Genomic DNA, 57,671 nt, shown 5'->3' with positions numbered 1-57,671 from the left:
GGAAAAACAGGTCTTGTACAATTTCTTCTGCAACAGGCATATTGTTGAGGTACGAATTGGCATACCGGCACAATGGATCATAGTAGCTGCGGAAGAGCTTTTCAAAGGCTTTCAGATCGTTGTTCCGTATCTTCGAAAGTAGCAGTAGTTCGTCCAGCATAGCATCAGTTTGGGTTAAGGTTGTATCTCAACGATTGAACGAAAGATCATTCAAAGATACGTGATAATTTAACTATTGGCACACAGAAAGTTGAAAAAATATACAGTAATCAGTACGCAGTTTGCAGGTTTTTGGCTGCATACCGGGTACTGATTACCGAAGACTTGTTTATTTCTGTTTTCTCAGCTTGTTTACAGCGGCGTCCAGCGATTCAGTCGGAGCAATGATATTATAGTTTTCCCAGTATGCTTCGTCGTAGAAAGACGGAACTTTATCGGTGAATGCCTGATCGGACTTAAAAGCTTCCTTGTAAGGAATTGCTTCCGTTGGTTGCATAGTCCTGTCGGTAGCTACCATTTCCGAAACCAGATCATACTTACTGGAGAACAGACGGCGTTTCCAGTCGCATTTGAATTTGGCTTCGCTGCGTACGTAGTTGAGGTAATATGTTCCGTTTTGTTCCTTGTAAGTAATTACAAATGAGAACTCAGACGGACGGAATCGTAACCCAACCGGTTTCTTAACCAACATCATGTTAATGGCTTTGTCGAGATCCTGCATGTCGAGGCTGAATTCCACTCTCGTGAATGCCAACGTTTCCTGATCGATGTAGTATTTTCCGTTGTAGAGAGGAATCGGCAAAATAACACCCGGTTTGAAGCTGATAACATATTGCAGGCGATTGTCAATGCTTACAGGGTCTTCCATGGCGTAGTTGTAGCATGGCAATATTTCTTTATCCAACAATACATCAGGATTTTTTACAATGTCAAGCATTACGGCCAGAGTAGGGCCTCCCATTAATTTGACAGCAAGCGTATCCGAACTTTTCTGGCTCAACAATTGTCTTCCTTTGAAGATTTTTACACGGTCTTTGAACATCGAATGATCGTATGCGTCTTTGTAAAGATTGACAACAGCTTCCGAAATCTGGATGTATCGTTTCCCTTTTTGAGCTGTTTCGCGATAGAATCCGGTAAAGAGATCGGCACTTTTGCTGTAATTGGAAGGAATCTTGTTAATAGCCTGTTCTACAAGTTCTCTTGGCATTTCCGGCCGAATGGTCACCTCCCTCAGCATTCGTGGATTTGGAGTCATGCTGACAACTGTTTCCGAACTGTTGCCTTCAACAGCGATCCGTTTGTTTTTATAGGCAAGGTGAGAAAACTCTATCTCTTTCGCGTTGAGCGATGCTTTGATTTTCAGGGTGAATTCTCCATCGGCATTGGTAATGGTACCGATATTAGTGCCCGGAACGGATACATTAACATAGCCCAGATTCTTTTTGGTTTGTGCATCTTTTACCACGCCGCTAACGGTGTAATAATTTTCTCCTGATTGGGCTGCCAGCGGAGAAAAATGAGCCAACAGCATCACTGTAAGCATGCAGCTAAACCATTTTACGATAGTTGTTTTCATAATGGTTGAAATTAAAGTGATTGTACGATAGTTTTATTTGTGTCAGGCTGCATTTGTGCCAGCCTTTATCTTTTGCTTTTCGATTCTAAGACCCTTCACGTGAAAAATACCCTAAAATTTTATCAAAAAAAATTGTAAAGCCTTTCTCCATGAGATGAATCGTGAAAAACAGCTACCTTTGTCCTCTCCTAAACTTTATACAGATACGATGAACGCTTATCTTTACATATTTGATACTCTTGCCGATTGGGAAACCGGATATATTACCGCCGAACTGAATACCGGAAGATGCTTCAAACAACCGGGAAATCCTGTGCGTGTTATCACAATTGCCAACACAAAAGACGCGGTAAAAACAATGGGAGGAATTACCATTTTGCCCGATCAGACAGTGGATGAAACCAAATTTACAGGCAACGATCTGTTGATTCTTCCCGGCGGCGAAACATGGCTGGAAGATATTCACCTGCCGATACTCTCTGTAGTAACCGAATTTTTGCCCAAAGGGATGATTGTCGGAGCTATTTGTGGGGCGACTTTTGCATTGGCAAAGGCCGGGATTCTTGATACGCGGAAACATACCAGCAACGACCTGAATTTCCTTCAACAGATATGCCCTGATTACAAAGGAGCTGAACTATATCTCAACGAACCGGCCGTGACCGACGATAACGTGATTACAGCTCCCGGCACAGCTCCGCTTGAGTTTGCACAGCATATTCTCAAACGTCTCGATGTGTTTAAGCCGAAGACTTTAGAGGCCTGGTATTCATTGCATAAGCTCAAAGAGCCAAACTATTTTTATGCCTTGATGGCGTCTCTGCAATAGCAACTATTTATTTCTTAATTCTTTCAAAAAACAGAGTCGAATGTCATTGAAATATGCAGTAATTGGTAGTGGTGCACTGGGTGGTTTTTATGGTGGCAAACTGGCGCATTCAGGTAAGGATGTCCATTTTTTGTTTCACAGCGATTATGAATATGTGTTGGACAATGGATTAAAGGTAGATTCGGTAAATGGGGATTTTCACCTTACCGGTATCAATGCCTACCAATCCACAGCCGATATGCCAAAGGCGGATGTGGTACTTGTATGTCTTAAAACCACCAACAACTATCTTCTGAAATCACTTTTGTCGCCGATTCTTCATTCCGGAACCGTTATTGTATTGATCCAAAATGGTTTGGGTGTTGAGCAGGATGTTGCCTCCGTTTTCCCGCTTCGACCTATTGTCGGAGGAATGGCATTTATCTGCTCGAACAAAATTGGCGACGGACACATTGCCCATCTTGATTACGGGAAGTTGAATCTGGGAGTATTTCAGGGAGATATTGATCCTGTAGTGGAACAAATTAAGAACGATTTCACCGAAGCCGGAGTTCCAACCGAAGTGGCATCAGACCTGATGCAGGCTCGTTGGCAGAAACTGGTCTGGAACATTCCTTACAACGGGATGACTGTTGTGTTGAACACAACTACCGACCGTTTGATGAGCGAGGCCTCCACCCGTCAGCTTTCGTACGACCTGATGCTTGAAGTGATAAACGGAGCCCGGGCTTGTGGCGTAGAAGTTAAAGAGAGTTTTGCCGATAAGATGATGGAGCTCACCGACAGCATGACCCCTTATGCGCCAAGCATGAAACTCGACTTTGATTATAAGCGTCCGATGGAGATTGAATATATTTATTCACGTCCCGTAAAAGCAGCTATGGAAGCCGGTTACGCCATGAAGAAAGTAGCCATGCTTGAGTCGCAGCTTCGGTTTATTCAAGCCGGGCTGTCTGAAATCTAACCGGCGTATATTTCGTTTCAAAGTGCTCATAAATGGTAAATTATCCAAATATGAGGGCTTCTGTGAACTGCTGCATGATAGCACTTTATCCCACCGCTAAAAAATAGTATCTTTGCAAGATAATTTTTGCCGTCAAAATCGTCGCATGCTTCGAAATAAAGTATTAATAATAAGTGTATTACTTGGCTTTTTTCTGCTGCTGTTTGCTTCAGCTTCAGCAATAATTGCCCCTCCGCAGGACAATAAAAAGCTTTCAGGCGATACACTCCGCCGTGTACTTCCCGTCGATTCGGTATCGATGAAACCGAAAAAGAAGAAACAGCAAATAGATGATATCATCAACTATCAGGCCGAAGACTCTATCGTTTTTTATGGAAACGGAACCGGTTACATGTACGGCAAAGGCGATTTAAAGTACCAAAGGATGTCGTTGGCAGATGCCGCTTATATTCGAATGAATATGGATAGCAGTCTGGTATATGCTTCGTCAAAGAAGGATTCTACCGGAGCCCTGGTGGGGAAACCAATATTCAAAGACGAATCGAATGAGTTTACAACCAACGATTTGAAGTACAACTTCAACTCTAAGCGGGGATTGATTCACCATACGGTGACACAACAGGGTGAAGGTTTTGTGGTGGGTGAGACTTCAAAAATCACGCCCGATAAAATGATTAACATGATCGATGGTAAGTACACTACCTGCGAAGATCATGAACATCCTCACTTCTATCTCAAGATGACTAAGGCGAAAGTAAAGCCCAAGAGCTTTATCGTGGCGGGTCCGGCCTATCTTGTGTTGGAAGACGTTCCTTTGCCTATTGCACTGCCTTTCGGTTATTTCCCGTTCAACGATAAATATTCTTCCGGTGTGATTATGCCGTCGTATGGCGATGATTTCACCCGTGGGTTCAACCTGCATAACGGAGGGTACTACTTTGCCATTAGCGATTATGTGGATCTTGCTCTTACCGGCGAAATATACACCAAAGGAACCTGGGCGCTCAATGGGGCAAGCTCGTACGTGAAGAGGTATAAATATCGCGGTAATTTCAATTTCAGTTACCGCAACGATGTGTTCAGCGAAAAGGGGATGCCCGATTATAGTTCGTCAAGCAGTATGAGCCTCCAATGGTCACATAGCCAGGATAGTAAGTCGAATCCCTATTCCAGGCTGTCGGGAAGTGTGAACTTCTCTACGACCAGCTTCAACCGCAACAACATTGATAATGTGTACAATGTATCGGTGATGTCGCAAAATACCAAGACGTCGAGCATCAACTTTACCAAGAGTTTTCCGGAAAACTCATGGACAATTACGGCCAATGCCAACGTAACTCAGGTAACGTCCGATACCACCATCAACATGACCCTGCCAACGCTGAGCGTAGCTTCAGGGACGTTATATCCATTTAAACGAAAAGTAGCAGTGGGCAAAGAACGCTGGTATGAAAAACTGGTGCTTAACTATACGGGCGACTTTTCCAATAGCATTCAGACCAAGGAATATAAGTTGCTAAAATCATCGTTATCACGCGACTGGCGAAACGGAGCCAAGCACAACATTTCTACGAATGCATCTTTTAGCCTGTTCAACTACATAACCATCACCCCTTCATTTAATTATACCGAACGATGGTATATGAGGAAAATCAACCAGCGATGGGATGATGCACACAATACTGTGGCGAGGGATACCACAACGGGCTTTTTCCGCTCATACAACTTTAGCGGAAGCATCTCTGCTCAAACGACATTGTATGGATTTTATGTGCCGAGCCGCAAAATTTTTGGTGATAAGATTGATCGTATCCGTCACGTCTTTGTTCCTTCGTTCAGTTTCAGTTACAATCCTGATTTTAGTGATCCTATCTGGGGTTCATACTCCACTTACAGCAAATATGTTGCAGCTACAGCTTCTCATGCTGCTTATCAGGAAACGGTAAAATATTCGCCATTCGAATCCGAAATTTATGGTTATGCAGGTGCCGGAAAATCGGGTGCTATCGGGTATTCGTTTACCAACAACATTGAAATGAAGGTAAAACAGAAATCGGATACTACAGATCTGCCTGTTTATAAAGTGGTAAGCCTTATTGATAATCTTTCTATCAGTGGATCGTACAATCTGGTGGCAGACTCGCTTCGATGGTCGTTGATCAATGCTAACCTTCGTATTAAGATGCCGTTTTCCAACAATTTTACGTTGAATGTCGGAGGAACATTCGATCCGTATATGTACGGTCTGAATTCGAGTGGACAACCTGTGCATGTGGATCGCTTACGTTGGAATCATGGGAAATTGCCCCGATTTATGGGAACCAGTTTCTCTCAGAGCTTCACGCTTAATAACGATACTTTTAAGAAAAAGAACGCTAAAGAAAAGGCAAAAGACAAAGAGAAAGAGGACAAACTGAAACCTTTGACCGGGGCTGATTTACTGAACCCAGAACTGGTGATGAAGCATAAGCAAGACTCTATTGCGGAGCAGAAAAAGAATGAAAAGCGAGATTTAGATGCCGACGGATATGTAAAGCCCACTTTCAAATGGAGTATCTCTGCCAACTATGGTGTGCAGTATGGGCAATCGACTTTTAACTATCAGAAGATGGACTACAATATGGGATTGACGCATAGCCTTAGTTTTAATGGCATGTTATCGCCAACCCCGAAATGGAACTGCAACTGGTCGGCTACCTATAGCTTCTCCGATAAAAAACTCACGCAGGTAAACTTGAGCATCACCCGCGACCTTCACTGCTGGTCGATGAGCGCACAAATAGTACCGGTGGGTTACTACACCTCTTATTCGTTCAAGATTGCCGTTAAATCGTCGCTGCTGCAGGATTTGAAGTATGAAAAGCGGAGCAACTACGGCGAGAATGTTAAATGGGAATAAAAGTACCATAGTTAATATTTATAGAAACTGAAAATTTGAAATTAACGGGTACATGAAAAGACAAAATGCGCAAACCCTCGGAGAAGCGATAAAAGTATTTCTGGCCGAAAAGAAAGCCTTCAATCGCAAACTGCTCGAGAACCGGGTTGTCAGTTCATGGGGTGAAATTATGGGCTCCACAGTGGCATCTTATACCTCCAACGTAGAGATCCGTCGCCAAAAGCTTTATGTGACTCTTACATCGTCTGTACTTCGGCACAGCCTTTCGATGTCGAAAGACGAAATTGTAAAAAAAATCAACCGGGCTTTGGGAGATGATGTGGTAACCGAAGTCGTTTTTCGGTAATTGCCCAACCCATCCTAAGGAGGAGGGGAACTGAATCTGCACCATTAGATTAACGTTTGAGCAACGTCTTCATGCCCGAAAACTTTGAACTTGAAACTTGAAACTTTGAACCTGAAATTTGTTCATGCAGGAATTTCTTCAACATAAAATATTTCAACTCATTTCGGAAGCTGCCGACGAGATGCAGTGCGAGTGCTACGTTATAGGCGGATACGTGCGCGACCTTTTCCTGAAACGGAATTCGAAAGATATCGATGTGGTGGTGGTAGGGAGCGGAATTGAGCTTGCTCAGGCTGTTGCAAAGAAATGGGGCAAGGGAACCCATCTGAGCGTGTTCAAGACTTTCGGTACGGCTCAGCTAAAGAAAGGGAGCGTGGAGGTGGAATTTGTGGGTGCTCGTCGTGAGTCTTACAGCCACGATTCGCGTAAGCCGGTGGTGGAAGCCGGAACACTGGAAGATGACCAGCGTCGTCGCGATTTTACGGTCAATGCGCTGGCTATTTCGCTCAATAAAGACACACTTGGTAAACTGCTTGATCCGTTCGGTGGACTGGAAGATATGGAGAAGAAGATTCTCCGCACGCCACTTGACCCCGATATTACCTTCAGCGACGATCCTTTACGCATGATGCGCGCCATACGTTTTGCCACGCAATTGCAATTCAAAATTCATCCAGATACCTTCGATGCCATTATCCGCAACCGCGAGCGCATTAAGATTATTTCTGCCGAACGCATTGCCGACGAGATGAACAAGATGATGGCAGCAAAACACCCGTCCGAAGGATTTTTCCTGCTCGATAAATCGGGGTTGCTGGAACTGATCTTCCCTGAATTGTCGGCTCTGAAAGGAGTGGATGTACGCGGGGGGAAAGGGCATAAAGATAATTTTGTACACACACTGGCCGTCCTCGACAAATTGGCATCGCATTCGGACAACCTTTGGCTGCGTTGGGCAGCCGTGCTGCACGATATTGCCAAGCCGGTTACCAAACGCTGGGATGACCAAACGGGTTGGACTTTCCATAACCATAACTTTATCGGAGAAAAGATGATTCCGGGCATTTTTAAACGGATGAAGCTGCCGATGAACGAGAAGATGCGTTTTGTGCAGAAGATGGTGTCTCTCCACATGCGCCCCATCGTGTTGAGCGAGGAAGGAGTAAGTGATTCGGCTATCCGTCGTCTTTTGTTTGATGCCGGGGACGATATCGACCTTCTGATGCAGCTTTGCGAAGCCGATATTACCTCGAAAAATCAGGTTAAGGTACGTACTCACCTAGAGAACTTCGCGCTGGTACGGCAAAAGCTTATCGATATAGAGACCAAAGACAAAATCCGCAACTGGCAACCGCCTATCGACGGAGTCGAGATAATGAAGATTTTCAACCTGCCCCAATGCCGCGAAGTGGGACTGCTGAAAAACGCCATTAAAGATGCCATTCTCGATGGCGAAATCCCCAACGAATACGATGCGGCCTACCGTTTTCTGATGGCCAAAGCCGTGGAACTGGGTATTGTGAAAAAGTAACATCGAACATATTTACCCCAATCGGAAATTCTCATTCTGATTGGGGGTATTTTGTTTTTCCGTTACTTATTTCTCTCATTATCCGTAATATTTTTCCACTCTTAAGTTAAATCCAAACAAATCAAGTGAACGTACTTGCGAAAGGGCACTTTCAGAGAGTATATTTGCACCCATTTTGAGGCGTTGGCCTCTTCCAACCTGTCTGAAACCCTGTTGCACACCTGGCAAGGAAGTCTGAAGCACTTCAGCAACATTCTTTTCCTTTCGAATTCACACTAACAGGAATTTTACATCCTACTATTTATAAAAACGATCAGTTGATATGAAGTTTACACCTGAGACTTACAAGGTTCCGGATCGGGCAATGACCTCTTTTATTGATGAAGAAGAGATCTGGAATTATATTACAAACACCGCAGCTACCAGCGAAAAGATAAGAGCGATCATTAATAAATCACTTGCTAAGCAAAGGTTGACCCTTGAGGAGGTGGCTACGCTGATTAATGCCGATGATCCGGCGCTGATTGATGAGATTAAAGAGGGCGCCCGCCAACTCAAACAGCAGGTGTATGGTAACCGTATCGTGTTGTTTGCCCCACTTTATGTAGGCAATAAATGCGCGAATAACTGTAGTTACTGCGGCTTCCGTGCCGGGAATCAACATGCAGTACGGAAGACGCTGAATGATGATGAGCTTGTTTCGGAGATAGAAGCGCTGGAAGAGAACGGACAAAAGCGGTTGATTTTGGTGTACGGAGAACATCGTACCTATTCTCCCGAGTTTATTGCAGCTAACGTTCGGACGGCTTATGCGGTGAAAAAAGGGAATGGCGAGATACGTAGGGTGAATATCAACGCGGCTCCCATGGAAATTGAAGGTTACCGGGTGTTGAAGGAAGCAGGCATCGGCACTTTTCAGGTATTTCAGGAGACTTACCACCGCGAAGCCTATAAACAGTATCACCTGAGTGGAAAGAAAACCGATTACGACTATCGTCTCACGTCGCTCGACAGGGCGCAGGAGGCCGGGCTCGACGATGTGGGTATCGGGGCTTTGTTTGGACTTTACGACTGGCGTTTTGAGGTGATGGCACTGGTGCGTCATACCAACCATCTGGAAGCTTGTTATAATGTGGGTCCTCATACCATCTCTTTCCCTCGTATCAAAGATGCATCGGGATTAATGTCGGGAGATAAATATTTTGTCTCCGATGAAGATTTTGCCCGCCTTATTGCTATCCTTCGATTGGCGGTTCCTTACACAGGTATGATTTTGACCGCCCGTGAACCGGAAACCCTGCGGAATGAGTTGATACAATATGGTGTGTCGCAAATTGACGGTGGAACCAAGATTGAATTGGGATCGTATGCCGAGAAGGAGAAAAATGAAAATCTTGATAAAGGTCAGTTCAAAATAAATGATGATCGTGCGTTGAGTGAGATTATTGATGAACTGTTGGAACAAGATATGTTGCCTTCGTTTTGTACCTCCTGTTACCGACGCGGACGTACCGGAGAACACTTTATGGAGTTTTCTGTACCGGGATTTATCAAACGTTTTTGCACTCCCAACGCGTTGCTCACGCTGGCTGAATATATTGAAGACTATGCCGGCGAGAAGACTGCACAAAAGGGATGGAAAGCGATTGAGAAGAACATCGGGACGCTGGACGAGAAGATGCAGCAGTCGGTGCGCGAAAAGATAGGGAAGATTCGTGACGGAGAAAGAGATTTGTATTATTGATATGAGATTTCCGGTTCGTTTTGAACCCACATAAACAGAAAATAGTTATGGCAAAAGATATAAAACCACATATAGGCATATTCGGCAGAAGAAACAACGGGAAGAGTTCGTTTATCAATCTGTTGGTCGGACAGGATTTGGCAATTGTCTCCGATCACGCAGGAACCACCACCGACCCGGTGAAGAAGTCGGTAGAGATATTCGGAATAGGACCGGCTATATTGATCGATACGGCCGGTATTGACGATACAGGCGAACTGGGCGAAAAACGCATTAAGAAAACCCGTGAGGTGATAAAACAGGTCGATTGTGCCATTTTGCTTCTTGCAGGAAACGAGTACGGTGCGTATGAAGCGGATCTGGTCAAGCGTTTTGGAGAATACGAAGTGCCCTATATGATCGTTCACAACAAGAGCGATGAAGCGATTGTGTTGCCTGTCACAGAGCAAAAGGTATTTGCAGCCACGGGGAAGGACATTCTGGATTTCAGTACGGTGAGTCTCTCCAATCAGGAGGAGTTGATCGCCCGTCTGAAGAATACCATTCCGGAAACGGCTTACCAAAAGCCATCGCTTTTTGGTGATCTGGTGAAACCCAAAGATGTTGTATTGCTGATAACCCCAGTCGATAGCGAAGCCCCGGACGGACGGATGATTCTGCCTCAAAACATGGCCATTCGCGATGTGCTGGATAACGATTGTATTTGTGTAACGGTGAAGGAGACCGAGATAGAAGATTTTCTGAGATTAGGTATAAAACCGGTATTGGTAGTAACCGACAGCCAGGCATTCGGACTGGTATCCAAACTGATTCCCGGGGATGTGCCGCTCACCAGTTTCAGCATTATTTTTGCCCGCCTAAAAGGTGATTTCGCGAAATATCTTGAAGGGACTTCTACCATTTCCCGATTGCAGGATGGCGATAGGGTGTTGATTCTCGAATCGTGTACCCATCAGGTAAGTTGCGACGATATCGGACGATTCAAGATACCGAACTGGATGAAAAAATTCACAGGAAAATCACTTGAATTCAAGGTTGTGTCGGGATTGTCCGAGATTCAGGAAGAGATTACCAACTTTGCGTTGGTAGTGCAGTGCGGCGGTTGCATGGTGACACGCAAACAGTTGCACAGCCGCCTGAAACCGGCTGTCGATGCCGGAGTTCCGGTGACCAACTACGGATTGGCCATTGCCTACATGCACGGTATTTTTGAGCGTGCCACCGCCATGTTTGCCAAATGAACCGAGTATCCGACATATTGAGCCGGAAGGAGTTGTTGCGCGACGATATTATTTTCCTGTTGCAGCTTTCGGGAGAGGATGAAAAGATTCTTTTCCGTCATGCGGCGCAGGTAAAACAAGAGACGGTGGGCAACAAGGTATTTCTGCGGGGATTGGTGGAGATGTCGAACGTGTGCCGGAAGGATTGTCTCTATTGTGGCATCCGGACATCGAACAGCGATGTTAACCGATACTCACTTTCGGAATACGAAGTGCTGTCTGCCATTCGCTTTGCGCATGAGAACCGTTATGGATCGGTGGCATTGCAGTCGGGCGAGTTGACCGGAAAATCTTTTACGGATAAGATAAGCCGTATTATTGCCCGATCGGAAGAACTTACCGGTGGCAGTATCGGCATCACCCTTTCGTGCGGCGAGCAGTCGGAAGAGGTTTACCGGGAGTGGTTCGACAAGGGGGCACATCGTTATCTGCTGCGCATTGAGTCGTCCAGCCGGGAGCTCTATGAACGCATTCATCCCCGTGACGCGAATCATCGGTTCGACGCCCGGGTAAATGCTCTCTATGCGTTGCGAAAGATAGGATATCAGGTAGGAACCGGAGTGATGGTGGGTCTGCCTTTCCAGAACGTGGAGCATCTGGCTGACGACTTACTGTTTATGAAGCGTTTCGATATCGATATGTGTGGCATGGGCCCTTATATTGAACATAAGGATACGCCGTTGTACAGTTATCGTGAGGGTTTGATGACGTTGAACGAACGGTTGCAGCTCACGCTGCGCATGATTGCCATTTTGCGAATACTGATGCCCGATATCAACATAGCGGCCACTACAGCCCTGCAGGCTATCGATAAGATGGGGCGTGAGAAAGCCATTCAAATTGGAGCGAACATACTGATGCCGAACATAACTCCCGGTCGGTTTCGTGACAGTTACGCGTTGTACGAAAACAAACCCTGCACCGACGAAAATGCAGATGATTGCAAGAGCTGCATCGATGTGAGGGTGCATCTGGTGAATCACGAGGTGGGGTATGCCCACTGGGGTGATTCGCCCCGTTTCGCAAAACGGGATGTGCCAAAGGGCAAATAATGAGATTGAAGTGTTTTTTTATTTGGTTGACGTGTTTGTTGCTATTTCGTACGCTTCGAGCATAGTCGAACCCGGATAACCGGACCCCTTTTTCCTTCCAAGTTTGCCTAATGTTTAGCCCAAGATAGAGCGAACCGGTATCTTTTCCTGAAACGAAGAATTTGCCATGCTTGCTTAACAAGGGGATTACTTGGTTAGAATACAATTTCAGAGCGACATCACGTCGCCCTGAAATCAAAAACTAAAATGTTTAAGCAAAGTATCGTTACCATAGGCGCAACGATATACGGTTATAGCCTTTCGACGATATGTTTATGTAAGTCTATAGCACTTATAGGGTGACTGCTTCAACGGTATAGCCTGCTTTTTTGAGTTGTGCCACCAGTCCTTTGTCGTCAACTAAATGGAAAAAACCTACGGCAATAAAACACGATTGCGATTTCATCAGCTCGGGTAGTTTTGCCAGCCAGGAATTGTTGCGGTTTTCAATCAGGGGTTTCTTTTCATTGGCAGTCATGCTCCAGTCGGCTTTTTCGAGGGCTTCGGCTTTTGCCATATCGCCGGCTTTATAGGCATCTGTTATTTGAATCAGCAGGTCGATTCCTTTTTGTTTCTCCTTGATCTCTTTCATCAGAATTTCAGCTTGTCGTTTTAGCGGAAGGCTGTTGAGAATGATATCCATTTGTTGGTCGAGGGTCTCCAATCCAATCACTTTCTTGTTGTTTTCTTTCGCTGCTTTCTGCAATATGGCGTCGATTGCTTCAGGCTGTTTTGTCATGCCGTAAGCTTTCATAAATGTCATGCTGCAGTAAAGTGTTTCGAGCAGCATCGGTTTCATCATGCCCAGTTGAGCCATACCGGCACCCATCAGTTGCTGAAATTCGTTATCGGCCAGTTGGTAATCTTCGGGAGATAACAGTTCTTTCATAGTGGTGCCGGTAAGCATTCCTGCCTGCAACATTTTCATCTGGGCTGTAGCCGGGTCGGGAATTTCCATCTTGCCCACCACGGCATCGGTCTGCTTGCTGAGATCGATGATTTGGTCGATATTTTTTATCTGGTCTTTATCTACCAGATGGTGAGTTCCGAAGAGGTAGCTAGGTTTGGCCAGTCCGTTGCCCGATATTTTCCATAACAGTTGAGCATTGGTGCTACAAGTAATTAATAATGTTACCAGTAGCAGAAGAATTTGTTTTTTGTTCATTTTGTAAGTATTGTAAGGTGTTACTTAATGTTTTAGTGATCTGAAAAAATTATAGCACAGACTGATAACTATCAGATTGAAGATCAAGTGCCTGCATTGTATCCCAATTGCTTTGCCCAATTCAAACGAATTATACATCTGATTCTGTTGGCAAAAGAGCACGTAGATCAATGATAACAGTAAAATGATTATCGATAGAAAGATTTTCCTCCCTGTGGATAGTGAACCGAAATTGGAATGTAAATTTTTCATTTACTTGTATTTATCTCACAATCGGTATAACTTTCGTTGCCGATACTTGTTTATAGCTGTCTACAGGCTGTTTGAAAAGTATGTTGCGCAAGAGTCGGAGATCAAATCATTGCCGGTGTTTACCAACAGCCTCTTTCGCTACTTTTCGATTTCGGTTAGTTAAAAGAATCAGGCAGCCTTTCTTCATGCGGCTACTGATATAAAGACGGTTTGTTTTGCAAATGTAATTATTCGTGTTAATATAAATAGGAATACGTTTGTATTTGTAGATTAATTTATATTATATAAACAAATATTTTATCATATAATTGCTTTTGTGGGGGTTTAGCTTTAATTGAGACTTTCACAAAAGCTCATTCTTTAAAACAACAGAGGCTGTCTCATTGCGAGACAGCCTCTGTTGTTTGTCCTGAACCCCGTCAGAATCCGTTATAGAGTATATTTATTCGTAGAGGCGAATCGTATTTTGGATCATGGGTCTTTTTGTTTCGTATTTGTACTCCGCTAAGAGTCGACTGTTGTTTTATTGACGTTATTGTACTCGAACTACTGCTGGCTAAGGTGTATTCTATCGGCACCAATACCATTTCTTCAACTGCATCTGCCGGGATGACAGAATTTCCATAGTATTTATGCAGTTTCGCCGAGAGCATAGAAGAAAGGTCGAATGTATAGCAATGCTTGGTCGAGTTGTAAGTTGCCACCATTAGGGTATCGCTGGAATAGTTGTAATTCTTCAGATAATTGAGCAGGTTTGCTTTGCGGGTCAGTAGAAGCGTTGTCGGCGGTTTCAACGCGTAAGGATTGATTGTATCCCTGTTAACAACTTCGGCAGTCATCCCTGCATGATTAAAATTGATCACTTTACTGCCGAAACGTTGTTTTGCTTTGTTCAGAATACGTCCGACAGGAATATTCACCTGCGTGTAGATGCCGGCAGGAGAGGTAATGTAAGTGACCGAGTCAGGTACGCTGGCGATGGTACTGATGATATCTTTGTGCGATATAAGGCCTATCTGACGCACATCCTTGCTGGCCGGGAAAATAAGCCCCGAAGTAAGAACCGTATCTTTATTGGACACAAATGCATGATATTTGTAGTACAAAGTCATGTAAAGGTGGTGAATGTTCCAGATAGAGCCATCTCCATATTCGGAGCGCAGGTAGATACCCTTAAAGAAGTTTGCAAATGAACTTTGACTATTAAAAGTACCATCCTTAGCGGCCTGAAAGAATCTTTTGACCTCATCTGCCGAGAATTTATATTTCAGGTGCGGTTGGTACGATACGGTGTCCTTTAAAGTATCCGGCACTGCTACCGAAATACGCGAACCCAGAAGTTTGCTTTTTGAACAATATTTAGAGGCATCTTCGGTGGTGTAATAGGTCGTGTTGTAGTCGAGAGTTCCCTTGTCCATTTCGTAAGCCGATATTTGTACCGGAGAATGTTTGTTTCCTTTCCATGTATTGAACACAAGGGTTAATGACAACGAATCGGCTACAGCTCCGGCTGGTAACGAAAATGTGCTGGGGGCAGTGAACTGGGCAAGGATTTCACCCCGAGTTGTTCCGTATGTAGCGTCATACAATTCCCCCAGCAGAAGCGAGTCTGCCGAGCAACTTGCCGGTGAACTGTTCGTGCCTGTTTTTATGCTGAATGAATTAACATAAAATGTATCAGTACCCAATACTATTCCATCTCCGGAGGGCTGAATGGACGTCCCTAAATCATAATCTCCGGAACAGGAGGAAAACATCAAAATAGTAGCGGCACATACTACATACAGGAAAAATTTCATATAATAATAATTTTCTTGTTTAAGAACATATTGAACTCCATGTTACAACAGCATCATTTTCTTGGATGTTTTTGAGAACATGCTCGCTTCATATGATAATAATTTGTTAAGCATTAAGGAATGAAAGAACACGTATCCGGTTTTTTTGGAAGCGAAGCGATCAGTTACCAGACCGGAGTGTTTCATCAGTGAAGAACTAAACAATTTATTGTTATCTGTCGTATTCTCTTGCCGGTTTTTATCACATTACTTTATCATACAAGTCGGTGTACGCCTTAATATAGGTTTCAGCGGTTTGATGTGACAAAAACTTATCGGAGAATTTCTCAGAAGCATATTCTTTCACCTGGGCGTTTATGGTTTCACTGCCTTCGATAGCTGCATCTGAAAAATCGAGAGCCAGTTTCGAAAGTGCAACAAAATCTACAGATTGATTCTTTATTGAAGTCAAATCCGAATCTTCCACACCGTCAAGACGTAATATCGTATCGTATCCTTCTTTGAACGGAGTTTTGAAGTCGTCGTTATAAACAGAATAAACGATTTTTGAATTGCGGAAGAAAGGATCATCGTGATATGCTTTCTTGATGTAAAGAGGAACCAGGGCCGTCATCCATCCGTGACAGTGAATCACGTCGGGAGTCCAGCGGAGTTTCTTTACGGTTTCCAGCACACCACGGGCAAAAAAGATAGTTCTTTCGTTGTTATCTTCGTATTCCACCCCATCCTCATCGGCCACGGTTTGGCGGTGATGAAAATAGTCATCGTTGTCTATAAAATAAACCTGCATACGGGCTGCCTGAATGGACGCTACCTTGATGATGAGAGGGTGATCGGTATCATCAATAATGAGATTCATCCCTGAAAGTCGTTGTACTTCATGTAGTTGATTACGGCGCTCGTTGATACAACCGAACTTAGGCATGAACGTGCGAATTTCCTTTCCTCCGTCCTGAACCGCCTGCGGTAATTGCCGACAGATGGTTGATATTTCTGATTCAGGCAAGTAAGGAGTGATTTCTTGCGTGATAAACAATACTTTGGTAGCTTCGCCCATATTGATGAAATAAGTATATTAAGTCAAAAAAACAACGCAAAGGTAGATAAAAAAATTTGTTTTACCACACAAGTATTTCTCTAAGAATTTACATACAAAAGCGGGTTTTTCAATGTTTTACTTCATTTAACACAAGTATGAGATTTCGTCCGATACAGGCATTCGGACTGGGAATATGGAGTAAATTACTTACCGTTGGCGCAATGTCTGTAATATTGGCAGAAGTAATGGTTTGTGAGTTAATTGAATAACCGAACAGGATGAACGGGACATAAGACTCTTTTCGGTTGCTCGCCGATATGATTTTCCCTGATGCATCGGCTTCTACCCATCCCGGCATCAGTGTGAAAACTACGTCTCCGGAGTGGTTCTTATTATAAGAATTTTTCATTCGCGATTGTTCATCATATCCCTTGCCATCCGAACGAAGTATCTCCTGGGTAGTGAATGCTGTTTGTACTCCCTGTAGTTCCATCATAAAGTCAGCGCAATGTTGCTGGATGGCATTCATCGAAATTCCTTTTTTCTCGATAGATTTACGGTCGAGATAGATGTTTTTGTTGAAATAGCCGGTAACCCACTGATTTTGACCATAGACAGCCATCAGGTAAAGGTTGAGCAAGGCCATCGAACTTGACGGAACGAATGTGCCACCGCTTATCTTGTAACTGGCCAGCGTATTTTGCGAATGAATCTCTCCCTGACTACCGGTAACCACAAACAACGTGTGGCTCAACCCGACGCTTTGATCAATCTTATCAATCAGTTCGGTGAGGTATTTATCCAGTCGCAGGTACATGTCTTCTTTCTCCGCCGAAAGCAGTTCAAACGCATCATCGCCATTTGTTTGAAGGGAAAACTGTAGTCCGAGATAATCTGTTGCGCTGCCGGCTCCCATTTTTTCCGTAGCAACGGCTTTAAGAGCGGCATCTTTTACAATCTGGTTGACAAAGGGTGTGCGCTTGAAATGTTGCACACGTTCCGAAACTGTTTTTCCGGTGTTGAAATAGACAAAGCCTCTGGCGGCGTCTTTTCTTTTGGGCGGAAACAGGTAAGTATTAATCGGATATAAAGGGAACCAGTCTTCCAGTATTGTCGTTTCTAGCGAATGGTCAACATTCATCTGATCGGCCCAGCGGGGCAAGCCCAGGGGGTAGAAGGAGGTGGTAGCAAAATGCCCCGAGTTGTTATCAATCCACACTGCTCCATCGGCAGCATGGCCGGCAAGCATGATGGCTTCATGGCTGTTGATTCCGATGGAGAAAACTCTGGATTTTCCACCACTATTCATCTTCAATTCGTCTGATACGGTAGAAGCAAGCAAAGGTTTCGGAGACAGCGTTTCTGTTGTGCCAATGCCGGCAGCTGAAGGGTCTTTCAGGCTTAATTCCAGCTTATCAGTTGTGCGATCGTAATACTGGTTCCCGGTGATGCCGTGATAGAACGGAGGCGTGCCACAGACCAGAGTGGCATAGTCGCTTGCGGCTCCGCACGAAAGAATCGGATAATATGTGTGGCGGCAAACAGCTCCCTGACTGTAAAGACGGCGAAAACCTCCTTTGTCGAAAAGATTCCAGAGGGTGGTCAGGTGTTCCGGCTGAAGCCCGTCAATTACAATATTGACTACCAACCGCGGTCGTTCGGGTTCGTTCGCGGCAGACACTGAACTTGTCAGACCGATAAAAAATGCTACATACAGGCAAAATGATTTCATGCGTTCATTTTTATTCTTTAGTTAGTTGTCGCATGGAACTCGCAATGAACATGGTCTTTTGGATTAAATGTCTGTTTTAATGCTCGTTTCATTTCTTTTTTGCTTTTCCATCTGTAATGACTACACCTCTAAAGTATTCTCCTTTCAGTCTCAAATACATAATCGAGCGTAAAGCCAAAACAATAATCAACAGAATCTCAGCTATCACAAAGTTTTGCGGCAGCAAAAACAAGGCAGCCAGCATAAATACCTCGCAGGCAAGGAATAGAAATTGCAGGTAGAATGCAAATTTGCGGGTTTGCCGAAAACAAACCGTAAACGCGAAAAACAGCAAGAGTGGATTCAACCACACTACATTCCAGTTGGAAGATACCAGCGGATGAACGGAGAAAGATGTCAGGTAAAATATGATAAAGCCGGCAGCTCCTCCAATTCCGAATAAAATAGCATCGAACCAAATCGAGAGCTTGCGATTGCGTTTGTCTTTTGAGCAAATCCACAATGTTACTAACAATAACAGAACGCAAATCCAGGGAATATAATTAAATGCCGGTTTTATATCTTTCCCTTGCACGGTAACCAGTTGCGACGAACTACTCACTAACGGAACAATAGCGCTGTCCCGTTGAATCCGTGCGGTAGCTGCGGCACGCATCAGCCGTTCGGGCAGGAACATGGTTTGCTGAAAGGTTGCAACATTATCTTTAGGGGCTCCCAGTATCAGGTGAATACCAAAAAGGATAGCCGGGCTATCCACGGTGTAGAGATCTATGAGTTGCTGAAAGGTCTCCTTCTTCTTTTCTAGGTTTTTATCGAACGTGATTTTCCCCTTGATTGCCCCGATAATCATGTCGCGGGGGCGTGTGGCACAGTTGTCGAAAACAAAATTGTAACGGTAGAATCGATGCTCGGGCTTATAATTCTCAACCAATGCGTCAAACAGAGCCTGTTTTTCGCTTTGTTTCAGGTTCAGCACCTGTTCCCACATGTTTATTTGTCGGAGCTGGTATTCAAGAATAAATTCCGACGTTTCGGTAACCCCCAGTTGATAGTCGGTTTCTCCGTTGACAAATTTGTAATAAAACCCCGGGGTATTATAGTCAAAATATCCATAGTTGAAACTGATATCAAGATGGTTCGCCGGATCGGATATGCGAATAGCGGAATGCCCGAATTTCGCGTAAAGCTCCGAACCGGGGCCACAGGTGAGGAGCGACACTTTAGCCGAGTCGGACAAAGTGACGGCTCCGGCGCTTACGATTGAAACGAAGAGCAGGAAGAGGATGATTGGTTTGCGCATTGATACAAAAATTAGTAATAAACAGGCCTTATAGGCATCCGTTCAGGATTTCACGGACTTTGTCGGGAGTAATTGTACCGTTTTCGCCCAGTTTCCATCCCCGTTGTTCAAATCTTTCTACAATGCTATTAAATGATTCGCTTCCGATTCCGTATTCGCTCAGCTTGGTTTTAATGCCGACACTGCGATAAAAATTTTCCGTTTTGGCGATAGCAGCTTCCACCTTTTCATCGTCCGAACCTGTCGTGATGTTCCACACCCGTTCGCCATATTGAAGCAGTTTTGCTTTTTTCTCTTCGCGCATAACTCTCCAAAGCGACGGCTGAACAATTGCCAGCGTAACGGCATGATCCAGACCGTGGAATGCGGTAAGTTCGTGACCGATGGAGTGGGTAGCCCAGTCCTGAGGTACTCCCATCGCAATAAATCCGTTGAGGGCCAATGTCGCGCTGTACATGAAGTTAGACATTAGATCATAATTGGTATTTTCGGCGACAACCTTCTCTCCCAGTTCGGTGAGTGTCGAAAGGATTCCTTCGGCAAAGCGATCCTGTACCATAGCCTGCGAAGGGTAAGTGAGATACTGTTCGCAAACATGCACGAAGGTATCTACAATGCCGTTTGCAACCTGCCGTTTAGGAAGCGAATATGTCACTTCCGGATCGAGGATGGAGAAAACCGGATTAGCTTTTATACTACCGAAAGCCAGCTTCTCGTGGGTAGCTTTTTTAGAGATAACCGCGTTACCGTTCATTTCCGAGCCGGTAGCAGGAAGGGTTAATACCGAAGCCAGAGGAAGTGCATCCGTAATTTTATTCTGGTCTAATAAAAGATCCCATGGATCGCCATTGTAAACAACTGCGGCTGCAATAAATTTGGTTCCGTCGATTACCGAACCGCCGCCTACTGCCAGCAAGAAATCAATTTTTTGTTCCTTTACAATCTCAACGGCTTTGATCAATGTTTCGTAAGTAGGATTTGGCTCAATACCGGCAAATTCTGTTACGGAATGATTTTTCAGGGCTTCTTTTACCTGATCGTATACTCCATTGGCTTTGATGCTGCCGCCGCCATAGGTCATCAATATTTTTTTATCGGCAGGGATTTCAGTCGCGAGCGATGCGATGGTTCCTTTGCCGAAAATAAGCTTTGTGGGATTTTGAAAAACAAAATTATTCATAAGTAAGAAAATTATCGATTAAGTTTGGGAAATAGTCTCTCAACGGGGATGCTTTGGAAAATAATCTTCCTGATTTTGCATGATCGCGAAGAATTTACCGTGCAAAGATACAATACTTTTTTCAGTGGCAATTGTTTGTAAAAAAGGCAAACGGCATCTTACTCATAGATACGACAAAAAAAGTTAATATACAGATCCAAATGCAACATTTCTTCAAAATAACCGTCTATTAAACTATCTTGTGTTTACTATTCTTACGTCCTGCCGAAAGCAAATGTCAGGTTTGAGAGATAGAAATAATTAACCAAACATCAAATTTATTATCATATGAAGAAACAGATATTTCTTTTTAGTTTATTGGGAGTGTTTTTGTTGACCTCTTGCAAGATCGGTGCAGGAGATTCTGATTATTCTCCGCAGATAAGTGTAGCAGCAACTTCTTTAAATGGAGTGAATCTTACAGCCACATCAACTCTCGATACATTGCATGTCGGGGATGTCTTAAATTTCTGTGTTATTGCTCAGGGGCTTTCAAATCCTTTGGTAAGTGTTCAGGTTGCAAATGACACAACATACTCGGCAATTACTTTCCCTGATCTGGCATCAATTAATGCAGGTAGTATTTTGAATAATAGTCAAACGGATATATCCAAAGGTTATTTGTATCTGTCGGATCTTAATATTGGTTCCATTACTTTTAATGTACAATATCTTGCTAAGAAAGCAACCAAAACATCAGGAGTGACATTTTCTGTGGTTTCTACCTCTCAGTATACAACGGCTCCTTTAAAATTGGTTATTCCGGTCAAGTAGCAGATACAGAATATAACAAAACGCGTTGTAAGAGTTTTCTTGCAACGCGTTTTTTTGTGGAGCCTCTCAAGGGAGTTGGACCCTCGACCTGCTCATTACGAGTGAGCTGCTCTACCACTGAGCTAAAGAGGCTTGATTGGGAGCACAAAATTATAGCGTTGTAAGCTCTCGCATGGACAGTTGTACTTTATTGTAAGAAAGTAAAGGATGATGTCATTGGGAGTATGTCAGGACACGTAAAAGGAAGCAAAGCCTTTACCCGAGTATTATGACATTGATGAAGAAGTGAAACAGGAATCTATTGATCTGTTGGATTAGGTGGATTATAAATATAGCTCTCGCGGTCTAAATTGCGATATCTTTGTTACAGGCAATTTACTCCCGCCGCTTATGACTTTTGTTATAAACTCATCACATTCTATTTCCGTCAATATGCTGTTTTTGAAAGCCCTATAGAGTAAATCCATAGTTGTTACATATTGTATGTCATTTTTATTACAATAATCCGTAATTTCAGTAATATTGCTACTAGCAATAACGTCTTGATTGTATTTGCAATAGACCATTGAGGCACTCTCTCCTAAACCATATTTATTTCTTAGAAAGGCAAACTCTTTGGTCATCTCAAGAGTGGGACTCCATTTTATGATCGAAATGTTGCCTTTGAATGATTGAGTGTACCTTTCAAGATATTGTCTTGTTTGGAAATTTTTATTGAGTTCTTGATTAACGACTATATCAAGAATAACATATTGATATTGGGGAAATATTTGGTGTAAAATAGGTAATTCTTCACCTTTAATGAAGTGTATAATTACATCTGAATCTATAACTATTTTGACCTTCTTATTCATTTGTATCAGTTGTAGGGTCAAATCCTATAGCATTCATTAGCTCATAATAATGGCTTTCAGAAATTTTCGATTGAGAAAATAAATCTTTAGCTCTAACTCCGTAATCTCCAATAATTACACCTTCATTACCCTTTTTGTATAAATCTAATCCAAATCCATACTCAAGAGCTACTTGTTGTATTTTTAGGCTATTGAAAACATCATATTGCTCTTTGGTTAAGAAACCAAGAAACAATAAACGGTTCAACATCGCAGAGTGAGATACAGAATAGATTTGTTCTAATTTTAAAATGGTCGAGATAGATAAAGATTTGCTTTTTAGCTCACCTTCTGGTATTGTATTTCTTAATCCGTTTTCAGGCATAAGAAGATGTGCCGCAAAGACATTTGCTTTCTTTTCATTAATATCATCTATCCTTGAAGTATCTGGATTACAGATATGGGGGGTGAAGTCTGTTTGCACATAAAGGTGATAAAGTTCATGTGCAATAGTATAATGTTGTCTTCCTCTTGGATTATCTGAATTAATTAGCATAAACCGAGTGTCATTCTTTTTTAGACACATGCCGGAGAAGTTACTTGATAAAGGCTTGTAGACCGTTAAAATATTCAGTTTCCATAATAACGCCTTGCAGTTGATAGGCTCGCTATTATTCAATGCATAATCATTTCTGAATTTCTCGGCTTGGTATGCAATTTCTCGATAGTCAATTTTTTCCATTGGTTTAATAAGAACACATCTTTAGGTAGTTTCTGACAATCGTCTTAAATTGAGATATTTCGTTTATATCTGATACATTAGGGTTTTCTACTCTAAATGCGCAAAATAATTCATTCTCAATTTTTATAGGATCTTCTTCAAAAAGTGACGATAAAGGTATACCATAGAGATTGCATACTTTCTCCATCAATTCATAGGGCATTTCGCGAGCTCCAGTTTCATAATTAGCATAGGCTCCTCTATCAATACCCAAAAATGTAGCAACGTAAATTTGAGTATAATTTGCTGCTTCTCTAAATAGCTTTAAGTTAGCTCCGATAAGCGCTTTCATAATGCGTGGGTTTAGTTTGATTGAATTGGTTGATCAATGGGATTAGACGTTGCAAAGGTATGAAATAAATTTGCATTATGCAATATTTGCAACGTATAATATTATTGCCAATACTATATTTTATTGATTTAATATATTGGTTATGTGTTTTATATGTCAAAATAAGTGTGTCCTCGTAAATGGAATAAGGAAACTAAATTTGACTCAAAGCACTCAAATTGCAACGATATTAATAGAAGAGCCAAAGGATATTAGCCCGTTTGGCGTTTCTTTATGCGAAAATAACTTATTTGGTTATATGTATATAGGCTTATAGAAGGGGGGGAGTCCGTTTTTTAAAAAATACTCTTCTGAATAGTGTAATAAACTGTGTCAAAAAAAATACCTCGTATAAACCATTGATTTATACGGGGTATTTCCATAAGTTTGAGCCTCTCAAGGGAGTTGAACCCTCGACCTGCTCATTACGAGTGAGCTGCTCTACCACTGAGCTAAAGAGGCTTGATTGGGAGCACAAAATTAATGCAAAATTAATTTCTGACCAAATTTAATCTGTTTTTATTGCGGGTTTGATCAGATGTCGGAATACCGGAGAATGATAATTATAAAACAAAAGCGGCTGAAAGATTCATCTTCAGCCGCTTCAATGGGTTAATAATTGTTGTGCATCTTATTCAACAATCTTCTTGAACAGTTCCTTCATCGAAACTTTCTGTCCGATTATTTCATGCAGTTTTTCTACAGGAACACGTTCCTGTTGCATGGTGTCACGGTAGCGGATGGTTACTGTGTTATCGGTTAATGAGTCATGGTCTACTGTTACGCAGAAAGGAGTACCGATGGCATCCTGACGGCGGTAGCGTTTCCCGATGGAATCTTTTTCGTCGTACTGGCATTTGAAGTCGAACTTGAGACTGTTCATGATTTCGCGTGCTTTTTCGGGCAGTCCGTCTTTTTTTACCAATGGCATTACGGCCAGTTTGATCGGAGCCAATACTGCCGGGAGTTTCAACACCACGCGGCTTTCTCCGTTTTCGAGCTGTTCTTCGGTATACGAAGCTGCCATGATGGAGAGGAACGTACGGTCAACACCAATCGAGGTTTCGATAACGTACGGAGTGTATGATTCGTTGAGTTCGGGATCGAAATATTTGATGCTTTTGCCCGAATATTTTTCGTGGCTGCTAAGGTCGAAATCGGTGCGAGAGTGGATACCTTCCACTTCTTTGAAACCAAACGGCATTTCGAATTCGATATCGGTAGCGGCATTAGCATAGTGAGCCAGTTTGTCGTGATCGTGGAAACGATATTTGTGGTCGCCAAGTCCGAGCGCTTTGTGCCATTTCAGACGGGTTTCTTTCCATTTTTTGAACCATTCCATTTCGGTGCCAGGGCGTACGAAGAATTGCATCTCCATTTGTTCGAACTCACGCATACGGAAGATGAACTGACGGGCAACGATTTCGTTACGGAAAGCTTTTCCGATCTGAGCGATACCGAAAGGAATCTTCATACGGCCGGTTTTCTGTACGTTGAGGTAGTTCACGAAAATACCCTGAGCAGTTTCGGGACGAAGGTAGATTTTCATTGCACCATCGGCAGTAGAACCCATTTCGGTAGAGAACATCAGGTTGAACTGACGAACGTCTGTCCAGTTTTTGGTTCCGCTGATGGGGCAAACCACTTCGTAGTCAACGATAATTTGTTTCAGTTCAGCCAGATCGCTATCGTTCAGAGCCTTTACAAAACGAGCGTGAATTTCGTCACGTTTTGCCTGGTGTTCCTGTACGCGGGGATTGGTCTGACGGTAAAGCGCTGCATCAAACGATTCGCCGAAACGTTTGGCGGCTTTCTCTACCTCTTTCTCAATTTTATCGTCGTATTTTGCCAGCAGGTCTTCAATCAGAACGTCGGCACGGTAACGTTTTTTAGAGTCTTTGTTGTCGATGAGCGGATCGTTGAACGCATCCACGTGACCCGAAGCTTTCCAGGTGGTTGGGTGCATAAAGATAGCAGCATCGATGCCCACTACATTTTCGTGGAGCAACACCATGCTGTCCCACCAGTAGCGTTTGATATTGTTTTTCAGTTCAACGCCGTTTTGTCCGTAATCGTATACGGCTCCAAGTCCGTCGTAAATTTCGCTTGAAGGGAACACAAAACCGTATTCTTTACAGTGTGCGACTAATTTCTTAAAAACGTCTTCTTGTTGTGCCATTTTTGAATATGTTGAATCGTTAATCGATAAATTGTTCGTTTTGAATTTACTTTGACGAAAATGATTACTATCCGAAAGTAAACCGGCAATTGTCAATACATTCGGTTTCAAAAACCGGACTACAAAGTTACGATTTTTTTGTCATTCGTAAAACGATTACCTTTGCATTCTATTTTGATAAGTATGAGAGCATTCAGTTTCTTTGCCGCATTCGTTTTCGCATTTACAGCTTTGGCCAATCCTCCTTTGGTTATTGACTACACTTCCCGGGTTCATCTCGGATATCACGCCAAACCTTCGCGCAATGTCGATATAATCGTAATTCATTCAACCCGTTGTCTGGATGGCGATCCCTATGATGTGAAATGTGCCATCGATGTGTTTCAACACTACAAAGTGGCATCTCATTATATGATTGACCGTCAGGGGAATATTTATCGACTTGTAGCAGAAAAAGATATTGCATATCAGGCCGGAAGAAGCGTTCTTCCGCAAAACGGAAGAAAGATGCTCAACGGTTCTTCTATCGGCATCGAACTACTCAACTCGCCTACCGATCCGCCTACCGATCTTCAATACAAGGCCCTGGCCGAATTGGTGAAAGATATCAAGACCCGTTATCCGATAAAATACATTGTTGGTCACAGCGACATTGCGCCCAAACGAAAGACCGATCCATGGCTGTTCGACTGGCAAAAATTCAACAGTTTGATAAAGTAGGATTCAGAACGCTTCCAGGGCAGTGAAATACAACTGTATTCCTTTGTCGTAGTTGGTGCGGGTTATGTCCCAACGTCCACTTATATTGATTTTACCCCGTGTGAGCCGAAACCGGATCCCGGCTCCGTAAGAAGTTTTCAAACGGTCAATGCTCAGATCGCAACTGTTGAATACATCACCCGAAGAACCGAAAATGGCACCCCGTATATTTTTGTAAAGAGGGAACCGGTATTCTCCCTGAATAGCCGCCATCACATTGTCGCGGAATAGACCTCCGGGTATTCCTCTCAACAGTTGGTTGCTTCCGATGGTGGTCAGCATCTGAAACGGGATGGAATTTCCTAGTCGCCAGTCGGTTACAAATTGCCATGCAAAAACATGTTGTTTGTAAAGTGCAATGTACTGGCGAAAATCGAGTTCTATTTGCACGATATCATAAGAGCTTCCCCAAAGTGGATCGAAATGGACGAGACTGGCACTTCCCAGTATTCCTTTAGTAGGATAAAAAAGATTGTCTCGCGAGTCGTAAGTGACTACACCACCGCCACCCAATAAGAAATAGGGCTTCCATCCGGTTACATGAACGCCCATAGCCTTGAATTTCAGGCTGTCTTCCAAAACGGGTTTTTCGCTTTGAAGAGAAAACAGCAGCCCGAAACTCAGGTGTTTGCTCAGGAATCGCTGAAATTGGAAATTGAAGGAATAATTACGGGAAGTATAAGCGATCGGATCTTTTAGAAACTTATGATGATCGTTGCCTATACCAATAAAACTGGCAGGGAATTTTTGTGCCGAAATATTGCCGAAAAGGGTCCATTTGCCTCCTCCACCCAAGTAGAGGCGGGGAGAGAAACTGACCGAATATTGATGTTTCTGAGTGAATACATCGTTGAAAGAAAGGCTACTGATTTTTGTGGAATCGATAAACCGAAAATAATAACCTCCGTTGATTCCGAAAAGATTGCCTGTTTCCTTCTGGTAAGACAAAGTGGGAATGCAATAAAAACTCAGCCTGCTTATTTTATTCAGCAGCGAATCAATATTTATTCCGCAGGCAGAATAGAGCGATAAAACTGATGTTATGATAGTCAATATGTATCGCTTTCTCATTTTGCATACCAATTAATCATCCCGCCGTTTGAAAGATGGGATATGCAAATATAGTTATTGCAACAAGAATTTCTTGAAATCGGCAAACTCTTTTGACAGTTCGATGCTGAGTTTTTCTCCTTTCATGAATTCCTGCAACTTTTCAGGAATAGAAACTTTTTCGCCAATAATTGCTTCTACGGTTCCTACGAATTTTGCGGGATGAGCCGTTTCGAGGAAAACCCCTGTTTCTCCTTCCTTCAAACCTTCTTTTAAGGCCTGATAACCGCAGGCTCCGTGAGGATCAAGCAGATAACCGGTCGATTGGTAGCAGCTCTTTACCGTTGCACAGATCTGTTCGTCGAGGTAACGGCAGCCGGAGATGTCAGCCGAGATCTTTTCGTGCGAATTGCCGTAAAGGTCAAGTACGCGGGCAAAGTTGCTCGGATCGCCTACGTCCATGGCGTTGGCAATAGTAGCCACCGAAGGACGGGGAGAATATTTTCCCGTTTCGAGATATTGTAAGAAAATGTCGTTCTGATTGTTGGCCGCGATAAAACGTTTGATAGGTAATCCCATCCGTTTGCCGAAAAGTCCGGCGGTGATGTTGCCGAAGTTACCGCTCGGTACGCAAACTACCAGATTGTCGGCTTTGCCCTGTTTTTTGAGTTGAGCGTAAGCATTGAAATAGTAAAATGCCTGTGGGAGGAAACGCGCCACGTTGATTGAGTTGGCCGAAGTCAGGTTCAGTTTGGCATTCAGCTCTTCGTCCATAAAGGCCGATTTAACAATACGCTGGCAATCGTCGAAAGTGCCGTCGATTTCCAGAGCCGTGATATTTTTGCCCAGCGTGGTGAATTGTTTCTCCTGAATTTCGCTCACCAATCCTTTCGGGTATAGCACATAAACGTGAATGCCTTCTACCCCAAGAAATCCGTTGGCAACTGCGCTTCCGGTATCGCCCGAAGTGGCCACCAGCACGTTGACGTCGGTTTGCCCTTGTTTTTTGATGAAATATCCCAGCAAACGAGCCATAAAGCGGCCGCCCACGTCTTTGAACGCGAGTGTCGGACCGTGGAAAAGTTCAAGGCTGTAGATGTTTTCTTCCACCTTGACAACCGGAGTTTCAAAACTGAGCGTATCGTAAACGATTTGCTTCAGGGTATCGGCCTCGATGTCTTCTCCGAAAAATGCATCGGCAACGCGATAGGCAATTTCCTGAAAAGAGAGTTGGTCGATTGTTTCGAAAAATTCGGCAGGCAAAGCCTTGATTTTTTCAGGCATGTAAAGCCCTTTATCGGGTGCCAGTCCTTTCACAACGGCCTCCTGCAACGAAGCTATCGGCGACTGGTGGTTGGTGCTGTAATAGTTCATCTGTCAATTTGAGGATTTGAGGATTTGAGGATTTGAGGATGTTTTATTTTCACATTCTCAAATTTCCAAATCTTCACATTTTACTCTTTGTGTCTCTTTTTCAATTCGTTTGCTAAATCTTCGATGCGATATCCTTTCGATGCCAGCAAAACGATGAGGTGATAAATCAGGTCGGAAGCCTCGTAAATCATGCGGTCGTCGGTGCCGTTGGTGGCTTCGATAACTGTTTCTACGGCTTCTTCACCTACCTTTTGAGCCATGCGGTTGATGCCTTTGTTGAACAGCGAAGTGGTGTACGAACCTTCGGGCATCTCTTTTTTGCGTTTGTCGATAAAGTCCTGCAAATAAGCGAGGAACTGGATGTCGTTGCTGTTGGTTTCACCCCAGCAGGTATCGTCGCCGGTATGGCAAACCGGTCCTACCGGATGCACTTTGATAAGCAATGTATCGTTATCGCAATCTGGAGCCATCGAAACGACATTCAGGAAATTGCCGCTTTCTTCTCCTTTTGTCCACAGACGGTTTTTGGTACGGCTGAAAAACGTTACCTGTTTGGTGGTCACTGTTTTTTCGTAAGCCTCTTCGTTCATGTATCCCAACATGAGCACTTTATTGGTGACGGCATCCTGAATGATGGCAGGAATCAGGCCGTTGCCTTTTGCGAAATCTAATTTCATACTATAATAATTTTTTCGTCTAAGGAAGTATGGAACTTCATGTTGCTGGGAATTATTTCCCGATAGCTATCGGGACCTTTCGGGTGTTGTTAAGCAACATGTTCGTTTCATAATCGTTATTTGAAAGAGAAATGAATCTTTTCTTTATATAAATCGTTGTAATTCTGATAATTTGATGCGTCCTTCATAGATGGCTTTTCCGAAAACCACTGATGGAATGCCGGCTTCATCGAGCGCTTCGATGTCGGCAATGCTGCTAACCCCCCCGCTTGCAATCAGTTGCAGTGCCGGGAAGTGAGCCATTATTTTTTTGTACAATTCCACCGAAGTTCCCGTCAACATGCCGTCTTTGGCAATATCGGTACACAAGACCTTTTGAATGCCTTTTTTGCAATAACCTTCAATGAAAGGCATCAGGTCGTTATCGGTGGTTTCGAGCCAGCCGCTTACGGCAATTTTCTCGTTGTGCACGTCGGCACCCAAAATGATGCGTTCGGCACCGTAACGTTCAATCCAGTGAGAGAAACCCTCTGGCTGTTTCACGGCAATACTGCCTCCGGTTACCATCGCCGCTCCGCATTCAAAAGCGATGCGAAGGTCGTCGTCGCTTTTGAGTCCACCTCCGAAATCGATTACCAAATCGGTATGAGTAGCAATGCTTTCGAGCACTTTATGATTGACAATATGCTGTGCCTTGGCACCATCCAAATCGACTACATGCAGTCGGCGGATACCGGCATCGGCAAACTCTTTGGCCACTTCAAGCGGCTGTTCGTTATAGACTTTTTTCTGCTGGTAGTCGCCCTGAGAAAGTCGGACACATTTGCCCTCTATGATGTCTATGGCGGGAATAATTTCAATCATCTACTGGTCAATCAAAAACGTTTTAATAACTTTGCAAAGTTACTCTTTTTCGGTTGAATTCTTTGCATAAAGCGCTATCACTTTGTGGTATAATGGCAAATTATTGAAATATAGTTTTTTATCATGCCTGGATGCTTTTTGTGATTGATAATTCATATTGAAAATGAATAGGATACGAAAAAATATACCGAATATTTATACGAATAAATGAACATAAAAATGAATATGAGAAAAATTTTGTTGGCGCTTTTTATGGGCGCGATTGCGGGCAGCCTGTATGCTCAAAGTGCTTCGGTGTCTTCCAATCAGGAACCGGCAGACAGAGGCTACATTGTGAAACTAGGACAGACAGCTCCAGGGTTTACCATGACATTGACCGATGGACGTACCGTTAATTTGTGGTCGTTACGCGGAAAGGTGGTGATGTTGCAGTTCACCGCCAGTTGGTGTGGCGTTTGCCGGAAAGAAATGCCTTTTATTGAGAAAGATATATGGCAACGCTGGAAATCGAATCCTTCGTTTGCTCTTTATGCGATAGACCGTGACGAGCCGCTCGACGTAGCTAAAAATTTTACACTTTCTACCGGTATCACCTATCCGATGGCGCTTGATCCCGGCGCTGCACATTTTCAGTTGTATGCCGATAAAGAAGCCGGCGTTACACGAAATGTTATCATCGATAAAGAGGGTAAAATAGTCTTTATGACAAGGCTTTACAATGAGACCGAATTCAAATCGATGGTGGCAAAACTGGAAGAGTTGCTCAAATAGTCGATTTATTCGAAAACGTACAATTTGGAGGGAGACGTACGTTCGAGCGTAACAAGTTCCACATCCTTGCCGGCAATGATTCCTTTGTCGGCCAGTAATTCGCTTACAGTGCAATAGGCAAGTTCAGGCAGGTTGTTGGAATGGCTCAGGTGGCAGAGATAGATATATTTCAGTTTATCCGAATAGTTGTCGGCGAGAAAACGGCCGGCGTCGCTGTTGCTAAGGTGTCCGGTATTGCTGCGGATACGTTCCTGTAACATATAGGGGTACGGCCCGTTTGCCAGCATCTCTTCATCGTAGTTGGCTTCGAGAACCAGGTAATCGGCATCGGAAATGTACCGGGCAGAATTTTCGCAAACATAGCCAAGGTCAGTTGCCAGCGTAAAAGTATGTCCTTTATATTCAACGCTGTATCCAACGTTATCGGTGCCATCGTGCGAAACCTCGAAAGCGGTGATTTTCCAGTCTCCAATGGAAACAGGTTCTTCTTTGGAGATAATTTTTTGTCCGGCGATAAACTGGCTTCCAAGTTGCTGAAGTTGTGCGATGGAGGAAAGCGTTTCCTTTGTTCCGTAGATGGGAATTAACAACTTATCTACCAGTGGCTTTACCGACTTAATGTGGTCGAAATGGTCGTGAGTGATGAAAACGCCGAGAATGTCCGAGAATTCGAGACCAATCTCTTTTAGTCGTTTTTTCATGGTGCGAATGCCGATTCCCGCGTCTATCAGTATGCCCTGAGTTGCATTGCCCACAAAAAAGCAATTTCCGCTACTTCCGCTTGCAAAACTGATAAACCGTAATTTGTCCATTTCCCGTGTTTTAAATTTGGAGTGCAAAGGTAACAAAAAAAGGGTTGAACTAACTCTTAAAAATAACAGGAAGGATCACTCCTGTTTCTTTTTTGTAAATTTGCAATACTATGCAGTTTCTTAAAACGGAACATGCAGGGTAATTCCGATTGGTTTCTACCGATGGTAAAATAAATTTTCTACGGATGAATATTATCAAAAATGTCATTAGTGAATTGGCTCCCATTTTCTCAGCTAATGAAGCCAGGGCTGTTGCAATTGCCCTTTGTGAACATGTAACCGGACTCTCGCGGGTTCAGTTATTATCCGATAGTGCGTTGGTTTTGACTGACGAGCAACAGCAACAAATTTCGCACTGCATCGACCGGTTGCGGACACAGGAACCGTTGCAATATGTGTTGGGCGAAACCGAATTCTATGGGCTCAAATTTAAGGTCGACCGCCGGGTGCTGATTCCCCGGCCCGAAACGGAAGAGTTGGTGGAGTGGATAAAGAATGACTACAAAGACACCGCGTGTTCTATCATAGATTTTTGTACCGGTAGCGGATGCATCGCCATTGCGCTGGCGAAGAATCTTTCTGAAGCCGAAGTCCGGGCTTGTGATCTTTCGGAGGAAGCGCTTGAGGTGGCTCGGGAAAATGCAAAAGATAACGAAGCGGATGTTCGCTTTTTTTGTGCGGACGTTCTGTCAGAATTGTTTGCAGATTCGCTTGAACAAATTGACGTGATAGTGAGTAATCCGCCGTATGTGCTTGAAAATGAAAAATCAGCCATGCAGTCGAATGTGTTGGACTTTGAACCTTCAATGGCTTTGTTTGTCCCGGATGCTAATCCGTTGTTGTTTTATGAGGCAATCGGCAAAATAGCTCTCTCCAGATTGAAATCTGAAGGGTCTTTGTATGTGGAGATTAACCGTGATAAAGGAAAAGAAACGGTTGAGTTGTTCCGGCAAATGGGCTTCGGTTTTGTGGAGCTGCGTACCGACCTTTTCGGAAACGCGAGAATGGTAAAAGCAATAAAGAATTGAATTTAAAAGACTACTTTGGCTATGGAAATCCCGTATGATTTATTATTGAAAAAAGCGGCTGCTTACAGTTCGAAGCAAGAGGTTTGTAGTGCCGATATAGAAGCCAAACTTCAGCTATGGGGTGCCGATGCCGATCAGTCAGAGAAAATTGTTTCGTATCTTGTTGAACAAAAATATATTGATAATGAGCGTTTTTGCAGTGCATTTGTGAATGACAAACTACGATTCAACAAGTGGGGAAAGCTGAAAATAACTCAGGCTCTGCGGATGAAGAAGATACCTGACAGTTTGTTGGAAAGGGTTTTTTCTGAAATGGATGTATCTTTGTACGAGCAAACGCTCAGTGAACTGCTGCGGAAAAAAGTCCGGGAAGTGAAGGCGGCAAGTGACTACGAAAGACGAGGTAAATTGTTGAATTTCGCTTTACAACGGGGTTTTGAGTATGACGTAGCTGATCGTTTGATAAAAAAGATGAATTTATGAGACGAATTCTGTTAATTTTGCATCTATTGTTAAACAACAGGATGCAGAACTGCTTTTTTAAGGTTTTCGTCCCGAATCAACATTAAAATTGAATTATCGATGAATGAATTTTTAGCACAGGAAGAAAATATAGTGAAGATGTTGCGTACGGTTTTCGATCCTGAAATTCCGGTTAACGTATATGATCTTGGATTGATTTATAAAGTAGACGTTCTCGAGGACGGTAATGTAAACATTGATATGACACTGACTGCTCCAGGGTGTCCGGCTACCGATTTTATTCTTGAAGATGTAAAGATGAAAGTAGAATCGGTTGAGGGTGTTAAAGGTGTAAATATCAACCTTGTATTCGATCCTCCCTGGGATCGTGATATGATGAGCGATGAAGCAAAGCTGGAATTGGGATTGCTTTGAGAAGAGGGATTAAACATCTCGATTGTTCTTGAGTCTAAGATACATAAGGACTCAATTCGGCAATATTAAAAAACACGGCTATGAAAAATCTATTGAAACTTGTTGTGGGATGTATCCTTTCCATAAGCCTTTCTTCTTGTTTTGTTACAGGAACTGTATCGGATGATTACGGCGAAGCTTATGTTAATTACTATCCCTACTATTTCTGTCCGGATTTGAACTTTTACTTCAATCCCGATTTGAACATATACTGGTGGTATCAGGAAGGTGTTTGGCGTTCCGGCCCTCAGTTGCCTTATTGGTATCATGTTGGTTATAATACTAATTATGTGATCGTTTCTGTTTATGACCGTAACCCGACACGATATTATTCTCAACATATCAGGGCCTATAGAAGAGGCGATTACTCAAGTTCGGTTTATCATTTCAACGACAGACCTTCGCAGAGTTTAAGATCCTATCGTCCCGACAGAGCTCCATCCGGTTACAGGTCAGGAAGCTCACGCAATGATGATCTTTATAATTCTCGCCGGAATCCTAACTATGACAATCGGGGTACGAGAAGCAGTTCTACTCCCCAAACGAATGGTAGCCGTTCGTCCGACAACTGGCAGAATAGTTCTCCCGGCAGGTCTTCTCAACCTGGTAACCAGCAATGGAATCAGGGCGGGAATTCCAATCAGAGAGATCAAAATTCACGTTCGGATGGTTCATACAACCGTCAAAATCAAAACCCTGGTCAGGGCAACAGCGGTACTGTAAGTCCTTCAAATAATAACAACACCAGACCACAGGGCGGAACTCAGAATCAATGGAATAACGGGAATTCTAACCAGAATAGTCAGGGCACCCGTCAGGATGGTACCTACAACCGTCCGACTCAAAATCCTGGTCAGGGAAACAGCGGCACCGTCAATCCTTCGAATAATAATACTACCAGACCGCAGGGTGGAACTCAAAATCAATGGAATAACGGGAATACAAATCAGAACAGTCAGGGCACCCGTCAGGGAAATACATACAACCGTCCGGCGCAGACGAATAGTGGAGATGCCGGTCAGGGAAGCCGTTGGCAACAGTCGGGTTCCGGTAATCAGAACACCCGTCAACCGGCCACTGTGGCTCCTCAAAATCAGCAAGTGCAGCCTTCCAATAATGGACAAAGGCAATATCAGAGCAGAGGTAACAATCAACCTTCACGTCAGGAGGGAAGCCGTGTCCAGAGTTCGGAACGAAGCACGCCACAGCCGGTTCCAACAAGACAAGAAGCTCCCAAGAAAACAGAAGATACCCCGAGTAGATAACTGATGGTTGATTCCATCCGAATGAAACAGAGTAACGAGTGAAACGTATATATTTTGTATCCGATGCCCATTTAGGTTCACGACTGGTTGCAGATCCGCGCGAACATGAGAAGAAACTTGTTCGTTGGCTGGATTCTATCAAAGACGATGCTGAAGCCTTGTACCTGTTGGGCGATATGTTTGATTTTTGGTTTGAATACAAGACGGTTGTTCCAAAAGGATTCATCAGGTTTCTGGGGAAACTCGGGGAGCTATCGGATAAAGGCATTAAAATACACTATTTTACAGGTAACCACGACATGTGGACATTTGGTTATCTGGAACAGGAAATCGGGCTGACGGTTCACCGTCGGCCTGAAATTGTTGATTGGAATGGTAAACGGCTTTATCTGGCTCACGGCGACCGCCTGGGCGATCATTCCAAAAGCGTAATGTTGATCCAGACTATCTTTCACAATAAAATTTGCCAGAAACTCTTCTCGTATGTTCCTCCGCGTTTAGGCCTTGGCTTTGGTCTGGGATGGTCAAAGTCTAACCGTCAGAAACCGAAGCGCAACGATTATGCCGGGTATCTCGGAGAAGACAAAGAGTGTCTTGTGCGTTATGCAAAAGCCTTTCCTGAAAGTGCCAAAGTTGATATTTTTGTCTTTGGTCACCGACACATCCTTCTCGATCTGATGCTGAAAAACGACAGTCGTGTGTGTATTATCGGCGATTGGTTCACTCAGTTTACCTACGGCATTTTTGAAGACGGAGAATTTTATCTCGAACATTTTGAAGCAGAAAACTAATCAGACTTACTTACCTCATGGATATTATTTTTGCCACCAACAACGATCATAAACTGCACGAAGTATCGGAATATATTAAAAATAAGTATACAATACTGAGTCTTAAAGAAATCGGGTGTTTTGACGACATTCCGGAAACTGCAGAAACGCTTGAAGGAAATGCTTTGCTGAAAGCGCGTTACGTGTACGAGCGTTTTGGAAAAGACTGTTTTGCCGACGACACAGGACTCGAAGTGGAAGCATTGAATAACGCTCCGGGTGTTTATTCGGCCAGATATGCCGGTACTGATAAGGATGCCGGTGCCAATATGCGTAAGCTGTTGCAGGAACTGAAAGATAAAACTAACCGGAAAGCCCGTTTTCGTACCGTTATTGCTCTGATAAAAGAGGGGAAAGAATATTTGTTTGAAGGTGAGGTGAGAGGTACAATTTTGCATGAACCCAAAGGCGTTAACGGATTTGGATATGATCCTGTTTTTGTGCCCGAAAATTATGACAAAACGTTTGCCGAACTCGACCTCACGGTTAAAAACCGGATAAGTCACAGGGCAAATGCGGTCAAAAAGCTGGTAGAATTTTTACAAGCATAAATCTAATCTAAAGAGAATCAGCATTTTTCAACAGAATTGATTTTTTGTTGAAATTGCTTACATTTGTGTTGAAAAACATGTTTTTATGGCACCAAAACAGACAACGGATTTGTCCATCCTGTCTCTTCCCGGAATTTGGGATGTGTTGACCGGTGAACAACTGGATTATTTGCGAAGCAATTCCAAGATGCAGCAGTTCAAGCGCAATGAAATGATCTACTGTGAAGGAGAAACACCAACTCATCTGCTTTGTTTGATCAAAGGGAAAGTGAAAGTCTACAAAGATGGAGTCGGTGGGCGTAGCCAGATTGTACGGATGATTAAGCCGATCGACTATTTTGGATATCGTGCCTTTTTTGCCGAAGAACCTTATCTCACAGCTGCCTGTGCTGTAGAAACGGCAATGATTTTTATGATTCCGTCGGAAGTGATTGGTAAACTCCTGAAGGAAAACAATGATTTGGCACTGTTTTTCATCAAAGCAATGGCCATCGATTTAGGCATTGCCGACACCCGCATTGTAAATCTTACCCAAAAACATATTCGTGGACGTCTTGCAGAATCCATTCTTTTCCTTGTGGATAGTTACGGACTCGAAGAAGACGGTGCAACACTCAATATTTACCTCTCTCGTGACGATTTGGCAAGTCTTTCCAATATGACCACATCCAACGCCATTCGTACATTATCCAATTTTGCAACTGAAAAGATTATTGCGGTCGATGGTCGGAAAATCAAGATTATCGATGAGGAACGATTGCGAAAAATCAGCCGTATTGGTTAGTGCCTCGAAAGACAAATTTTTTCACCGTGAATATTTCGATTAAATATATGGTTGACAAAGTAGTAAAGGCAACCGTACTCATATGCCTGTGTTGTCTTTTCTTCGGATGCAACAGTTCCGACAATGACATCAAAGCTATCTGGAGTTACGAACAACGCCAGACTGCCGATCCTGATTTCCGGTTTTACCCTCTCGAAACAAAAACAGTTGGACAGGTCACTGTCAACGATAGCCTTACCTTTATAAAGAAAGCACTGGGTCAACCGGTCGATACGCTTCTGCAACAAAACAGCAAGACGCTCCGGAGCCTTTTGCAAATGCAAACGCTTTATGTCAGGTATGACATGGAAACGATGCGTGAAAATATAGCTGCCGAGATCAGGCCGTTGGAGGCGAGCCAGAAATGGCTGAATTCCATGAAAGCGAAGATGGAAAATTATCGCAACATGCCCTCCGACAAAGTTTTGCTACGAAAAGTCGAATGTCGTTTCGAATATGAAATTCCCCTGACTTCGAAAAAGGAGACGAAAGATAAGATTTACTACATACATACTACAAGTGGCAATGTGGTGCAGGCAGAGGAAAAAGCCCTCGTGAAGCCGGCTTCTTCGCATTAAACCACGTTCGTGGCACGGTTTTTGTTTTAAGTTAAACGGCACTTTTCATCAGTATTAATGAGAAAAGGTGCCGTTTTATATTACCTTAGCAACCGATTAATACATTACCGGATATGACAATAACCGAGATGCAAAATACCGCTACCCAGATTTTGGTGCACCTCAAAAACCGACGTCTGAAACAGGCTATCGATGCGCTGCGTAGTTGGCTTCAGGATGTTCATCTGCTCGAATATGTCGATAGCGTTGATGAGCTGGAAAACAACTACCGCCTTATGCTTCAGTATGCCGTCGATGGGGTGAACGATCCTCAGCGGGAACTCGTGTATCACAACCTCGTGAAAAAAGCCTTTTTGCTTACCGATACTATCCGGGAAGAACTGTTTACCAAATTCTCAAGCGGATACGATTACTCACAAATTCGTTATTACCGATCTCAGCTGAGAAGCCTGCGAGCCATTGTTCATTCATTGGAGGAGCAATCAACAAATAAAGTGGTGGCATTTCTGATAGAAGAGGGGCTCAATCAGCAAAGCAATCGCAAAGAACAAATCGCCTTGCATGAGCAAACCCGTCTTGAGATGTTCCGCTCGTTATGGCTCATCCAGGAGGTAGATGCCGACAGCTTCAAACTTCTGCTTGCCAGCGATACCATCGATCCTGTTGACAAATCATTTGCCATTTCGGCCCTCACACTCAATTTAGTTCGCCAGTTTAATGCCGAACGAATAGGATTGCTGGCTGATGCTTGTGTGCACAAGCAGCCTGAGGTTCGTCTGCGCGCACTGGTCGGACTGGCACTCACGCTGGCTATTTACAATGCACGATTGCCATTTTACGACGGTATCCGGCAACGTCTTGCGTTGTTAAGTGATGATCCGAAGTTTGCGAAAGCGCTGGTTACGATTATCATTCAGTTTGCCAGAACATCGGAGACAGATAAAATTTCGCAAAAAATGCAGCAGGAAATACTGCCCGAAATGATGAAGCTGGCTCCTCAGGTGAAAGATAAAATCGATTTCGACAGCATGACTTCAGCGGAGGAATGGGAAGATAAAAACCCTGAATGGCAGGATCTTATTGAAAAAAGCGGAGTGGGCGACAAGCTCCGTGAAATGAGCGAACTGCAACTGGAAGGAGCAGATGTGTATATGAATACGTTTGCTCAATTGAAGCATTATCCGTTCTTCAACGAGCTACCCAACTGGTTTTTGCCGTTCGATACAGGCCATTCCACTGTAGTAGATCTTTTTACAGAAAATAACCAGTTGATGCCATTGTTACTGAACAATGCCTATCTCTGCAATTCCGATAAATATTCACTGGCAATCAGCATGAAGCAAATTGCCGAATCGCAGCGAAAATCGATGATGCAGGCTTTTAAACTGGAGGCGGAACAGATTGACGAACTTAAAAAATCGGATCTGAATATAGAGTCGGAAACGTACGAACGTCAGGTTTCGAATCAGTACATTCAGGATCTTTACCGCTTCTTCAAGTTGTTTGCTTACCGGAACGATTTCATGCCGGTGTTCAATTGGGCGTTGAGGTTTCATTCCTGCTGGTTTTTCGATATGCTTGATCTGTCGGAGGAACAGCAGCTCCAAATTGCCGAATATTACTTTGCAAAAGGATATTACGGCGAGGCTTTCTCTCTGTTTGAAAAGCTCTCAAAATCGGATGTTGATGCCGGACTTTTCCAGAAAATGGGTTATTGCCGTCAGCAAACCGGCGATTTTGCGCAAGCTTTGGAGTACTACCTGCGGGCGGAGGCTTTATTGCCAGAACAGTTGTGGTTGACACGAAAAATAGCCTTTTGCAACAAAATGCTTCGCAATTACGATGAGGCCCTCGATTATTATAAACGTGCAGAAGTTCTCGATCCTGAAAACCGGAATATCCAGTTACAGATCGGACACCTTTTTGTGCAGGAAAAACGTTATGCCGAAGCTCTGAACTACTATTTCAAGGTAGAACTGGCAACATCTACGCCTAAAGTTTGGCGAGCCATTGCCTGGTGCTCTTTCCTGAGCGGGAAATTCCGTCAGGCAGAGAATTATTACGCTAAAATGATAGAGCAAAATCCGTCAAAACTTGATTACCTGAATGCAGGACATGTGGCGTGGGCACAACAAAAAAGGAACGATGCTTTGCAGCTGTATGCCAAAAGCGTTCAACTTTTCCGTCAGGATGATGACGATTTCTACAAGGCCTTTGATCAGGATGTTCCCCAGCTTCTCTCTTCGGGTGTCTCCAAAGAAGAGATACCGTTGATGATGGACAAATTGCGGTATATGATATAAAGTGAACGTGGCAGCCTCAAAAGGAATATTGATTTTGATAATTTACGAAGCCAAAGTGGATCTTTGTTTTACCCCAAACCCCTAAAGGGGCTATAAATCTGCTATTTTATAGGCGTAAAAGTCCCCTTAAGGGGATTTAGGGGCAGAAGCTTATCAATAGAAACATTGACTTTTAAGACAACCTCGTTTTTTTGAATATTACCGTTTGCTGTACCACGGGATGCACTTACCACAGGTGTCGTAGCCGTCATCCAGTGCATCTTTCAATACAAAATAACCCACTTTGTTTATTTCATTCATTTCGTCCAGTTCGTCGCAATAGATGCGGTGAACCTCTTTCGTGTGCGTGTTGGCGATAAATCCGGGCTGAGGAGTCGTGTTTTTTTGCAACTCTTTGATGTCCAGGTTGAGGGTAATGCGCACTTCGTTGTCGGTTGTGATTAATTCCTGCGGAGCAATCAGGGCGTGATATCCAAGCGATTCAATATTGATGTCTGCTACTTTCGGACAAAGGACAATGGCATGGATATGCGACTTTATCATGTCAATGATCCAGCCTTTTACAGTTGTGACAGCCGCATCGGTAAGGTTTTCCACAAATGAATCTCCGAAATCGAAGTCAACGTCGATTTGTTCCACCTCTCCAACCACTTCCATCTGATCGTTCAGATAAATTCTGCCCTCAATATTTTTGAGAGTCACGGCGATATTATCTGTAACGTTGACCAAGGTCTGGTCGGTGGCCGAGGTGGCCGATTTACCCAATAGTCCCCAAAGAACTTCGGTGGTTGTGGTGATATCGGTCTTGATATTCAGCCAAGCATCAACCCCCATTTGCGTGTCGTAGATGGAGAACCGTTCGCCGGGCAGAATGTTGATATTAGGTTTGACGAAATTGAGGGTTGCTCCATAGTTCATCTTAGTATTGCAAAACGTGGTGTCAACGTCAATTGCTCCGAGCGTGGCAACCTGCAGAACTCTTTCTGCAACATCAATCACATCGTTGACAAAATTCTGCACTTTATCCAGCTGGTCGGTTTTGGATTTGGTAATGTAATGAGGTTTAATGGCAAACAGCCACCAGAAATCGATAACCTGCTGAATGGTGCTTTCCGTTATTGCCATGTTATAGTCTGCTGTCAGGTTGAACTGAATAGCATTAAAGTCGCCTGCAGTGTCCTCAAACAGATTGATTCCGGCTCTGAACCAGGTGTTATCAATGATCTTGCCATCTACCTTGTTAACGTGCATCTGGTGAGTTTCCGGAACGCCTGGTACCTTCAAATCGAAAATTGAGAGCGGAACCGACACCGTTTCTATCTGGTGCAATAACTCGTGTTGAACGATGTATTTGAGCACTTCGTTGATGCGTTTGAGAGAAGACTCGTCCAGATCGAAATCATCGCTCAGGCTGATGGAGGTAATGTCCGCTTCTTTGAGATTAAGCGAGAGTTTGTGGTGGGCATTGTCGTAGACAATTTTAGTTTGAGCTCCGATGTCGGCGTCAAACTCCACTTCGATGCTTCCTAACAAGTAGAAAATCACCTGCGTGTTCAGGATCAGATTGGCAGTATCTTCTGCCACAAAATCAAGAAGCGGTGGACTGGTCAGTTTGGCCTTGCACGTTACTTCGGCAAAATTGGTTAGTGTCGGCGGTAGTTCGTCGGAATGAAACTTGAATACCTTTTTGATGTAGAAAAGCCCTTTGTAATAGAGGGCGGCCAGCGCTTTGTTGAATACCTCTTCCTTGATTTGCAATGCAATGTCATAGCCTCCGGTGTACATATTGACCTCCTTTTTTAAGGATTGATAATCAGGGTTTATGAATGACGCGCCAGTAAACTTCCCGTTTGCCTGGAACATTTATAGAGACTTAAGAATATGCAAATCAAGAGCCCTTCACGCTATTTTCAGTTGATATATCATTACACGAAGGGTGGAACAACTTTACAAATATAGTATTAGAATCAGGCTTTTATTCCTGTTGGTCGGATAATTAAAAAGCCGCTGCAACAAAATATTGTTACAACGGCTTCGATGTATAAACAAAGAATGGGTTCTTATTTCATTAGCTGGATGCTACGTTTCACGAAATTGCTCAACGCTTCACCTTTCAGCAGGTTGTTGGCAAGCAGTGCCAGGTCGATCAACTGACGCACCTCAGGATTGTTGACCGCATAGTTCGATACCACTGCTTTTTTGCTTTCGGTGGCTTCGCTGCTTTGCTTGTCAATGGCTTCAAGTTCTTCTTTTTCAGCCTGAGGAATTTCCTCGTCTTTCTTGCCTTTATGCGACTCTTTCAACGCATCGCGACGTGTTTTCAGTTCATGTAGTTTAGCTTCAAAAGGAGCTAATTCGGCAATGCACTTTGTTTCTTCATCTTTCAAGACCTTGTCAACCAATGGATGTGCCGTGTTGACCACCAGATTGTAGCTGTCGGGCATTTCACCGTAGAAACTCATCATTCCACCGCCCTGCATGGCCGACATTTCTTTCATACGACGCATAAACTCGTTCTGTGTTACTACCATTGGCTGAGCTTCGGCACCAATGTTTTCGAAGGTAACGATAAATTCGGTTTTGTCGAGTTTAGGAAGCTGAGAGCTGAACACGGTTGTCAATGATTCGCGTTGCAAGTCGGAGAGTTCCACTTTCGGTTCGTCGTTCTTGCGGATCAGTTTTTCCACGATGTCGCTATCCACACGTACAAAGCGGCTCTTTTCGAACTTCTGTTCCAACTGGCCTACCCAGTGAATGTCTAGTTGACCGTCCATCAGCAACACGTCATACCCTTTGTCACGGGCAGCCTGAATGTAGCTGTGTTGTTCAACAGCGTCATTGGCATACAGATAGATGAGGTTCCCGTCTTTGTCGGTCTGGTTGTCTTTGATAAGGGTTTTGTATTCCTCGAAAGTAAAGAATTTGTTCTCTGTATTTTTGAAGAGAACGAATTTTTCGGCGCGTTCGTAGAATTTTTCATCCGAAAGCATACCGTAGATGATGAACAATCGAAGGCTGTCCCATTTTTCTTCAAACTGAGCACGGTCGTTTTTAAAGATTTCCTGCAGACGATCGGCTACCTTTTTGGTGATGTGGCTCGAAATTTTCTTCACGTTGCCATCGCTTTGCAGATAGCTACGCGACACGTTCAACGGAATGTCCGGCGAGTCGATAACGCCGTGCAACAGAGTAAGGAATTCGGGAACGATACCTTCTACCGAATCGGTTACAAATACCTGATTGCAGTAAAGTTGTATTTTGTTGCGTTGCAGTTCGATATTGTTTTTTACCTTCGGAAAATAGAGAATACCGGTCAGGTTGAACGGGTAATCCACGTTGAGGTGAATGTGGAAAAGTGGGTCTTCCGACATCGGGTAAAGGGTCTGGTAAAACTTGGTGTAGTCTTCCTCTTTCAGATCCGAAGGTTTGCGGGTCCATGCGGGAGCCACTTCGTTAATGATGTTGTCTTCTTCAGTTTCAACCTCTTTACCGTCTTTCCACTCTTTCTTTTTGCCGAAAGCGATAGGAATGGGGAGAAATTTGCAATATTTGGTCAGTAGACCGCTGATTTTCGATTCTTCGAGGAAGTCGAGATTGTCGTCGTCGATGTGGAGCACGATGTCTGTACCACGACCTTTCATGTCGATTTCTTCCAACGTGTATTCGGGATCGCCATTGCAGGTCCAGTGAGCTGCCTTTGCGCCTTCTTTGTGCGATAAAGTATAGATTTCCACCTGTTTGGAAACCATAAAGGCAGAGTAAAATCCTAATCCGAAATGACCGATAATTGAATTTGCATCGTCTTTGTATTTGTCGAGGAATTCTTCGGCACCCGAGAAAGCAATCTGGTTGATATACTTTTCAATCTCATCGGCAGTCATCCCGATACCGCGGTCGCTCACCGTGATGGTTTTCTTCTGTTTGTCAACTGCAACTGTGACTTTCAGATCGCCCAGTTCGCCTTTGAATTCGCCAACAGATGCAAGAGTTTTTAATTTTTGAGTGGCATCCACAGCATTCGATACCAATTCGCGCAGAAAAATTTCATGGTCGCTGTACAAAAATTTCTTGATTACCGGAAAAATGTTATCCGACGTTACTCCGATGTTTCCTTTCATAATACAATTAATTTGATATGTTTATGTAATTTATTGCAATAAGATGACGCTTCGGTCAAGCAGTCGGCAACTAATTATCAAAAAAAGTGCCAGCACAAATATTCTGACAAAATGACAAGTTAGTTTTCTATCGTTTTTCTTCATGCAACAATAGAATACGAATTTGCGCAAGAAATGAAGGTGGTTTTGTGCGATTATCGGCCGAATTGCTTTGTCAATGGTTTTTGTTCATTGGGTATTATCATGTAACTTTGTAACGTTAGGATTAACCATCAATTTCCAATGATTATGAGTGTAAAAATTGCATTTTTCGATACCAAGCCTTATGATGAAGCTTCTTTTAATGAAGTAAACTGTCAGTTTGGCTATACGATTAAATATCATAAAGAGCATCTGAATATCGACAATGTTGCACTTACCAAAGGAGCAGATGTTGTCTGCATTTTTGTAAATGCCGTAGTGGATGCAACTGTGATTGATGAATTGGTGAATAATGGTGTGAAACTTATTGCCCTTCGGTGTGCAGGTTTCAATAATGTTGACTTGAATGCTGCTAAAGGTCGTATCAAGGTTGTGCGTGTGCCTGCTTATTCTCCTCATGCGGTAGCAGAACATACTTTGGCGCTTATGCTTACGTTGAATCGAAAAATACACAAAGCATATAACCGGACCCGGGAAGGTAACTTCGCCCTGAATGGATTAATGGGGTTTGATATGTTTGGTAAAACGGCGGGAATCATCGGTACGGGTAAGATTGCTAAAATTTTAATAGAAATTCTTCGGAGTATGGGGCTTCGCATTCTTGCCTATGACCTTTATCCCGATAAAGCTTTTGCTGAAAAAAATGGAGTTGAATACGTTTCACTGGATGACCTCTATTGCAATGCTGATATTATCTCGTTGCATTGTCCTCTCAATAAAGAGACAGAATATATAATCAATAAACATTCCATCTACAAAATGAAAAATGGAGTGATGATTATTAATACGGGGCGTGGTAAACTGATTAACACGCATGATTTGATACAAGGCCTGAAAAATAAAAAGATTGGAGCCGCCGGATTGGATGTCTATGAAGAAGAAAGCCATTATTTTTATGAGGATCGTTCCAATAAAGTGATGGACGATGACATACTGGCTCGTTTGCTTTCGTTCAATAATGTAATAGTTACTTCGCATCAGGCTTTCTTTACCAAAGAAGCATTATTCAATATCGCCGAAACCACCCTGCAAAACATTAAGGACTTTATAGATGAAAAACCACTTGTCAATGAAGTGGCGATTTAAATTCAGTGGGATTTTGGAGAGATGATACTTCAGTGGAATGTATTTAATCTCCTTCACGGTTAGAATAATAGAACTTTTGTAAATATCACATATCTTATGGCCAGTTGCTTGCAAGTAGAAAATCTCACTAAATCGTTTGGCGATAATCTTCTTTTCGAAAATATTTCATTCGGCATTGCCGACAACCAGCGTGTTGCGCTGATTGCCCGGAATGGAGCAGGAAAAACGACACTTCTTTCTATTTTGGCCGGAGATGAGGATTACGAAAGCGGAAACATTTCTTTCCGTCGCGACTTACGGGTGGGATACCTGCGTCAGGATCCATCCTTTGCACCCGAATTGAGTGTGCTGGAGGCCTGCTTCAGCGCTCATAATGAAGTGACGGAAGCCATTAAGGAGTATGAGCTGTTGACGCGACATTTGGAGGCCAACCCGGCATCTGTTGATCATGAGGTGTATCAACACGCGTTGGCCCGGATGGACGATCTGAAAGCCTGGGACTACGAAACGCGGATTAAGCAGATTCTTGGCAACCTGAAAATTACCGATTTTGATCAAAAAATAGGTCATCTTTCAGGCGGACAGTTGAAACGTGTTGCTTTGGCTAATGTATTGATTGCCGAACCTGACTTGCTTATTTTGGATGAGCCGACCAACCACCTTGATCTGGAGATGGTGGAATGGCTTGAAAGTTTCCTTAAAGGCAGTAAAATGGCGTTGCTGATGGTGACGCACGACCGTTATTTCCTCGACCGTGTTTGTTCCGATATTCTTGAAATTGATCAGGCCAGCATGTTTCATTACAAAGGCAACTATAGCTATTATCTTGAAAAACGGCAGGATAGAATTGATAATTTCAATGCCGAAACCGAACGAACTAAAAATCTCTATAAAAAAGAATTGGAGTGGATGCGTCGTCAGCCGCAGGCCCGCGCAACCAAAGCGCGCTCCCGCGTAGATGCGTTTGCCGAAATCGAGCGCAGGGCAAAACAACGTCGCGAGGAAAACAGTGTTTCTCTCGAGGTGAAAGCCTCTTATCTCGGATCGAAAATCTTTGAGGCTAAATATATTTCGAAGGCCTATGGCGATAAAGTGTTGATTGATAATTTTTACTACAATTTCTCGCGTTACGAGAAGATGGGGATTGTGGGCAAAAACGGTACAGGCAAATCGACATTCCTGAAAATGCTTTTGGGAGAAGTGAAGCCTGATAGTGGTTCGTTCGACGTGGGCGAAACCGTCTCGTTTGGTTATTACAGCCAAGATGGCCTCAAATTTGATGACCAGATGAAAGTGATTGACGTAGTGCGCGAATTTGCCGAGGAGATTTCGCTCGGCAATGGGCGAAAGTTATCAGCGTCGCAATTTTTGCAACTGTTTTTGTTCCCGCCGGAAGTGCAGCATAGTTTCGTGGCCAAGCTGAGCGGTGGTGAGCGCCGTCGTCTCTATTTGTGTACGGTTCTGATCAAAAACCCGAACTTTCTGGTGCTTGATGAGCCTACCAATGATTTGGATATTGCCACCCTGAATGTGCTGGAAGAGTACCTGCGCGGTTTCAAAGGATGTGTTATTGTGGTATCGCACGACCGCTATTTTATGGATAAAGTGGTAGATCATCTGTTGGCATTCGAGGGCGACGGAAAGATCAAGGACTATCCAGGCAATTACACTGATTACCGGGAATGGAAAGAACTTCAGCTGGCACAAGAGCTGGAAGAAAAAGAGAAAGCGCCTAAACCGGAAAAGGAAAAACAGCAACGCCCCAAAGCAGATAAACCTCAAAAGCTTTCATACAAAGAACAAAAAGAGTTCGAAGCTCTTGAGGTTGAAATTGAAGCCCTTGAATCGGAGAAAACGCAGATTGAAAATCAACTTTCGACGGAATCTCTCGATACCGATCAGATTATCAATTTCTCCAACCGCATTTCCGAAATTATATCCCTTCTTGACGAAAAGACCATGCGCTGGCTCGAACTGAGTGAACTGGCATAATAATAAAAGGGGCAACAGGAAACATTATTTTTCTGTTGCCTCTGTCTTTTTTGTTTCATTGAGTAAGCTTTTTAATTATCATCTTCTTTCAACTAGTAACATAAATTATCTGGCAGGTAATCAATAATTTGGCTTTGCAAATTTCAGAGCTGAACCCGATGTTCCGTGACATTGACTTGTGTTGGTGTTACTTTAATTTGGCTCCGGTTATAGTTGATGGAATCCTTTCCTTTATGCAGTGACTTGTTTTGTCAATCTATCAAAAATTAGGTTTATATAGTGTTGTGTTTTATAGAAATTGTCTTATTTGATTGATGATAAAATGTATATTAAACAAATAAAAACTATATAAATTGGGTATGTGTGATATGAAAAATAAACATATAGCCAATAAGAATCATTATGTGTTAAAAAATAAAATAACCGTAATGATTTACTTTTTCAGTTCATCAGAATAATAATAGGGTAAATCAAAAGGAGAAAGCACTTCGTGGAATGAATAGCCTTCATTTGTTTCTCATCTGAATGGTTTCGCGTATAAGAGAACTATCATTCGAATAAAAATTCAAAAATATGAATTACTTATCTGTTTCATATATAGTTGTATAATCTGATTTTTGTTTTCTGTTTGGTTTTTCTTGACGAATTTAATTGGTCATTATTCGTATTAAAATTCATGTGTTGTCTTGAACAGTGAGTATCTTTGTCGAAATTTTTTTGAGTGGACATTCAGTTAAAAATAAAAACCGAACTAATATTATGTGAATAAATACAAAAATGAAACAAGTTAAAACAAATTAATAAAATACACAATAATTAACTAGTGTTATTAATTAATAAAACAATAATTGTATAAAATATATTGGGTAAATTTGTAAGAAGTTAATAGATAGGAGGTTGAGATTATTTATTATTCAGTATTCAATTAATTGTGTTGTTAAGCCTTGTTGCTGTTGTATATAAACAACAGTTTATATGAATATTATAAGATTATTGTAATTTTTTCCATGTAGTTTGGAACAAGGAATTCATTAATTTGAAAATTAAAATCAGCACTGATTATTAAGTATGACTAAGGCAAAAAATTGATTTTGTTGCCACTGTGAAGCGGCATATTTTTTATGAGTGTCAATCAAATGGTGAGATAAATTATGTTACATTAACACTGTTGGTTGCTCTTTCACAGGTGGCTTTAAATGAACATGTCGATAATCAATTTATTTGTTAACAAAAGATTACATTTTAGGTCGTGCATTTTAGTGTCTCCGACCTAAACCAGAAACAAACCAAAATTATAGTTCTGTTAGTTGTTTATCTTATTCACAAAGGATAATCGAATTACTAACTGCATAAACTACAATCTGAAGAGAGGTCCAGAGCTGAGCTTCTATTCATGTTTTGAATAGAAGCCGTCGGTTCAAATCTAAAGAGAAAAATAATGATTAAAAAGCTACCATTGGTATTTTTAAATTGTGCTGGCAACCATACCCGGGTGTCAGCATAACGTGTTTCCTATTTCAGGGAAGAAAGAATATTTTCTTCTTTGGAATAGGATTTTTTTTGTGCAGTAGTTGTCTGAAAATGTATACTATATGTGCATCTTAAAGTAAAACAAAAAGAGAAAAATATACAAACACATATCACGGAGAAATGATAACCAAATTTGAAGTACAAAAAATCAATAATTTACTTATTAATAATAAGTTGCACACGCTTTTCATTTTATTATTGCTTTTTATTTTCAATCTTTCTACTTTGCAATTAAGTGCTCAAAGTTTAACCGGAACTTGGAGTGGAGCGGCCAGTGCGACTAATTCGTCTTCTACTGCTGGCCCTGTTAATGTAGCAATGCAAATAAGCACCTTAGCAAATGGAGCGTCATTTTCCTCTACTCCAACCGGAGCTTTTAATACGACTAATTTTTGGAGCAATGCTTCTGTTACGGGGCAACCTTCATTTGAAGCTTCTTATGGATGGGGTTCCGGTTCTGGAACTGGAACAATTACGTTTACGTTTAACAGGCCTGTAAATAATCCAATACTCCATATTGATAGATTGGGTGGATTAGGGGATGATAATAGAACTAACTCTGCATTATTTACACTTACCTCTTCAGGTTTATCATTGACAAAATTGGCAGGTGTAAATCATTTTAATGTAACTTCAAACACCATTTATAGAACTACAGGTACAAATGTATATTATAATGGCTATAGTTCTGAGTCGAGTACGGATTCGCGTGCTGGAACTGCAGCTGGAAGTGTGCAAGTAAATGGTACGAATATCAGTTCTGTATCATTTACATGGAGTCTGGCGGGAGGCCAAATTGGTTCCGGAGATGAGTTGGAGATGATTTGGGAGTTAAATGCTCCTGTGGATCTGGGGATTTCTCAGGTGATAAATAAAAGCAACCCCATTCCAGGCCAATCTCTAACATACACGCTTACAATCACGAATAATGGTTCTTCTTCCATAATTCCATCGGATCATTTTACTTTAACAGATGCCTTACCGTCTGGTTTTACCGCAACCTCTTTTACTCCCAGTGCAGGTACCTATAACTCGTCTACCGGAGATTGGACAGGTGTGTCTTTGGCATCGGGACAAAGTGTGACTTTGGCTATTACAGGAAATGTTACTGCCTTATCCGGCAGTTTGAGTAATAGTGCAACGGTGACCGTGCCTTCAGGAATAACAGATCCGGTTATCACTAACAACACTTCTATACTGACAACAAGCATAACAACATTGCTTGTGTCACCGACGGTTACACCGGTATCTTCGCCTTGTGCATCAGATGGAGCGGCAACGGTTGCTGTAAGCGGAGGTTCTGGTAATTATACTTACAACTGGGCTCCGACAGGAGGTACAGCGGCTACTGCAACTGGTTTGAGTCCTGGGTTTTATTATGTCACAGTTACAGATATAACCTATGGTACCTCAAAGGTCTTAAAGGTGGAAATTCCTACATCATATAATAACACTTGTGCCGGGAAAGATGGTAATGTAACATATTCAGGTGCGAGTTATGTAAATACATATTATCCCCCCAGTTCTACAAACGTTTCGCTATCCGCCGGAGCAACAAGCATCTCCCTAGGTACGGCGGTGGGCTCTACGGCATTTGCTGCTGGCGACCTTGCGTTAATTATTCAAATGCAGGGAGCTAACATGACATCAACCAATACAAGCGATTATGGAACAGTGTCGTCTATTACAGCAGGTAAATATGAATACTGTAAAGTACAATCATATGCCGGTGGGGTACTGACTCTTACAACCGGACTAAAAAACTCATATGCCAACATCCCGGCTTCAAGACAAACCTTTCAGATCATAAGGGTTCCTCAGTATAATTCACTTACTCTTGGCAGCAATATTGTGTCATATCCGTGGAATGGATCTGTGGGAGGCGTGGTTGCACTAGATGTAGCAGGAACTCTCTCTATGGGAGGATATAACATTTCTGCAGATGCCGCAGGGTTTCGAGGAGGTGCCGGAATAAGTGCCACTTCTGCCGGAGGTTCATATCCATTTACCGATGATTGGGTGTTCGCAGCAGGTGCTGCCGGACATGGTTATAAGGGAGAAGGAATCGCGGGCGCTCCAGATCAGGTTTACAATGGAACAGGCGTTGTGACCTTGACAACCGGATTATATGCAACTGGATACAAAGGAATGGGAGCTGCTGGCAATGCTGGTGGGGGAGCTAATGATGGTAATACGGCAAATGCAGAAAATAGTGGTGGTGGTGGTGGATCAAACCTGACAACCGGAGGAAAAGGAGGAAATACATGGAACTCGGGCCTTGCAATCGGGGGCAATGGAGGATATGCACTATCGGGGTCTGCTGTGCAAGTTTACATGGGTGGTGGTGGAGGATCCGGATCTGCCAATGACAATGATTATGCTCATGGAGGTAATGGTGGGGGTATTGTTTTTGTAAATGCCAAAACAATTACTGGTACAGGAAATATAACTGCAAATGGACATGATGGTTACGAACTCCCATCAACTACAGGCACAGATGCCGGTGGCGGTGGTGGCGGCGGTGGAACTATTGTCGTGACAGCAGATACATATTCCGGATCTTTGACCTTAAAAGCAAATGGAGGAAAGGGGTCGGATTGTGCTTACGGTAGCGGGCTACCCAATCATGGACCTGGCGGTGGAGGATCTGGTGGAGCTGTTTATACTAACATCAATCCAACAATACAGATTGCCGGAGGTGCAAATGGAGTAACCGGATCAACCTCCAGTGCTTATGGGGCATCTTCGGGAACATCAGGACTGATGGTTAAAATAAATAAAAATGAGTTGACAAATTCAGTGTTTGGATCAGATTGCCGCAGCGATCTTACAGCTCCAACAATAAGTTGTCCATCTGCATTTTCTGTTTGTGCAGGAAATGTACCTGCTGCATATGCTACAATTGCTGCATTTCAGAATGCCGGAGGTACTGCAGTTGATGCAGAGTCTGGCCTTAGTTGTATCACATCGACTCAAACAGGGAGTGAAGCCTCAGGATCTATTGTCCGCACATATAAAATAGCAGATGCAGCTGGAAATTATTCCACCTGCTCTCAAACCATAACAGTTAACCCTTTGCCCACAGCCAGTATCAGTGGCACTGCAACAGTGTGCCAAAACACAACACCACCAGCTATAACATTTACCGGTAATGGAGGCACGGCACCCTACACGTTCACTTATACGGTGAACAGTGGTTCGAATCAAACAGTAACAACTACAAGTGGAAATAGTGTAACAGTATCTCAGTTAACAGGAACAGCGGGCACATTTACCTATACCTTGGTGAGTGTTAAAGATGCCAGTAGTACCACATGCAGCAATACAGCAAGTGGCAGTGCAGTTATTACAGTCAATGCAATACCCACAGCATATTCCGTTACAGGTGGTGGAAGCTATTGCTCCGGTGGTTCGGGAGTGAGCATAGGTTTATCTGGTTCACAAAGTGGTGTGAATTATCAGCTGCAATTGAACGGAGCAAATTCGGGGGCTTCGGTAGCCGGTACAGGGTCGGCTATTAGTTTTGGCAATCAGATATCTGCCGGTACATACACTGTAACGGCAACGAATACGACTACGGGATGTTTGACCGGTATGACCGGTAGTATAGCATTGGCAATCAATTCGTTACCATCATCTCCTACTGTCAGCAGTGCAATGGTGAGTAATGCATGCCCTGCTACTACAGTAAATATCGCTTCATTGATCTCAAGTTCGACTCCATCGGGATGCAGCATATTGTACAAAACCACAAATGATCCGGCAGGCACAGATGTCACAGATCCGACGAAGGTTGGTGCCGGTACGTATTATATTTTTTATAAGAATGCAAGTGGGTGCAGTAGCTTTCCGGCAACTCCTGTAACAGTGACGATACATTCGTGTAATGATTTGTCAATTACTAAGGCTGTCAGCGATATGAATCCTCTCGTAGGCACTGATGTGACGTTTACTATCACAGCATACAATGGAAGTAACGATATGGTCACAGCAACCGAGGTGAAAGTCACAGATAAGTTGTTACCCAATTACGTATTTAAGAGCTCTACGGTAACAACCGGAACCTATGATAATACCTCTGGAATATGGACCATTGGGAATTTAGCTCCAAAGAGTTCAGCGATATTGACAATTACAGCAACGGTAAAATAACAAATAAGAACGTTGCATTTTAGGAGCCAAGGTTCGAACAATACGAGCAATTGTAAGAATAAAGTCAAAAGAGAAAAATTTTTAAAGAAATAAGATGGGTATCCAATTTTATAAAAAGGCCAAATCTTCAAGATATTACGTAATCTTATTGTTAATTACTCTATGCAATCTGTTTGCTGAAAGTGGATTGGCTCAGTGTACTGGTTGTACGGCCACCCTCAATAATTATACCAGCAGTTCCAATTATACGTTTGTTGCCGGATTAACTTGCTTTACAGGGACAAGTACTATCAATAATGACGTAACATTTAGTTCCGGGGCATCAATATGTGTTGGAACCGGGGCAACATTAAGCTTTGGAGGTAATAACTATACTTTTAGTAGCCCTTCAACAGCGGTCAATATTGATGTGTATGGAACATTGAATGTAAATCAAAACCCCACATGGGCGGGGAATGTAAATCTTATAGTTCATTCAGGAGCGGTTCTAAATATCCCAAACACAATAACATTGAATGGTTCCGTAATGAATATCACCAATGATGGGACATTTAATGCAGGCATTCTTCAATTCCAACAAACCGGAGCTGTTATTACGATTACGAATACCAACTCGATGCATGTCACTGGTACGTTGAATATAACAAATGGCAATGCCTATTTTAAAAATACGGGCTCATTAACGATTGATGGAAATTATAATAGTAATTCAACTTCGACCTATGTTAACTGTGGAACTTACTATGGAAAATTCAATCTGAATGGCGGAGGTAAGCTTATAAATACAGGCGTATTTAATACCACTCAGATAGATTACGGAGGGTCTACTTCAAGAGTGGAGAATTATGGACGTTTTAATGTCGCGGGATCTATTAATTTAGGTGGCTCAGGATCTGTGTTTTACAATGAAGGTATCACCACATTTTCTGCAGGCCAATTTCAGTCTGATGGAAATCTGCAGGGTCCATCGGATTCTTCAAAGCGAGGCTATTTTGTATGGTCAAATAAGGCAACAATGAACAGTGGTACTATAGGGCCGAATCTTAATCTAAGAAATCCCAGTACTACTAGTTCGCAATCTACAATGTTTAATAATCCTGGAGGAATGACCTGGGGAGCTAATTTAACCTGGGGGAATTCAGATCCAAGTAATCTACCTGTAGCAGATTGTCCCAGTGCAGATGGAACGCCGGCTGTTCCTGTTTTATCACAAAGCACGGCATGTACACCGGTAAATCTGACAGCACTGCAACCATCGTATAGTAATGTAACCTATGAGTGGTGGACAGGAACCTCTTCTTCCAGAACCACACAGATAACCTCTTCATTAACCAGCTACTCTACTGCCGGTACAATTTATTTATGGGCAAAAAATGTATCATCAGGAGTATATTCAACGTCGGGAGCTGTATTAACAGTCAATCCAACTCCAACAATAACAAATGTATCTCCAATTCTTAAGGGGACTAATGTTACATTGACAGGAACTCTTGGTACTCCGGCTGCTATTAATGCGTGGGTTTCGAGTAATCCCGCCGTAGCGACAGTTACGTCAGGTGGAGTTGTAACTGGTTTGGTTGCCGGCTCAACGATCATTACTTACACCAATAGTGGCGGCTGTACGGCTACCACAACTATTGTAGTTTATACAAAATATTCCAACACAGCAGTTATCAGTGGAAAAGAAACAGATCCGGATTTGTCAAATAACTCTGCGACTGTAGTCCCTGTTCCCAGACCCGTAGCTTCTTTCTCGTATCCATCTTCTTCTTATTGTGCTACGCCCAGTACTACCGCTGTTCCTACAATGGATACTTATGGTGTGAAGGGAACATTCACAGCGACTCCGGCCGGGTTAGTTATTAATTCTTCCACAGGAGAAATTAACCTTGGTGCTAGTGCCGCAGGAACTTATGAGGTAACTAATACAGTGGTAGCTCAGGGTGATTATGCGGCAAATAGCGCGAAGACGAACGTGACTGTGTATGCGTTACCCGTACCAACCATCACAGGATCAGGTGCAGCCTGTGCCAATTCCGCGGGAAATATTTACAGCACAGAATCCGGGATGAGTAACTATAACTGGAGCGTAAGTGGAGGAACGATCACCAGTGGCGGCACTTCAACCTCCAACACGGCAACAGTCACCTGGGGTAGTGCAGGAACCGGAACGATATCAGTCAACTACAGTAACTCAAACGGCTGTAGCGCATCCTCTTCAACGAGTAAAATAGTTACGATCAATGCATTACCGACAGCAACGATAAGCGGAACGACGAGTGTATGTCAGAATACTGCTGCTCCATCGATCACTTTCACAGGTGCTGGAGGCATCGCACCTTATACATTTACCTATACAATCAACGGCGGTACGGCTCAAACGATAACCACTATCAGTGGCAACAGTGTGAGTGTCACGCAGCCGACCACAACAACAGGGACTTATAGCTATGCCCTTGTAAGTGTAAAAGATAATAGTAGTACCACATGTAGTAATGACCAGAGTGGCAGTGCAGTCATCACGGTTAATGCGTTGCCTGTACCAACTATTACAGGATCAGGTGCAGCCTGTGCCAATTCAACGGGGAATGTCTATACTACCGAGAGTGGTATGAGCAGCTATAACTGGACCGTAAGTGGTGGTACCATCACCAGTGGTGGCACCTCAACCTCCAATACTGCCACAGTAACCTGGGGTAGTGCCGGAACAGGAACGATATCAGTCAACTACAGTAACTCAAACGGCTGTAGCGCATCCTCTTCAACGAGTAAAATAGTTACGATCAATGCATTACCGACAGCAGCGATAAGCGGAACGACGAGTGTATGTCAGAATACTGCAGCTCCATCGATCACCTTCACAGGTGCTGGAGGCATCGCACCTTATACATTTACCTATAAGGTTAACGGTGGTACGGCTCAAACGATAACCACTACCAGTGGCAACAGTGTGAGTGTAATGCAGCCGACCACAACAACAGGGACTTATAGCTATGCTCTTGTAAGTGTAAAAGATAACAGCAGCACCACATGTAGCAATGATCAGAGTGGCAGTGCAGTCATCACTGTTAATGCGTTGCCCGTACCAACTATTACAGGATCAGGTGCAGCCTGTGCCAATTCCACGGGGAATGTCTATACTACCGAGAGTGGTATGAGTAACTATGTTTGGAGTGTAAGTGGAGGAACGATCACCAGTGGCGGCACTTCAACCTCCAACACTGCCACAGTCACCTGGGGTAGTGCCGGAACCGGAACGATATCAGTCAACTACAGTAACTCAAATGGCTGTAGCGCATCCTCTTCAACGAGTAAAACCGTTACGATCAATGACAAGCCGACGTTGACATCAATATCTACTCCTGTGGCTCTTTGTGCAGGCACCTCTCTGAATCCAAGTGGACCTACGGTAAGCGCTAACGGTTCAGTGGTCTTCACTGAGGGCTGGGAGCTTGAAAGCTCCGTAGGATCTGGCATTTTCAATTCCTTGACAGTTCCTTATATAGTTAGCTATGCCGATAATAATAAGACATTACGTTACACGGCTACCAACGGTTGCGGGATAACAACAAGCAATACGGTCACACTTACAGTAAATCCGACGCCAACAGGTTATAATGATAATGTGACCTTGGACTGTACAGGTACTCTTTCATATGATCTTCAGGTAAATGTAGACAATACATCAAAAGGAGGAAACGCCGTTGCATCAACATTCAGCTGGATTGTTTCTTCTAACAGTTATGTTGTTGGCGCATCAGCATCTTCTGGAAATACTATTAATCAGACATTATATAACAAAAGCAATTCCAGCCAACAGGTAACATATACAGTGACTCCGCAAGCTACAGGTATAGGAACTTGCAATGGAACTCCATTTACCATTACTGTGACAGTTCCGGTATGTTCTTCTCTGTCGATTTCCAAATCAGCAGATAAGACTTCTATTAATAAAGCCGGCGATGTTATTAATTATACTATTACGGTTGTTAACACGGGAAATGCAGATCAGAATAATGTAGTAGTAAATGATCCATATTTGGGTGGATCTTTATCAAATCCAACTAAGACAGGAGGAGATAATGATGATATTTTAGAAAAAGGTGAAACTTGGACATACACAGGAACATATACAGTTGCACAAGCTGATTTGGACAATAATGGCAAACCATTAAGCAATGGTAAAATCCACAATACGGTAAGTGTAACAACAACTGAATTACCAACGGCTCAAACGGCGTTTAGCGATGTCACGGCGAACGCCACCCCGAGCTGGACGCTGAGCAAGATCACGACAGCCACGA

The 57,671-nt window shown here is 43.1% G+C and carries 43 protein-coding genes and 2 tRNA genes (1 of these 45 running past the window's edge); 24 read left to right on the top strand and 21 right to left on the bottom strand.

Annotated features, from left to right (window positions below; translation table 11 throughout):
- Positions 1-160 carry the 5' end (the start) of an RNA polymerase sigma-70 factor gene (locus F8N35_RS09780; RefSeq protein WP_293052056.1) on the bottom strand. Its footprint begins 401 nt before the window's first position, so 160 of the gene's 561 nt are visible here — the first part of the coding sequence; its start codon is at positions 158-160; its stop codon lies off the left edge, out of view.
- Positions 161-328: 168 nt separating this feature from the next.
- Entirely contained in the window at positions 329-1,579 is a 1,251-nt protein-coding gene (locus F8N35_RS09775) for a carboxypeptidase-like regulatory domain-containing protein (protein ID WP_293052053.1), read from the bottom strand.
- 154 nt (positions 1,580-1,733) lie between these two features.
- Here F8N35_RS09775 and F8N35_RS09770 point away from each other — a divergent pair, with 154 nt between their 5' ends.
- The 8 genes from F8N35_RS09770 to hydE all read left to right on the top strand — a co-directional run bounded on the left by F8N35_RS09770 (position 1,734) and on the right by hydE (position 12,224).
- Positions 1,734-2,408 (top strand): type 1 glutamine amidotransferase family protein, encoded by a 675-nt coding sequence (locus tag F8N35_RS09770; protein ID WP_293052050.1) that lies wholly within the window; start codon positions 1,734-1,736, stop codon positions 2,406-2,408.
- A 40-nt stretch (positions 2,409-2,448) separates the two neighbouring features.
- Positions 2,449-3,372, top strand: a complete 924-nt coding sequence (locus F8N35_RS09765; protein ID WP_293052047.1) for a putative 2-dehydropantoate 2-reductase — start codon at positions 2,449-2,451, stop codon at positions 3,370-3,372.
- A gap of 145 nt (positions 3,373-3,517) precedes the next feature.
- The gene (locus F8N35_RS09760; RefSeq protein WP_293052045.1) at positions 3,518-6,271 is read left to right on the top strand and encodes a putative LPS assembly protein LptD; all 2,754 of its coding nucleotides are present in this window, start codon (positions 3,518-3,520) and stop codon (positions 6,269-6,271) included.
- Between the two features lie 52 nt (positions 6,272-6,323).
- Positions 6,324-6,617 carry a DUF721 domain-containing protein gene (locus tag F8N35_RS09755; RefSeq protein WP_068702034.1) on the top strand — a complete coding sequence of 98 codons (294 nt, stop codon included), beginning with the start codon at positions 6,324-6,326 and terminating at the stop codon, positions 6,615-6,617.
- A 118-nt stretch (positions 6,618-6,735) separates the two neighbouring features.
- Positions 6,736-8,148, top strand: coding sequence for an HD domain-containing protein (locus tag F8N35_RS09750; protein WP_293052040.1), 1,413 nt, complete (start codon positions 6,736-6,738; stop codon positions 8,146-8,148).
- Positions 8,149-8,470: 322 nt separating this feature from the next.
- Complete coding sequence (gene hydG, locus F8N35_RS09745) at positions 8,471-9,892, top strand: [FeFe] hydrogenase H-cluster radical SAM maturase HydG (RefSeq protein WP_293052037.1); 1,422 nt, start codon at positions 8,471-8,473, stop codon at positions 9,890-9,892.
- 47 nt (positions 9,893-9,939) lie between these two features.
- Positions 9,940-11,133 carry a [FeFe] hydrogenase H-cluster maturation GTPase HydF gene (gene hydF, locus F8N35_RS09740; protein WP_293052034.1) on the top strand — a complete coding sequence of 398 codons (1,194 nt, stop codon included), beginning with the start codon at positions 9,940-9,942 and terminating at the stop codon, positions 11,131-11,133.
- On the top strand, positions 11,130-12,224 hold the full coding sequence (gene hydE, locus F8N35_RS09735; protein WP_293052031.1) for a [FeFe] hydrogenase H-cluster radical SAM maturase HydE: 1,095 nt from the start codon (positions 11,130-11,132) through the stop codon (positions 12,222-12,224). The genes hydF and hydE overlap by 4 nt, the downstream gene beginning before the upstream one ends.
- A gap of 331 nt (positions 12,225-12,555) precedes the next feature.
- On the opposite strand, the gene F8N35_RS09730 is transcribed toward hydE, so the two are convergent.
- The 6 genes from F8N35_RS09730 to F8N35_RS09705 form a co-directional block, all read right to left on the bottom strand.
- Positions 12,556-13,428 (bottom strand): TraB/GumN family protein, encoded by an 873-nt coding sequence (locus tag F8N35_RS09730; protein WP_293052028.1) that lies wholly within the window; start codon positions 13,426-13,428, stop codon positions 12,556-12,558.
- A 671-nt stretch (positions 13,429-14,099) separates the two neighbouring features.
- Positions 14,100-15,479: a DUF4270 domain-containing protein gene (locus F8N35_RS09725; protein WP_293052025.1), complete on the bottom strand. Its 1,380-nt coding sequence runs from the start codon at positions 15,477-15,479 to the stop codon at positions 14,100-14,102.
- A 241-nt stretch (positions 15,480-15,720) separates the two neighbouring features.
- Entirely contained in the window at positions 15,721-16,536 is an 816-nt protein-coding gene (locus F8N35_RS09720; protein ID WP_293052022.1) for a glycogen/starch synthase, read from the bottom strand.
- 109 nt (positions 16,537-16,645) lie between these two features.
- On the bottom strand, positions 16,646-18,250 hold the full coding sequence (locus F8N35_RS09715) for an alkaline phosphatase family protein (RefSeq protein ID WP_293052019.1): 1,605 nt from the start codon (positions 18,248-18,250) through the stop codon (positions 16,646-16,648).
- A gap of 88 nt (positions 18,251-18,338) precedes the next feature.
- Positions 18,339-19,550, bottom strand: a complete 1,212-nt coding sequence (locus F8N35_RS09710; RefSeq protein WP_293052016.1) for a DUF4105 domain-containing protein — start codon at positions 19,548-19,550, stop codon at positions 18,339-18,341.
- 28 nt (positions 19,551-19,578) lie between these two features.
- Positions 19,579-20,730, bottom strand: a complete 1,152-nt coding sequence (locus F8N35_RS09705) for an iron-containing alcohol dehydrogenase (protein WP_293052013.1) — start codon at positions 20,728-20,730, stop codon at positions 19,579-19,581.
- Positions 20,731-21,057: 327 nt separating this feature from the next.
- On the opposite strand from F8N35_RS09705, the gene F8N35_RS09700 reads away from it, so the two are divergent.
- Positions 21,058-21,543 (top strand): hypothetical protein, encoded by a 486-nt coding sequence (locus F8N35_RS09700; RefSeq protein WP_293052010.1) that lies wholly within the window; start codon positions 21,058-21,060, stop codon positions 21,541-21,543.
- A 57-nt stretch (positions 21,544-21,600) separates the two neighbouring features.
- Here F8N35_RS09700 and F8N35_RS09695 read toward each other — a convergent pair.
- From F8N35_RS09695 to F8N35_RS09670, 6 genes are all read right to left on the bottom strand, one after another.
- Positions 21,601-21,675: transfer RNA gene (locus tag F8N35_RS09695), tRNA-Thr, on the bottom strand.
- Between the two features lie 191 nt (positions 21,676-21,866).
- The gene (locus F8N35_RS09690; protein ID WP_293052007.1) at positions 21,867-22,397 is read right to left on the bottom strand and encodes a hypothetical protein; all 531 of its coding nucleotides are present in this window, start codon (positions 22,395-22,397) and stop codon (positions 21,867-21,869) included.
- A complete protein-coding gene (locus F8N35_RS09685) occupies positions 22,390-23,118 on the bottom strand; it encodes an ImmA/IrrE family metallo-endopeptidase (protein ID WP_293052004.1) in 729 nt (242 codons plus the stop codon). Before F8N35_RS09685 ends, F8N35_RS09690 begins: the two co-directional genes overlap by 8 nt.
- A 4-nt stretch (positions 23,119-23,122) precedes the next feature.
- Complete coding sequence (locus F8N35_RS09680; protein ID WP_293052001.1) at positions 23,123-23,449, bottom strand: helix-turn-helix transcriptional regulator; 327 nt, start codon at positions 23,447-23,449, stop codon at positions 23,123-23,125.
- Between the two features lie 429 nt (positions 23,450-23,878).
- Positions 23,879-23,950 (bottom strand) — tRNA-Thr (locus F8N35_RS09675).
- A 169-nt stretch (positions 23,951-24,119) separates the two neighbouring features.
- A complete protein-coding gene (locus F8N35_RS09670) occupies positions 24,120-25,667 on the bottom strand; it encodes a glycine--tRNA ligase (protein ID WP_293051999.1) in 1,548 nt (515 codons plus the stop codon).
- A gap of 183 nt (positions 25,668-25,850) precedes the next feature.
- Here F8N35_RS09670 and F8N35_RS09665 point away from each other — a divergent pair, with 183 nt between their 5' ends.
- Positions 25,851-26,387 carry an N-acetylmuramoyl-L-alanine amidase gene (locus tag F8N35_RS09665; RefSeq protein WP_293051996.1) on the top strand — a complete coding sequence of 179 codons (537 nt, stop codon included), beginning with the start codon at positions 25,851-25,853 and terminating at the stop codon, positions 26,385-26,387.
- A gap of 3 nt (positions 26,388-26,390) precedes the next feature.
- On the opposite strand, the gene F8N35_RS09660 is transcribed toward F8N35_RS09665, so the two are convergent.
- The 4 genes from F8N35_RS09660 to hisA form a co-directional block, all read right to left on the bottom strand.
- A complete protein-coding gene (locus F8N35_RS09660; RefSeq protein ID WP_293051993.1) occupies positions 26,391-27,497 on the bottom strand; it encodes a BamA/TamA family outer membrane protein in 1,107 nt (368 codons plus the stop codon).
- 54 nt (positions 27,498-27,551) lie between these two features.
- Entirely contained in the window at positions 27,552-28,850 is a 1,299-nt protein-coding gene (thrC, locus tag F8N35_RS09655; protein ID WP_293051991.1) for a threonine synthase, read from the bottom strand.
- An 80-nt stretch (positions 28,851-28,930) separates the two neighbouring features.
- Positions 28,931-29,527 carry a bifunctional phosphoribosyl-AMP cyclohydrolase/phosphoribosyl-ATP diphosphatase HisIE gene (hisIE, locus tag F8N35_RS09650; protein ID WP_293051990.1) on the bottom strand — a complete coding sequence of 199 codons (597 nt, stop codon included), beginning with the start codon at positions 29,525-29,527 and terminating at the stop codon, positions 28,931-28,933.
- A gap of 144 nt (positions 29,528-29,671) precedes the next feature.
- Positions 29,672-30,391 carry a 1-(5-phosphoribosyl)-5-[(5-phosphoribosylamino)methylideneamino]imidazole-4-carboxamide isomerase gene (hisA, locus tag F8N35_RS09645; RefSeq protein ID WP_293051987.1) on the bottom strand — a complete coding sequence of 240 codons (720 nt, stop codon included), beginning with the start codon at positions 30,389-30,391 and terminating at the stop codon, positions 29,672-29,674.
- A 219-nt stretch (positions 30,392-30,610) separates the two neighbouring features.
- On the opposite strand from hisA, the gene F8N35_RS09640 reads away from it, so the two are divergent.
- Entirely contained in the window at positions 30,611-31,162 is a 552-nt protein-coding gene (locus F8N35_RS09640; protein ID WP_293051984.1) for a TlpA disulfide reductase family protein, read from the top strand.
- 5 nt (positions 31,163-31,167) lie between these two features.
- Here F8N35_RS09640 and F8N35_RS09635 read toward each other — a convergent pair whose 3' ends face one another.
- On the bottom strand, positions 31,168-31,974 hold the full coding sequence (locus F8N35_RS09635) for an MBL fold metallo-hydrolase (RefSeq protein WP_068702078.1): 807 nt from the start codon (positions 31,972-31,974) through the stop codon (positions 31,168-31,170).
- Positions 31,975-32,159: 185 nt separating this feature from the next.
- Between F8N35_RS09635 and prmC the strand changes: the two genes are divergently transcribed.
- From prmC to F8N35_RS09590, 9 genes are all read left to right on the top strand, one after another.
- On the top strand, positions 32,160-33,002 hold the full coding sequence (prmC, locus tag F8N35_RS09630) for a peptide chain release factor N(5)-glutamine methyltransferase (protein ID WP_293051981.1): 843 nt from the start codon (positions 32,160-32,162) through the stop codon (positions 33,000-33,002).
- A 21-nt stretch (positions 33,003-33,023) separates the two neighbouring features.
- Entirely contained in the window at positions 33,024-33,485 is a 462-nt protein-coding gene (locus tag F8N35_RS09625) for a regulatory protein RecX (RefSeq protein WP_293051979.1), read from the top strand.
- A 99-nt stretch (positions 33,486-33,584) separates the two neighbouring features.
- Complete coding sequence (locus F8N35_RS09620) at positions 33,585-33,899, top strand: iron-sulfur cluster assembly protein (RefSeq protein ID WP_068702084.1); 315 nt, start codon at positions 33,585-33,587, stop codon at positions 33,897-33,899.
- A gap of 80 nt (positions 33,900-33,979) precedes the next feature.
- Positions 33,980-35,203, top strand: coding sequence for a hypothetical protein (locus F8N35_RS09615; RefSeq protein WP_293051976.1), 1,224 nt, complete (start codon positions 33,980-33,982; stop codon positions 35,201-35,203).
- Between the two features lie 38 nt (positions 35,204-35,241).
- Positions 35,242-35,994, top strand: a complete 753-nt coding sequence (locus F8N35_RS09610) for a UDP-2,3-diacylglucosamine diphosphatase (protein ID WP_293051973.1) — start codon at positions 35,242-35,244, stop codon at positions 35,992-35,994.
- 17 nt (positions 35,995-36,011) lie between these two features.
- Entirely contained in the window at positions 36,012-36,584 is a 573-nt protein-coding gene (locus tag F8N35_RS09605) for a non-canonical purine NTP diphosphatase (RefSeq protein WP_293051970.1), read from the top strand.
- A gap of 85 nt (positions 36,585-36,669) precedes the next feature.
- A complete protein-coding gene (locus F8N35_RS09600) occupies positions 36,670-37,368 on the top strand; it encodes a Crp/Fnr family transcriptional regulator (protein WP_293051967.1) in 699 nt (232 codons plus the stop codon).
- A 26-nt stretch (positions 37,369-37,394) separates the two neighbouring features.
- Positions 37,395-37,985, top strand: a complete 591-nt coding sequence (locus F8N35_RS09595) for a hypothetical protein (RefSeq protein WP_293051964.1) — start codon at positions 37,395-37,397, stop codon at positions 37,983-37,985.
- 113 nt (positions 37,986-38,098) lie between these two features.
- A complete protein-coding gene (locus tag F8N35_RS09590; RefSeq protein WP_293051962.1) occupies positions 38,099-40,288 on the top strand; it encodes a hypothetical protein in 2,190 nt (729 codons plus the stop codon).
- A 198-nt stretch (positions 40,289-40,486) separates the two neighbouring features.
- On the opposite strand, the gene F8N35_RS09585 is transcribed toward F8N35_RS09590, so the two are convergent.
- Together F8N35_RS09585 and htpG are read right to left on the bottom strand one after the other, a co-directional pair.
- Positions 40,487-42,073: a hypothetical protein gene (locus F8N35_RS09585; RefSeq protein ID WP_293051961.1), complete on the bottom strand. Its 1,587-nt coding sequence runs from the start codon at positions 42,071-42,073 to the stop codon at positions 40,487-40,489.
- 275 nt (positions 42,074-42,348) lie between these two features.
- Positions 42,349-44,409, bottom strand: coding sequence for a molecular chaperone HtpG (htpG, locus tag F8N35_RS09580; protein WP_293052303.1), 2,061 nt, complete (start codon positions 44,407-44,409; stop codon positions 42,349-42,351).
- Positions 44,410-44,694: 285 nt separating this feature from the next.
- On the opposite strand from htpG, the gene F8N35_RS09575 reads away from it, so the two are divergent.
- The 4 genes from F8N35_RS09575 to F8N35_RS09560 form a co-directional block, all read left to right on the top strand.
- Positions 44,695-45,693, top strand: coding sequence for a 2-hydroxyacid dehydrogenase (locus F8N35_RS09575; protein WP_293051959.1), 999 nt, complete (start codon positions 44,695-44,697; stop codon positions 45,691-45,693).
- Between the two features lie 96 nt (positions 45,694-45,789).
- The gene (locus F8N35_RS09570) at positions 45,790-47,685 is read left to right on the top strand and encodes an ABC-F family ATP-binding cassette domain-containing protein (protein ID WP_293051957.1); all 1,896 of its coding nucleotides are present in this window, start codon (positions 45,790-45,792) and stop codon (positions 47,683-47,685) included.
- A 1,650-nt stretch (positions 47,686-49,335) separates the two neighbouring features.
- On the top strand, positions 49,336-53,367 hold the full coding sequence (locus tag F8N35_RS09565; RefSeq protein WP_293051955.1) for a DUF11 domain-containing protein: 4,032 nt from the start codon (positions 49,336-49,338) through the stop codon (positions 53,365-53,367).
- A 94-nt stretch (positions 53,368-53,461) separates the two neighbouring features.
- Positions 53,462-57,671, top strand: a 4,210-nt coding sequence (locus F8N35_RS09560; protein ID WP_363928378.1) for a PKD-like domain-containing protein, incomplete at its 3' end; no start/stop codon positions are given.

Origin of the sequence: Paludibacter sp. (assembly GCF_009712605.1) — a bacterium.
GTDB lineage: Bacteria > Bacteroidota > Bacteroidia > Bacteroidales > Paludibacteraceae > Microbacter.
Note: the sequence above shows the minus strand (reverse complement) of the source record. Positions and strands in the feature narration are given on the sequence as shown.

Bases quoted from the DNA above. Each gene is read 5' to 3' on its own strand.
- F8N35_RS09775 (WP_293052053.1), bottom strand. From the start codon at position 1,579: ATGAAAACAACTATCGTAAAATGGTTTAGCTGCATGCTTACAGTGATG.
- F8N35_RS09770 (WP_293052050.1), top strand. From the start codon at position 1,734: ATGAATCGTGAAAAACAGCTACCTTTGTCCTCTCCTAAACTTTATACA.
- F8N35_RS09765 (WP_293052047.1), top strand. From the start codon at position 2,449: ATGTCATTGAAATATGCAGTAATTGGTAGTGGTGCACTGGGTGGTTTT.
- F8N35_RS09760 (WP_293052045.1), top strand. From the start codon at position 3,518: ATGCTTCGAAATAAAGTATTAATAATAAGTGTATTACTTGGCTTTTTT.
- F8N35_RS09755 (WP_068702034.1), top strand. From the start codon at position 6,324: ATGAAAAGACAAAATGCGCAAACCCTCGGAGAAGCGATAAAAGTATTT.
- hydG (WP_293052037.1), top strand. From the start codon at position 8,471: ATGAAGTTTACACCTGAGACTTACAAGGTTCCGGATCGGGCAATGACC.
- hydF (WP_293052034.1), top strand. From the start codon at position 9,940: ATGGCAAAAGATATAAAACCACATATAGGCATATTCGGCAGAAGAAAC.
- hydE (WP_293052031.1), top strand. From the start codon at position 11,130: ATGAACCGAGTATCCGACATATTGAGCCGGAAGGAGTTGTTGCGCGAC.
- F8N35_RS09730 (WP_293052028.1), bottom strand. From the start codon at position 13,428: ATGAACAAAAAACAAATTCTTCTGCTACTGGTAACATTATTAATTACT.
- F8N35_RS09725 (WP_293052025.1), bottom strand. From the start codon at position 15,479: ATGAAATTTTTCCTGTATGTAGTATGTGCCGCTACTATTTTGATGTTT.
- F8N35_RS09720 (WP_293052022.1), bottom strand. From the start codon at position 16,536: ATGGGCGAAGCTACCAAAGTATTGTTTATCACGCAAGAAATCACTCCT.
- F8N35_RS09715 (WP_293052019.1), bottom strand. From the start codon at position 18,250: ATGAAATCATTTTGCCTGTATGTAGCATTTTTTATCGGTCTGACAAGT.
- F8N35_RS09710 (WP_293052016.1), bottom strand. From the start codon at position 19,550: ATGCGCAAACCAATCATCCTCTTCCTGCTCTTCGTTTCAATCGTAAGC.
- F8N35_RS09705 (WP_293052013.1), bottom strand. From the start codon at position 20,730: ATGAATAATTTTGTTTTTCAAAATCCCACAAAGCTTATTTTCGGCAAA.
- F8N35_RS09700 (WP_293052010.1), top strand. From the start codon at position 21,058: ATGAAGAAACAGATATTTCTTTTTAGTTTATTGGGAGTGTTTTTGTTG.
- F8N35_RS09690 (WP_293052007.1), bottom strand. From the start codon at position 22,397: ATGAATAAGAAGGTCAAAATAGTTATAGATTCAGATGTAATTATACAC.
- F8N35_RS09685 (WP_293052004.1), bottom strand. From the start codon at position 23,118: ATGGAAAAAATTGACTATCGAGAAATTGCATACCAAGCCGAGAAATTC.
- F8N35_RS09680 (WP_293052001.1), bottom strand. From the start codon at position 23,449: ATGAAAGCGCTTATCGGAGCTAACTTAAAGCTATTTAGAGAAGCAGCA.
- F8N35_RS09670 (WP_293051999.1), bottom strand. From the start codon at position 25,667: ATGGCACAACAAGAAGACGTTTTTAAGAAATTAGTCGCACACTGTAAA.
- F8N35_RS09665 (WP_293051996.1), top strand. From the start codon at position 25,851: ATGAGAGCATTCAGTTTCTTTGCCGCATTCGTTTTCGCATTTACAGCT.
- F8N35_RS09660 (WP_293051993.1), bottom strand. From the start codon at position 27,497: ATGAGAAAGCGATACATATTGACTATCATAACATCAGTTTTATCGCTC.
- thrC (WP_293051991.1), bottom strand. From the start codon at position 28,850: ATGAACTATTACAGCACCAACCACCAGTCGCCGATAGCTTCGTTGCAG.
- hisIE (WP_293051990.1), bottom strand. From the start codon at position 29,527: ATGAAATTAGATTTCGCAAAAGGCAACGGCCTGATTCCTGCCATCATT.
- hisA (WP_293051987.1), bottom strand. From the start codon at position 30,391: ATGATTGAAATTATTCCCGCCATAGACATCATAGAGGGCAAATGTGTC.
- F8N35_RS09640 (WP_293051984.1), top strand. From the start codon at position 30,611: ATGAATATGAGAAAAATTTTGTTGGCGCTTTTTATGGGCGCGATTGCG.
- F8N35_RS09635 (WP_068702078.1), bottom strand. From the start codon at position 31,974: ATGGACAAATTACGGTTTATCAGTTTTGCAAGCGGAAGTAGCGGAAAT.
- prmC (WP_293051981.1), top strand. From the start codon at position 32,160: ATGAATATTATCAAAAATGTCATTAGTGAATTGGCTCCCATTTTCTCA.
- F8N35_RS09625 (WP_293051979.1), top strand. From the start codon at position 33,024: ATGGAAATCCCGTATGATTTATTATTGAAAAAAGCGGCTGCTTACAGT.
- F8N35_RS09620 (WP_068702084.1), top strand. From the start codon at position 33,585: ATGAATGAATTTTTAGCACAGGAAGAAAATATAGTGAAGATGTTGCGT.
- F8N35_RS09615 (WP_293051976.1), top strand. From the start codon at position 33,980: ATGAAAAATCTATTGAAACTTGTTGTGGGATGTATCCTTTCCATAAGC.
- F8N35_RS09605 (WP_293051970.1), top strand. From the start codon at position 36,012: ATGGATATTATTTTTGCCACCAACAACGATCATAAACTGCACGAAGTA.
- F8N35_RS09600 (WP_293051967.1), top strand. From the start codon at position 36,670: ATGGCACCAAAACAGACAACGGATTTGTCCATCCTGTCTCTTCCCGGA.
- F8N35_RS09590 (WP_293051962.1), top strand. From the start codon at position 38,099: ATGACAATAACCGAGATGCAAAATACCGCTACCCAGATTTTGGTGCAC.
- F8N35_RS09585 (WP_293051961.1), bottom strand. From the start codon at position 42,073: ATGTACACCGGAGGCTATGACATTGCATTGCAAATCAAGGAAGAGGTA.
- F8N35_RS09575 (WP_293051959.1), top strand. From the start codon at position 44,695: ATGAGTGTAAAAATTGCATTTTTCGATACCAAGCCTTATGATGAAGCT.
- F8N35_RS09570 (WP_293051957.1), top strand. From the start codon at position 45,790: ATGGCCAGTTGCTTGCAAGTAGAAAATCTCACTAAATCGTTTGGCGAT.
- F8N35_RS09565 (WP_293051955.1), top strand. From the start codon at position 49,336: ATGATAACCAAATTTGAAGTACAAAAAATCAATAATTTACTTATTAAT.